Genomic DNA, 55,752 nt, shown 5'->3' on the forward strand with positions numbered 1-55,752 from the left:
GGGCCTGCAGCGCAATGACGAAGACTTCGGCCAGACCCTCGGTCATTGGGGCGTGGGCAGCGGTCCCTACGTGATGCTGCCGTTGCTGGGGCCAAGCACCCTGCGTGATGCGCCGGCCAAGTATGTCGACAGCTACACCGAACCCTACCGCTACATGAATGACATCCCCGCGCGCAACATCACCATGGGTGTGGATGTCGTCGATACCCGTGCCAGCCTGCTCTCGGCGGACAAGCTGATTCGCGGTGACAAATACACCTTCATTCGCAATGCCTACCTGCAGAATCGCGAATTCAAGATCAAGGACGGCAAGGTCGAAGACGACTTCTAGGCTCGACTGTCCTGCACAAACTGAAAAGGCGGCCTGATGGCCGCCTTTTTCATGGGTTGGAATCTTTACTTCATTTTAAGGATTGTAAGTCCAAGTTTCTGGCCACCACCTTCTTGTGGGTTGACCCATACCACTTCCGTCTCTGCTTCCAGCCCCCTGAGGGCTGCGTGCTCTGAGTCGATACGTACACTCAACTGATCGCCGACCTGGAACGAACGTGGTGCCTGCACCTGCATGCCGCTGCTGGAAAGATCGATGCAGACCGCTTCGATCACCTGCCCCTGATGGATCAGCGTGACCTCTGCATCCACCCGCATGCGGATGTAATCGCGCTTTTCGCTGTAGTCACGCTGGTTTTGGTTCATGGGTTCCATCCTGCGATTGAGTTGCGGTTTTAGCGGTTTTTATAACTCCCGGTGATTTGCGGTGTAAAGACGTCAGGCGACCATCGGCATGAGCTTGAAACGCCCCGCGGATGGGAGTACCGTCTGCGCCTTAGAAGGGCACCTCTGATGGTCGGGCGTGCAGGGCTCAAGGTCCTGGCCTGGCTTGCAGAGTGGCTAGAAAGCGAATCCAGTAGCGTGCCTCAGGCCCCAGGCCAGAGCACCTACGCCAACCTAATTCTGGCGCCGTTTGCCCACATGCAAAAAACCAGTGCCACGCTGCTGATAATCGATGACGACGAAGTAGTGCGCGCGAGCCTCGCGGCCTATTTGGAAGACAGTGGCTTCAGCGTACTGCAGGCCGCTAACGGCCAGCAGGGTCTTCAGGTATTCGAGCGCGACAACCCCGATCTGGTGATCTGCGATCTGCGCATGCCGCAGATGGGCGGTCTCGAGCTTATCCGTCAAGTGACCGAACTGTCCCCGCAAACCCCGGTGATCGTGGTTTCGGGTGCGGGCGTCATGAACGATGCGGTTGAAGCCCTGCGCCTAGGCGCGGCGGACTACCTGATCAAGCCGCTGGAAGATCTGGCTGTGCTCGAGCACTCGGTGCGCCGCGCCCTGGATCGTGCTCGCCTGTTGCTGGAAAACCAGCGTTACAGAGAGAAGCTTGAAGCCGCCAACCGCGAGCTCGAAGCCAGCCTCAATCTGCTCCAGGAAGACCAGAACGCCGGTCGACAGGTGCAGATGAATATGCTGCCGACCAGCCCCTGGTCGATTGACGAATTCAACTTTGCCCACCAGATCATCCCGTCGTTGTACCTGTCGGGTGATTTTGTCGACTATTTCCGTGTCGACGAGCGCCGGGTGGCCTTCTACCTGGCGGATGTTTCCGGTCATGGTGCGTCGTCGGCCTTTGTCACCGTGCTGTTGAAGTTCATGACCACCCGTTTGCTGTTCGAGTCCAAGCGCAATGGCACCTTGCCGGAGTTCAAGCCTTCGGAAGTGCTAGGCCATATCAACCGTGGCCTGATCAGTTGTAAGCTGGGCAAACACGTCACGATGGTCGGTGGAGTCATCGACGAGGAGACTGGCTTGTTGACCTATAGCATTGGCGGGCACTTGCCGTTGCCGGTGTTGTACACCCCCGACAGTGTGCGTTATCTGGAAGGGCGTGGTTTGCCGGTGGGCCTGTTCAACGAGGCCACCTACGAAGACCACATTCTGGAGCTGCCGCCGGTGTTCAGCCTGACGCTGATGTCCGATGGCATCCTGGACCTTTTGCCCGAGCCTACACTCAAAGAGAAAGAAGCAGCCTTGCCCGAACGGGTGAGGGCGGCGGGCGGCAGCCTGGATGGCTTGCGGCAAGTTTTTGGATTGGCCACGCTAGGGGAGATGCCGGATGATATCGCCCTGTTAGTGTTGAGCAGGAACCTTCAATGAGTACCGGTAGAATCCAGTTCGCCGAGCAGGATGGCACCTTCGTCCTGAAGTTCGTCGGTGAAGTGCGCCTGACCCTGTGTTCGGCGCTGGATGCGACTATTGAGCGGATTTTCACCGCGCTGAATTTTTCGGCGATCGTGATCGATCTGACAGAAACCCGCAGCATCGACAGCACCACCCTGGGCCTGCTGGCCAAGCTCTCGATCCTGTCGCGGCAGAAAGTCGGTCTGTTGCCCACCGTCGTCACCACCCACGAAGACATTACCAGGCTGTTGCAGTCCATGGGCTTCGATCAAGTGTTCAACATCGTCGATCGCCCGATTCCCTGCCCGGAATGCCTGACCGACCTGCCGTCCCAGGACCAGTCGGAAGAAGTGGTACGGGTCAAGGTCCTGGAGGCGCACAAGATCCTCATGGGCCTTAATGACTCCAACCGTGAAGCCTTTCACGATCTGGTGAATGCCCTGGAGCGTCACTGATCGACTGAAACGCTAGCGCACAAAAAAGGGCGAACCTGTGAGGGTTCGCCCTTTTTGCGTTGACGCGAAGCGATCAGAGCTTTGCAGCCAGCAGGGCTTCGAGCTTTTCCTGGTCGCGGGCGAACTGGCGGATGCCTTCAGCCAGCTTTTCGGTAGCCATGGCGTCTTCGTTGGAGGCCCAGCGGAACTGTGCTTCGTTCAGGCTCTGGCGAGCTTCACCGGTCTTGCCCGGGCTCAGCTTGCGTTCCAGCTTGCCGGTGTCGGCGGCAAGCTTCTCAATCAGATCCGGGCTGATGGTCAGGCGATCGCAGCCGGCCAGTTGCTCGATCTGGTTGAGGTTGCGGAAGCTTGCCCCCATGACCACGGTCTTGTAGTCATTGGCCTTGTAGTAGTTGTAGATGCGGGTAACCGACTGCACGCCCGGATCGTCAGCGCCCTGATAGTCGTTGCCGGTAGCCTTCTTGTACCAGTCGTAGATCCGCCCTACGAATGGAGAAATCAGAAACACCCCGGCTTCGGCACAGGCCACGGCCTGGGCGAAGGAAAACAGCAGGGTGAGGTTGGTCTGGATGCCTTCGCGCTCCAGCTTTTCGGCGGCGCGGATGCCTTCCCAGGTAGAGGCGATCTTGATCAGCACCCGATCACGGCCGATGCCGGCCTTGTCATACAGCTCGATCAGCCGATGGGCGCGCTTGAGCATGGCTTCGGTATCGAACGACAGGCGGGCGTCCACCTCAGTGGAAATACGGCCCGGAATGACCTTGAGAATCTCCTGGCCGACAGCCACGCCGAAACGGTCGCTGGCCAGGCCGACATCGCCTTTGCAGTCGTTGACGCAGGCATTCAGCAGATCGGCATAACCCGGGATGGCCGCAGCCTTGAGCAGCAGCGAAGGGTTGGTGGTGGCATCCACCGGCTTGACCCGGGCGATGGCGTCGAAGTCACCGGTATCGGCCACTACGGTGGTGATTTTCTTCAGTTGTTCCAGCTTGGAAGTCATGAGCGTGCTCTGTCCTATGGGTCTGACGACATTACCCGAGCGCTGTCAGGCGCTCAAGGGCGCGGAATGCTAACTACGGCCCCAAAGTCCGTGACCTGAAAACAGTCGTTTGAATGCTGGGGCACTGTCCAGTAGATACGATGCCAAAAGCCCGGCCAGGTTCAACCCGGCCGACGCTTAACGTCCTTCCAGCAACTGCCCGGCCTGATCCAGCAGGGCCAGCGGATCCTGGGTCTTGTGGATATCCACCGACAACAGCTGGCGGAACTTGCGAGCACCGGGGAAGCCCGTGCCCAGCCCTAGGACATGGCGCGTGATGTGGTGCATGGCGCCACCGGCAGCCAGGTGCTCGGCAATATAGGGGCGCAACCGGGCCAGCGCCTCGGCCCGGGAAATCACCGGCTCAGTGCTGCCAAACAGCTGCTGGTCTACCTCGGCCAGCAGATAGGGGTTGTGATAGGCCTCACGGCCCAGCATCACCCCATCGAAAGTCTGCAGATGTTCATGACAGGCCTCGAGGGTCTTGATCCCACCGTTGAGGATGATTTCCAACTGTGGGAAATCCGCCTTCAATTGCGCCGCCACGTCGTAGCGCAGCGGGGGAATGTCCCGGTTCTCCTTGGGCGAGAGGCCTTCGAGAATGGCGATTCGTGCGTGCACGGTAAAGCTGCTGCATCCGGCTTCCATGACCTGGCCGACGAAATCGCATAGCTCGGCATAACTATCGCGACCGTTGATACCGATCCGATGCTTGACCGTCACGGGAATCGACACCGCATCGCGCATGGCTTTCACGCAATCGGCCACCAGCGCCGGATGGCCCATCAGGCAGGCACCGATCATGTTGTTCTGCACCCGGTCGCTGGGGCAACCGACGTTGAGGTTGACCTCATCGTAGCCATGCTCCTGGGCCATGCGCGCGCACGCCGCGAGATCCGCCGGCGTGCTGCCCCCCAGTTGCAACGCCAGAGGGTGCTCGGACGGGTGGTAGCGCAGGAAGCGCTCGTGATCACCATTGAGCAGCGCACCCGTGGTGACCATTTCGGTGTAGAGCAAGGTGTGCTTGGACAGTAGGCGCAGGAAGAATCGGCAGTGACGATCCGTCCAATCCATCATCGGCGCCACGCTGAAGCGCCGGGAAGGTTCTGAACGGGAAGGGCTTGAAGCGGTAAAGGGCATGGGATGTTTGTCGCTTTGCGGGGTAACCGCCTGTGGTCATGGCGGTTGTCGGGGTGACGAATTGGCGCAGTTTATCAGGAAGTGCCACGCCGACGTTGTGCTCTGAGCCATTGCCGGACTAGCGAGGTTGTCCGAGTATCCGTCCCAGCTGCGCCAGCCAGTGGTAGCCCACCACGAAACTGAATCGTAGCCAGACACCCGCGCAGATGCTCCAGGAGAGGACCCGGGGATAGTCCTCACGAAAAAACTTGCCATAGAAGCGGATCATGCCTCGGTGCTTGTGCCATTCGACGAACACCGGGCGGGTGCGGCTGCAGGCGCCCCAGGCGTGAAAGATCCTGGCCTGGGGTACGAAGCAGACTTTCCAGCCTTCCTGGCGAAAGCGCATGCACAGGTCCAGGTCCTCGCAGTGCAGGAAGTAGCCTTCGTCCCAGCCGCCGACGCTGTCCAGGGCTTTGCGCTTGACCAGCATGCAGGCGCCGGAAATGGCTTCTACCTGCGTCGGACGGCTGGGCAGGGGCTCGCGGTGCAGAAGAAAGTCGGAGAACAGTCGCGGCGAGAGCCAGGCCAGGCCCGACAGGTTAAGGGCGCGTACTACTGCTCGCCGTGGGGTGGGGAAGACCCGACGTCCACCGGGCTGTTCGCTGCCGTCGAAGTTGCACAGCAGGCCACCTGCCATGCCCAGATCGTGGGTGTGGCGCAGGGCGTCGATCATTCCTTGCAAGGCGCCCGGTTGCAATACGGTGTCGGGGTTGAGGAACAGGATGTGTGGCTGCTCGCAGTGACTGGCGCCTAGGTTGCAGGCCGCGGCGAAGCCGGTGTTGCTTGGGTTGCGCAGGATGAGCAGGCGTTCATCGGCAGCGAACCGGGTGGCAACCTGCTCCAGGCTGCCGTCATGGGAGGCATTGTCTACCAGCACCAGCCGGTTGATGTCCTGGGCCAGCACCGAGATCACGCAGTCCTCCAGCAGAAGGCCGGCGTTGTAGTTGACCACCACCACATCACAGGAACGCGGCATGGGCCCCCTCGAAGCGTTTTGCCCAGGAGTTGGCTTCGCGGAACTTCAGGGTCTCGGCCAGGGGCTCGGTAAACGTCAGCGCCTGGTGGATCACTCGGGAGATGTCGTCGAGGCTGTCGCTGAGAAACACTCCCGGAAGATGGCGCCTGGTGCCCATTTCGCCGAATGCGGTGCTGACCACTGGCAAGCCCAGGGCCCGGTACTCGTAGTATTTGATCGGGTCGACGTAGCGGGTGATGTCGTTGCACTTGAACGGGATCAGGCCGACATCGAACTCGGCCATGGCTTGCAGAGCGGCCTCGTGGGACAGCGCCGGCAAGCACCGGATATTGTCCGGCAGTGCCCTGGGCGAAGGTCCGTGCTGGGGGCCGATCAGGCGTACCTCGGCCCCGGGAAAGGCCGCGGCCAGGGCAAGCACGAATTCCCAGTCGAACCACTTGGCGAGGGTGCCGATGTAGCCGAACACCGGCCGTGTTCCATGTGCTGCGCGCCGGGACAGGGGCAGGGCGGGCAGGCGTTCGCTGGCGCAACCATTGAGCAGCAGCCGGGTATCGACCTGTTGCCGTTGCCAGTAGCGCTGCAAAGTCGTGCACGAGGCCAGGGCGGTGACCACAGCCCGGGCGGTCTGATGCTGGCGCCGGTGCATGGCACGGCGCGACCAGCCGCGATAGAACGCTGGTACGTTGTCCATGACGTCATAGAAACTGCCGGCGAAGATCGGTTCCTGCAGCAGTTGCAGGGCCAGCCTCGAGGGTTTGCCGATGCCGAGCTGGGTCGGTGCCTGGGCAAAATGGCGGATCTGTTGCTTGAGCTCCTGCCAGAACAGGCGATTGACCCAGCCCGAGCCGGGCAGGGGCTCTATGGGCAGGGCCCGGGGCCTGGCCAGGGTCAGCCAGTCCGGCACGGGGACGGTCGGGCCCTGGTATGGCGGGCGGGTCAGCAAGTCGGCCAGTACCGGCAAGCGCGTGGGATAGGGTTCGACCCACAGCACGGGGGCCTGGGTGGCCGCGTGGAACTGGCGCACCAGTTCATGGGGGCGTTGCGCGAAGCTGTGCCAGCTGACCGGTGACAGATAGACCAGTCTCATGATGGCTCCCTGGCGGTGTGGGGAGTCCAGGGTCGGCCCCATTTCGCCTCGTACAGGGCCTTGTTGCGCTCAAACAGTTGTTGGCGCTGGCTGCTGGGCATCTGGCTGAACGAGGCAGAAAGATGATGATGAATGAACACGTCTTCGGCAAAGGCGCAGGACAGCCCTGCTTGCTCGACCCGGCGGCAATAGTCGTCGTCTTCGAAAAAGCCCAGGCCGAAGGCTTCATCTAGGGGCCCGACGCGCTCATAGGTCGACTTGGGCATCATGACCGCGAAGAAACCGAGGGTGGCGCAGGGCACCACCTGGCCGGCATGGCGCCAGGTGTATTGGCGGGCGCGGCCAGGCATCTCCTCGAGGCTGCGGTAGCTGATCTCGATCTTCGCTTCGTTGCCGATGTTGTTGGTTACCGGCCCGATCAGGCCGAGCCCCGGGCTGCGTTGCAGGTGGCGGCGCAGGGTCTGCGCCCAGCCAGTGGTGACCTCGGTGTCGTTGTTGAGCAAGACCAGGAACTCGCCCCGAGCCCGGGCCAGGCCCTGATTGTTGGCCGCGGAGAAACCCAGGTTGCCGGGGTTGAGGATGAGCGAGTGAGCGCTGTCGCAGGCCCACTGCCGAAGGAATTCGACGCTGCCGTCGGTGGAGGCATTGTCGACGACAATGATTTCCAGATTGCGGCCCAGAGCATCGGCGGCCAGGCTGGTCAGGCAGGCACGGGTCAATGCCAGGTTGTTGTAGGTCACTACTATCACGCTGATCAGGGGCCCGGTTTGCTCGCCTTCAACCAGGGCCTTCAACTGTTCTACCCGGTGCTCCCACGTCTGTTGTGCGGCGAATTCCTGGCGCTGGCGGGAAGTGCTGTCGGAGGCAGGTTCCTGCAACGCCTGGGCGATGGCTTCGATAAAGGAGGGGGTATCCCTGGCAATGGATACCTGCTGGCCGAACTCCTGCAGCTCGGGCAGATCCACCGCCACCACCGGCTTGCCGGCACTCAGGTATTCGTAGACCTTGACCGGGTTGGTGGCCAGGGTCAGTGCCTCGATGCGAAACGGCAGGATGCAGACATCGAAGGCCTGCAGGTAGGCGGACAGCTGTGCGTAGGGGATTTCACCGGTCAGCCTGACGTTGGCATGGCGCTGCAGGCGCGCACCAACCCGCCCGGTATCTGCGCCTATCAGCAGGATCGTGCAGTGCCTGAAGGCTTCGGCGATGGCGGCCAGCAGATCCACATCGAACCACTGGGCGAGCGCGCCGTAGTAGCCGATCACGGGACGGCCTTGCGGGTCCTGATAACACTGGGCCGGGGGCTTGGAAAAATAGGTGAAGTCGGCGGCATTGCGCAATACGGCGCGTTGCCCGGTGCTTGCAGGTGGGCAGTGCCGACTCCAGTGGCGTTCCAGCCACGCCGAGGCAAACAGCGTGATATCGGCCTCGCGCAGCAGCTCATGCTCCAGTTGCAGCAGGTCCGGGGCGTTGTTGCCGAAGCCCTGATGGTCGTCCATGCAGTCATAGACCAGGCGGCTGGCCGGCAGCGCCCCGGCCACGGGGGCCCAGAACGGGTGCTGGACCAGGGAGATCACCTGGCTCGAATGGGCCCAGCTCAATAACTCGCCGATGCTGCGACGCAACTGCTGGACCACGGCCTCTTGCGGGGCAGCGTGGTAGAGGAGCGGGGCTGTGCGTGCAAACAGCCGCACTTCGAACAGCCGCCCTCGGTCATCCAGCGGGCGCAAGGTAAAACCGTCGCGAGCGTCGTCCTCCAGGCTGGCCGAGACATAGAAAACCCGGCGTCCGCTGGTGCTCAAGCCGCGGGCCAGGTGCTGGGGACGCTGCTGGCGGAAATCCCAGTCGATGGCACCCCAGACCACGTAATCTGGCCATTGCTGGTCGGCCGCCGGTAGCACGCTACAAGCGGGTACGAAACTCTTGGCGGCCCGCTGATGCCGACGCAGGGCCCGCCAGCCAGGTCCCAGCACGCCGTGATACAGGCGCTGGATCAAGGCTTTCAGCAGGTAAGGCAGCGGCAGGCGGTGATAGATGCGGCGCCAGCGCTGGAACAGGGCGGTGCTCATTGCCGCGCCCCGGATACAGAGCGAGTCAAGGCACGGACTCCGACTGTTTCGGGGTCGCGGCAACGATCACGAAATCGCTGTTCAGGGTGCCCGACTCGATCAGCCCGTCTTCGATGTCGAACAGCATCCGCAGCACCCGCATCGCCTGGGGATCATCGGCCTTGAAATTGCCGGCGATACCATGCAGCAGAAATTGCAGCAGGGTGCCGCCGCAGGTGTTGAGGGCCTGGATCTCGAAGTGCTGTTCCACCACCTTGAGGATGTCCTGGGAGCGCACCGCCTCGGACGGATCAACCTTCACCACCTCTTGTGGATCAGGGAGCGGTACGTTGTTCTGCACCTGACCGTAGGAACCCTGGACGAAAGAGCGGCGCATGGCCGGGGGAATCAGGGCGAAGGCATGGCTGATGGCTGCGCACTGGGCCTGGTCAAAGGCAAAGTGATTGGCGCCGACATACTCGTTGAAGAACAGCCAGCCGTCCGCCTTCAAGGCCTGGCGGACATTGGCGCAGACCTTTTCCAATTGGCGAATGTGATGCATTGAACCGTTGAACCAGACGGCGTCGTAATGAGCGCTGGGCAGTTGCACCCGCTCGACGTCGGTGAGGCTGTAGTGCAGGGTCCGGGCCCCCAGCGCCGCCGCTTCTGCCCGGGCGGTGTCCAGCGCCGCCGGGGCGATATCCACGGCGTCACAGTCCTGGAAGGCCTGGAGTTTGTAGAGCTCGCGTTCCAGGGTACCGGTGCCGCAGCCGATGCTCAGCATACGCGGCACCGGTAACCGGCCCGCCAGAAAGGTGTTCAGGCAATAGGGTACCCAGTGAGCATGACCGCTGCCGGCCGTGGCCTTTTGCTGATGGCGTTGTTGCACCGCAGGCACTGCCAGCCAGTAGACATCCGCAGAAAACGCATCCGAGCCAGCCTGGTTCTGTGACCAGTGCTCGGCGGTCTGCGCCTTGCGCTGCTCCTCGCTCATGTCGTCCGGGGGAACAGGGGCGGCGACTGCCCGACCACTGAGCTGTTGAATTATTTTTTTCAGCACGTTCGGCATCTTCCTTGTGGGTGTATCGGGCTGCCGATTCAGTCGGTGAGCTTCATTTCCGTGGCGTCGGCGTTCGCTCTGCGGCGTACTTGGCGATGGGGTTGCCAGGGCCCCCACTTGCTTTCGAAGTAGGCCTGGTTCTTGTCCCATAACCGCTGGTATTCGCCGCTGGCGATAAGGGCCTTGAACGAGGCCTGGCCGTAGTGGTGGATGTAGCTGTCCTCGGCGCATACGGTGCGCAAGCCGGCGGCCTGGACTCGCCGGCTGTAGTCGTCGTCTTCGAACATGCCGATGCCAAAGGCTTCATCCAGCCAGCCCACCTGATCCAGCACTTCGCGGCGCATCGCTACGCAAAACATGGCCAGCATCGGGATGTCGAAGCAGCGCCCGCGGTACTGGGTGGCGCGCCGGTCGGCGAAACCCTCCATGTCGTCGAGGTCCTGGTAGTTGATGTTGACCCGGGCCTCGTTGCCCACCGCATTGGTGGTCGGCCCCACCAACCCCACCTCCGGGTCGTCGAGGTGGCGCAGCAGGGGCGCGAGCCAGCCCTTGGGCACCACGGTGTCGTTGTTGAGCAGGACCAGGTAGTGGCCCTGCGCAAGGCGCAGGCCCTGGTTGTTGGCGGCGGCGAAACCCAGGTTCTGTTCGTTGAGCACGATGCTCACATTGGGTTCGCTGCGGGCCAGGTAGCGCAGGTAGTTGCGGGTGGAATCCCGCGAGGCGTTGTCGACGATGATCAGTTGCAGGTTCGGGTAGGCGCAATTGCGCAGCAGGCTGTCGATGCAGCCGCGGGTCAGCTGCACATTGTTGTAGGTGACGATGATTACCGAGACCTTCGGAAACAGTTCGACCAGCGCATCGCGCGTGTCTTCGAAGCGTTGCCGCCAATCGTTTTCCCTGGCCAGTGCCAGCCGTTGGTTCCAGCGCTGCAGATCGGTTTCCCCGAGGGCTCTTTCGATCTGCGTGACAAAGGCAGACGGCCCGTCGGCGAAATACAGGTAAGGCTCGTAGATCTGCATCTCCAGCAGCGGCACTGCGACCACGGGTTTGCCGGCGCTGATGAACTCGTAGAACTTCACCGGATCCACCGCGTGGGTCATGTTGTAGAGGCGAAAAGGAATGATGCAGACATCGAAGTGGTACAGGTATTGCGGCATCTGCGAGTAAGGCTTGCGGCCCAGCAGGTGCACATTGGGCAAGCGGTCGAGGCCGGCCAGGTCACGGACGAACACGTCGCCAATGAGCACCAGATTCCACTCTGGTCGTTGCCGGGCGATGGCCGCCACCAGCTCAAAATCGACCCATTCGGCCAGGGCACCATAGAAGCCGATGATCGGGCCTTGAAGCTCCTCCAGCAGAGTATTGGGTGTACAGCATCGGGCAAAGAAGTCGAAGTCCACCCCGTTTCTAACCAACTGGCAGCGACGGCTGGTACTGGCCCATTTGTCGTACAGCACGGAGGCGGTGACGGTTACCAGGTCAGCCTGCTTCACCAGTACCTGTTCCTGGTCCAGCAAGGGCTGACCGATGTTCGGAAAGTCCTGCCATTCGTCCATGCAGTCGTATTGCACGGGCCAGCCGTATGCCTTGCGCAGGTGCAGGGCCAGGCGCGTCCAATAGGGCAGGTGAACCACCGACACCGCGGTCTTGATCCGGTAGTCGCTCACCAGGGCCTGCAACGCCTCGGCATTGGCGCGCAGGTTGCCTTCGGTGATGCAGGTGGCGTAATAGTCCTGCCGTGCATGCCCGCGCAGGGTGACTTCGAAGACCCCGGGAGCGACTGGGTGCGCCGTATAGGGCCGTTCTGCCGCGGGTAGCGGCGAAAGGATAATGTAGAACACCCGATAACCCTGGATAGCGAACTGCGTCATCAGTTGCTGTGGTCGCTGGAACCTGGCGGACCAGTCGATATTGGCAAAGCACAGCAGGTCAAAATGCTGAGCAGCAGAGCCGGGTGTTGAGTCCTCCACGATATCGGGCTCCAAGGGGATGGAAGCTGGCAGAGGCTGGACGAGAGAGGGCAGGTGAGTCGGGTACTCGCTCTCGTCGTTGATCACCCCGTGCCGCAGCAGCTGCATCAGCATGCGCAGGGGGCGGGTCAGGCGCCAGGAACGCGAGCGCCGCATATGTTCGATATGCGCCAGGGCGGCATCGCGCTGAAGGATGGCCTGTGCGTGCTCGAGCCGCAGCCGGGTCGACTCCTGGTCCTGCGAGTGGGACTTAGTCATGAGCGGGCTCATAGTTGTGCAGTGGGCTCTGGTCGCCACTTGGCCACATTGAGCTGAGGGAGCCGGGCCGGTAGAAGGTCACGGTCATGCTGCGCCGTGAAGTCCGGCAATTGGCTACCACCTGCGTCACCGCATGCCAGGAGTTCTCGGCGCGTACCAGTACTGCCGATGTGCCCACCAGGGGCGGGATCACCGCGACCACATCCGTGGGGTCGGCAGAGCCCAGGATATTCAGGCAGCCACCGTCCTCGATGTTCCAGGAATCGTTGAAGTACAGGATATGGGTCACCAGCTTGTCGCCCAGGTCCGGGTGCGGGCCGAGGCAGGCCTGCGGCCCGTAGTGGAAGACATTGACCTCCATGGGAGCGTTTCTGAGGTCCATGTCGGTGAGCGTCGACAGCGCCAGGCGATAGTCCGGTGCGGTCAACTCGCTGGCCAGCCTGCGCCAGGCCGGGCTCAGGTGCTGCTCGTGGATAATGCGCCCGGTGCCCATTTCCACCAGTTGCCGCGCCTGGTACTCGTAGTCCTTTTCTCCGCCATAGCCGGACACCGTCTTGAAGGAGTCACGGGGATAGGTCGCTACCAGGGCCGCGGCGTCCGCGGGCGAATACAGTTCGGTGATCCGCCCCCAGCGAAAGGGCTGAGTGTGCAAGGGGGCTCTGGTCAGCATTGGCAGATTCAGCATCGTATTCATCTTCCCAATAAATGTTGCAGGCGGCGCCGCAGGGAGCGTAACGGCGCGGTGAGGCGATAGGAGTTGGAGCGATGGATTCGACCCAGCTCGGCATCGACCCGACTGGTGAGTTCCGTTTGATGGCGGCGTAGTAGCGTCAACTGCTGTACCTGGATTTTCAGCGCATCCAGTTCGGCCTGTTTGCTCAGGATCGCCTCGCGACAGTCCGGGAGGGGGGCCTCCAGCAGGCCGGGCAGGGCTTGCCAGAAGCGGTTCAGCGCCTGGCTGGTGGGGCGCGGGCCCTGGGCGATCAGTTCGGCTACCCGGTCCCAATGGCGCTGCACTTGTTCTTGCGCGGCGATCACCTCGGGGCAGGGCCCCGTTTCGCTCAGGTGTTGCAGGAACCACTGGGGATCGATGGGCTGTTCGGCTGGCAGGGGGCGGATCCCGCGGTATGCGCGCAAGGCGGTGTACTTGCCCTGGTTCAGGTTGGCCGAACAGAAGGCCGGTACGCCGAAGGCCAGGGCGGTGATCGCCAGGTGATAGCTGTGGCCGATGACGCCCTGGGCGTGGGCCAGGATCTCCGCCAGTAGCAGTGGCTCTGGCCAGGCCGGCAGGCGCACGGCCCGTGGCAGGTCGGCCCCGAGAATCGACTCATGGTCCCCGAGCACCGGGCCGATGGGCAACAGCAGCAGCTGCCACTGGCTGAACAGCGCGTTGTGGGTTTTCCATAGCTGGAGAAAGCTCTCCAGGCCGGCAATCGCATGCACCACCAGATAGGGTCCGGTCAGGCCGGCCTGGGCACAGAGTTGGCGATAGGCCGCCGAGTGTTGCTGCCGGTCGATCAGGCTGGGCAGGCCAAAGGCGGTATCCGGCAGTACCTCGACCTGGGCCTGCTCGCTCAGCGCAGACAGGGTGTTTGCAGACAGGGCATCGCGCACCCTGACGTGGGGGCTTTGCTCCAGGGTCAGCCTGACCAGGGGGGCCGCCCAGGATGGAATCGGGTTGCAGTGCATGCCGGGGGCGTTCCAGATCAGCGGCACATTGTGTTGCAGGGCCATCAGCGCAGGCGACAGCCAGTACCCGGTGGGGTGGTGGATCTGCGGGTCGGGGGGGTAGTAGTCGGCAGCGATGACCTTGTCGAAGCGAATGATGAAGCCGCCGCCGATCAGCACTGCGTCCAGGCTATCGATGAGCTGGGGCAGTTCACTGACCGAGGTGACGGGGTAGGGCCATTGCGGCGTGCTGCGCGAGTGATAGGAGAACGCTTGCAGGCGCACCTTGCCCAGGCGCGCCTGCAATGCTGCTTCGGCAATGAGGGGGAACAGCAGGTCGCCGTAGTTGGCTACATCGAAGGTACCGAAGATCGCGACTTGCCATTGCTTGTCGCTCATGAACGCTCCTCGACTGCCTGGGGCTGCTGCGATGGGCGGGTGACAGCTTCGATGTGCAAGTCGACAATTCCCAGGAAGTGCTTGTTGCCCGGCAAGGTGTCGAACGCCAGGATGGCCACCTGTTTTTCAATCAGGTGGGAGGTTTCTTCCGTTTCGCCATTCATCAACTTGAGCGTGATGTGGTAGCGCCCGGCCGCCAGGTTGGCGGCGAATCGCAGGCACACCGAGGCGCTGCGCCAGCCTTGCCGGGACTCGCCACATTGCAGGGCGACGTTGACCCCGCTGACCACCAGCAGCCGGGCTTCCTGGATGGTCAGGCTGATATTGGGGCGGGCAATGGCGTCGCTGACCTGGGCATCGATGGCGATTTCGATCATGTCGCCGTGGGCAAAGCTTGAGTACAGCGCCCCGGTATTGCTGAACACGGCTGAGGTGATCCGCCCTTCAGGGGTGCCGAAGGCCATGCCGTGCTTCGGGTTGAGCGGTGTCTTGGCGCTGACCTGGACGGCGCCCGCGCTGGCCCAGCGGCGCTGTTCGTCACGCATGTCCAGCAGGTACAGCTCGGCCATCGCCTCCGGTGCACCGCTGGCGCGGATTTCGCCGTCGCGCAGGTAGAGGGCACGGTTGCAGAAACGCTTGACCATGCTCATGTCATGGGACACGAACAGCAGGGTCGTGCCTTGTCGGGTCAGGCGCTCCAGGCGTTCCAGGCACTTGAACTGGAAGGAAGCATCGCCGACGGCCAGGGCTTCGTCGACGATCAGGATATCCGGCTCCACGCACACCGAAACGGCAAAGGCCAGGCGCACCAGCATGCCGCTGGAATAGGTCCTGGTGGGCTGGTCGATGAATTCGCCGATGTTGGCGAAGGCGGTGATTTCGTCGAAACGCGCCTCGATCTCCGCGCGTTTGAGGCCCAATACCGCACCGTTGAGGTAGACGTTCTCGCGGCCGCTGAACTCTGGATTGAACCCCGAGCCCAGCTCCAGCAGGGCGGCGATCCGCCCATGGCTGGTCACGCTGCCCGTGGAGGCGGTGCTGGTGCCGCAGATCAGTTGCAGCAAGGTCGACTTGCCGCTGCCGTTGCGGCCGATGATGCCCAGGGTTTCGCCCTTGCGCACTTCCAGCGCAACGTCCTTCAAGGCCCAGAATTCGCGATAGCGCTGCTTGCCGCGGGGCAGCAGCAGTTGCAGCAGGCGGTCGCGGGGCTGGTCGTAGATCGGGTAGCACTTGCCCAGGCCCTGGGCCTTGATCGCCAGTTCAGAGCACATCGGCGAACCCCGGGCGGGTTTTTTCGAACCACGCCCATCCCAGGAAGGCCACGCCGAGCGCGACGCTCAGCTCTATCAGCCACAGGCCGAGATCGGGCACCACGCCCCAGATCAGCACGTCGCGGGAGGACTCGATCACCAGGGTCAAGGGGTTCAGGTAGAGCCAGTGCCGGTAGGCCTCGGGCAGGGCGCTCAGCGGATAGAACACCGCCGACATCAGCAGCAGGGCCGACATCAGTACACCGATGACCTGGCCAACATCCCGCAGATAGACCCCCAGGGAGGCGAGGACCCAGGACAGCCCGAGGGTGAACAGCACCAGGGGCAGCAGCACCAGGGGAAACAGCAGAGCGGTGGGCGGCGGCAGGCCGAAGGCCAGGAGGTGGAACAGCAGCCAGACGGCAAAGCTCACCAGCGTGTGGAACAGCACCGCCCCGAGCATCACGCAGGGCAGCAAGTCCAGGGGGAACACCACCTTCTTTACATAGTTGACGTGGCTCAGGATCAGCCCGGGGGCTCGGGTGAGGCATTCGGAGAACAGGTTGAAGACCATCATCCCGGTGAATACCAGCAGGGCGAACTGGGTGTTCGAGTCGTTGTCGGTTCCCCAACGCACCTTGAACACCACGCTGAACACGAAGGTGTACACCAGCAACATGAGCAAGGGGTTGAGAAAGGACCAGAGCAGGCCGGCGATCGAGCCGCGGTAGCGGCCTATCACTTCGCGTTCGATCAGTGCCCGCAGCAGCTCGCGATGACGCCAGGGCCTGAAGGTGAAACGGTGCAGCGTGGTACTTCCGGTCAACTCCCGCTCCTTGGGGCCAGCTTCCAGCACCACCCCATGCTCGACAAGGGCATGGGTGAACGGGTGGTGATTCGAAGCGAAGGATTTTGTGAATTGTTTATAGACCCGAAATGCAGGAAGTGAAGGTGTCGTTACAGCTTTTTTTGATGAGCGGCGGGCGCAGCCGGATAAGTGGCAAGACACCCGCGAGGGTAATGCTCACTGCGGATGCCTGGGCTCGGCGGTAAAGAGCGGGGTGGGGCTGGCGGGCAGGGACATGCACGGCGCCGGCCCGGGTATGGTTCAGTACTGGCGGGCCGCCAGTTGCCGCGCCAGGGCCTGTGCCTGCTCGGCGGCCGCCTGTCGCGAGGCCTGGTCGATGTCCGGACCGAGAATGGTCTTTTCCACGATCAGCGAGTGCTGGTTGGCAATCCCGATGAAATTCAGCCAGGCCTCTATATAGGGCTTCTGGAAATCGAATGCCGGCGCTGGTGTGCTGGAGCGGGAAGAAAAGTCCAGGCCCCGGGCGTAGGCCGCCACCGCCGTCTTGTTGCGCAGCAGGCCTTGCAGGCCGTTCTCGGGGTCGAAGCTGAAGAGGATGCCCTGGTGGGAAACCAGGTCGATGAAGTGCTTGAGCTTGTAGGGAATGCTGAAGTTCCACAGGGGGATGGAAAGCACCAACAGGTCGGCCTGGTGCAGCGGCTCTGCCAGCGCCTGGAGCCGCGCCCAGGCCCGCTGTTCGGCATTGCCCAGGGGCTGGCCGGCCAGTTGTGCATATTTGGCGTCCATGGCCGCCTGATCGAGTTCCGGCAAATCGAGGCTCCACAGGTCCAGGGTGGTGACCTCGGTGTCCGGCCGTTGCTGTCGGTAGCTCTGGATGAAGCTGTGGGCGATTTCCAGGGAGGCGGAGCGGCGCAGGCGGGGCGAGCATTGAATGTGCAGGAGCCGGGTCATGGACGAATCTCTTGGGGTTGGGATGACCGTCATTGCAACATAGCTTGTTTTTAAATATAAATTGTCGATTCAATCCTTATTGATTTCATTCTGAAATATGTTCGATGCCCTGCTATTGCGCACCTTTGTTGCTGTTGTCGATGAACAAGGGTTCAGCCGTGCGGCCCTCAAGCTGCACCTGACCCAGTCCGCGGTCAGCGGCCACCTGCGGCGCCTGGAACAGCAGGTCGGCAAGCCGCTGCTCCAGCGCACCACCCGCTCGCAGCAGCTGACCGCCGATGGCGAGCGGTTGATGGCCTATGCCCGGGCGATCCTGGCGTTGAATCGCGACGCCTGGACCGAACTGACCCGGGTGCCGTTCCACGGGCGCGTGGGGGTGGGCCTGTCCGAGGATTTTGCCGACCCCCGGCTGCTGCGTGCGCTGCAGGATTTTGCCGGGCGCTACCCAGGTATCCGGCTCGATGTGCAGGTTGGCATTCCCGGTACGCTGCTGGATCTGCTGGCCCAGGGCAATTTGCAATTGGTGGTGGGCTCGCTGTGCGAAACTGCCGAGCCTGGCCGCCTGCTCTGGTCCGAACCGCTGGTCTGGGCCGGGCTGGTGCAACCTGCCGGGCTCTTGCCCGACCCCTTGCCTCTGGCGCTGTTTCCCGAGCCTTGCCCCTACCGGGCCGCGGCCCTGGGCCGGCTGGCCCAGGCCGGCATTGCCCAGCGCACGGTTATGCTTTGTAGCAGCAATTGGGCCCTGCGCGCCGCCGTGCTGTCCGGGTTCGCCATAGCACCCATGGCGGCCAGCCAGTTGGGGGCAGGGCTGTGTGCCCTGGGGGAGGAATACGGTTTGCCACCGTTGCCGGATGCGCAGTACCGTCTGTTCACCGCGCCCGAAGCGGACCAGACTGTGCTGGCGGCGCTGTCCGAGGTGTTTGTCGAATATTGCTCGAGCCGTCGATCGGCGCTTTAAGCATTGCTCGTGGTGGCCGATAACCCCAGGGTGGAGCCGGGTCGTTCAAGGTTGCTGCCTGAGCTCCCGGCCCGGGTCAGCGGCCAGAAAACCTATACTGTGCAGGGCGCTGGCCGTTCAGCCAGTCTCGAAAACAACCAGGGACCCGCCCTGTAGCCCAGGCCACTCCCGTCAGGACGACCCTTTTGCCTGTTCCCATCTACGATCCTCATCATCCCCCTGGTGGAACCCTGAAGCGCTTGCCGCTGCTCAAGGCCGCGGTGGCCTTCATCGCAACCGTGTTTCTGTGCCTGTGCGGGCTGTTGTACCTGCAACTGGAACAATCCTGGCGTCACGACCTGATGCAGGCGGAAGTCAATTCCACCAACCTGACCCGGGCCATCGCCCAGCAGGCCGAAGACACGTTCATGGAAGCCGACCTGGTGCTGATGAGCCTGTCCGAGTGGATCCAGGCCCTGGGCGATGGCCCTGAACAGCAGCCCCGCTTGCAGGGCATATTCGCCCGGCGGGTGCAGGCCCTGACCCAGCTCAGCGGGGTATTTCTCTATGACCGGGACGGTCAGTGGGTGGTCAGTTCCTTTGGTGATTCGCCCCATGGCAACGATGTGGCAGACCGCGACTACTTTCGTTTCCATCAGCAGAATGCTTCGTTGCTGGCTCACATCAGCCCGGCCATCCGCAGCCGGGCCAATGGCGAATGGATCATTCCCATCTCGCGGCGGCTCAACGATAGCCAGGGGAATTTCCAGGGGGTGCTGATGGCGGGCATCAAACTGGCGTATTTCGATCAGTTCTTCACCAGTTTCAATATCGACGAGCAGGGCGCCATGTTCCTTGCCCTGTCCGACGGTACGCTGATTGCGCGGCGGCCGTTCGAAGAGCGGCAGATCGGTGCTTCCCTGGCCCGCGGCGAGATCTTCAGCAAGTACTTGCCCGAGGCCACCACCGGCAACGCCATGATCACCTCGATTGTTGATGGGGTGACGCGCCTGTACGGCTATCGGCAGTTGCAGGCCTATCCCTTGGTGGTGGCCGCGGCCAACTCCAAGGACTCGGTGCTCAAGGGCTGGTATGCCTCGGCCTACCAGTCCACGGCCATCGTCGCCCTGGTGCTGCTGGGGGTCGGCCTGTTCGGCTGGGTCTTCGTGCAGCAGGTGCGCAACAACGAGCGGATCGAGGCATATCTGCGCGAGGCCCAGGAGGCCCTGGAGGTGATCGCCACCCATGACAGCCTCACCGGCCTGGCCAACCGCCGCTTGTTCGAGCGCGCCCTGACCGTGGAGTTTGGCCGTGGTGCGCGGCAACGCAGCCCGTTGAGCCTGGTCATGGTCGATATCGACTATTTCAAGCGCTACAACGATACCTACGGGCATGTGGCGGGCGATCACTGCCTGACCGAGGTGGCCCAGGCGCTCAAGGGCTGCTGCCAGCGCAAGGCTGACCTGGCCGTGCGCTATGGTGGCGAAGAGTTTGCGGTGTTGCTGCCCGACACCGACATTCATGGCGCGCTGGCCATGGCCGAGCAGATTCGCCGCAGTGTCATGCAGCGCAACATCGCCCATTCCGGCTCACCGGTGGGCTGCGTGACGGTCAGCCTGGGCTGCTACGCCTTCGTGCCGACGGGCCGCGACAGCATCGAGATGTTTATCGAAAGGGCCGATGCGGCCCTGTATCAAGCCAAGGCCACGGGCCGCAATCGGGCCATGGCGCTGGCGGCGGACCATGTGGGGGAGCCGTTGCAGCGCTCCGATCGCTGACGGCTACCAGCGCTTGCAGAACACCTGGTTGGCGTAGGCGTTGCCGCCAAACTCGTAGGCGGTGCTACCGGCGCAGACGTAGCCCTGGGCCTGATAGAAGGCCTGCGCCCTGTGGTTCTGTGCCCAGACGGCGAGCCACAGGCAGGGCCTGTCGCTGGCTTGCAGCCGTTCTTCCACCTGTTGCAGCAGCGCCTGGCCAACGCCTTGCCGATGGGCATGGCGCTGCACGTACAGGCGCACCAGCTCCATCCCATCGGCCAGGCCGGCAAGCGGCGGCCGGGTGTTGCGGGCGATTTCCGCGAAGCCCAGCAGGTGCCCGTTACGCTCGGCCAGCAACAGGTTTCTGTGGGGATCCTCAAGGCGCTGGCGGAACTGTTCCGGGGCGTAGACGCTCAGGGCTTCCTCGGCCAGGTCGCTGCGCATGCCGTCGGTGGCATAGGTGTCGAGAAAGACCTGGGTGGCCAGGCCACTGATGCACAGCGCGTCCTCGCGCTGGGCTGGGCGTAGGGTGAAATCGACGGGCATGGCTACATCCTTGTGGGGCTTTTAAGGGTGAGGCCTCAGGCTTGGCTGAGGCGTTGTTGCAGACGCTGGCGCACGGCGGGCCACTCGTCGTCGATGATGCTGAAGCGCACGGAATTGCGCTTGCGTCCGTCGGGCATGATGCGCTCGTGTCGCACTATGCCTTCCTGTTGGGCACCGAGGCGCAGGATCGCCGCGCGGGATGTGTGATTGATCTCGTCGGTCGTGAACTGCACCCGCACGCAGTTCATGTCGTCAAAGGCATGGCACAGCATCAGGTACTTGGCCTCGCTGTTGACGAAGCTGCGCTGCCAGCGGCTGGCGATCCAGGTGCTGCCGATCTCCAGCTTGCGGTTGTGCCGGTCGATCTTCCAGAAACGCGTGCAGCCGATGACTTCGCCCGTGCTCCTGAGCACGGTAGCGAACGGCAGTACGCTACCGGCATCACGGCCCTCGAGCGCCACGTCGAGGTAGCGTTCGACGGTGTCGGGGGAGGGCACTACGGTGAAAGGCAGGTTCCACAGCTCACCGTCCCGGGCGGCGTTGACCAGGGCGTCGGCATCACTGCGTTGCAACGGGCGCAGGATGATTCGCGGGCCTTCCAGTGAGTGCATGGCGCAGAGTTCTCCAGCGGGAGCGACGGGGCGCTTATTACAGAGTCGCCCTCGACGCTTGGCAAGAGCCAATCCGGGGCCAATGCGATAAAAAATATCAGCCGAATTGATTGTCCGGGCCTGCCGCTTCTGGCTTATACATAACGCCGACCTGCCGGGGCCTGTCGCGACCCTGGGCGACCCTCATTTCAAGGATTTGTGCATGAGCCAGCCGCACCTGATGAACTTCGACCTGTACCTGCAGCAACTGGGCTACCCACAGGCGCCAGCGCCGACCCTGGAAACCCTGCGGGAGCTGCAATGGCGCCATGTCTGTCGTTTTGCCTTCGAAAGCCTTTCGACCCTGTTGCGGGTTCCGGTACCCATCGACCTGGCCTCGGTGGAGCGCAAGATTCTCCACGAGGGGCGCGGCGGCTACTGCTATGAACTCAACCAGGCCTTCCTGGTGCTGTTGCAGCACCTGGGTTTCGATGCCCGGGGCATCACCGGGCGGGTGGTGATGGGGGCGCCGGAAGATGCGCTGACCGCTCGCAGCCACCGTCTGGCGCTGGTGCACCTGGAGGGCCAGCGCTACATCGTCGATGTCGGCTTTGGCGGCATGGTGCCCACCGCTCCCTTGCTGCTGGATACCGAGCAAGAACAGGCAACGCCCCACGAGCCGTATCGCATCACCCTGCGCGAAGGCAGCTACACCTTGCGCGCCAAGGTCATGGATGAATGGCGGGCGATGTACGTTTTTGACCTGCAACTGCAGGGCGATGTGGATTACGAGATGGGTAACTGGTACGTCTCGACCCACCCGGACTCTCCTTTCCTCGGCCAATTGAAGGTGGCGCTGATGGGGCTGGGAATACGCCGCACCTTGAACAATGGCAGCTACGCCCTGCATCGGATGGGGCAGCCCAGCGAGCGGCGGCAGATCACCGATGCAGGGGAACTGATGAGCCTGTTGCAGGACGAGTTTGCCCTGCGCCTGCCGGCCCACCCCGAACTGCCGCGGGTTCTCGAGCAGTTGCTAGAGGCCTGATTTAACGGCTTCCCCAACAGCGAGGCGGTGTCCGCGGTTCCGGTCGGTTGTCGACACGGCCGTCCAGGTGCAGTTGCCGCGTTTGCCGTCGCCGGCCCGGCCAACGGTAGGGCCGTGTTGCACCCAATGTGTACAAGATCCGGGTTCCGGCCAACGGATCGCACCCTACGAGCAGCAGATAAGCCGATCCGGCAACGGGATCGGCTTTTTTATCCTGTTTTTTCAACCAGTAGAGCAGCCCTCAAACCTTCGGTTGAAGAGCGGCGGATCGGCCCTGGGTTGGTTTCAACGAGGGCTCTGGGCCGCCTTTACAGGCCGGCACGGAGTCAATATCCGAGTGCCTTGCGCGCAATAGCCCGGGTTGATGGGTGGGGAAATTCAGAATGGAAAACTGTATACAATCCTATGGACAGTTGTCTTGGATGTTGCATACAGTGTGCCCATAACAAAAACAGGGAACCCCACACCATGAATACCCCCCAGGTTTCACAACAGCGGCCCGAAGACGAAAATTTGGGTGTTGGCGCAAACATGGCTTATGGCCTGCAACACGTGCTGACCATGTATGGCGGCATCGTTGCCGTGCCACTGATCGTCGGCCAGGCGGCTGGCCTGTCGCCTTCGGAGATCGGCTTGCTGATCGCCGCTTCGCTGTTCGCAGGAGGGCTGGCAACCTTGTTGCAGACCCTTGGCGTGCCGTTTTTCGGCTGCAAGCTGCCGTTGGTGCAAGGGGTGTCCTTCGCGGGCGTGTCGACCATGGTGGCGATTGTTACCAGCGGCGGCGAGGGCGGTTTCCAGTCGATTCTCGGTGCGGTGATCGTCGCCTCGCTGATCGGCCTGCTGATCACACCGGTGTTCTCGCGGATCACCAAATTCTTTCCACCGCTGGTCACTGGCATCGTCATCACCACCATCGGCCTGACGCTGATGCCGGTGGCGGCGCGCTGGGCCATGGGTGGCAACAGCCGGGCCCCGGACTTCGGCAGCATGTCGAACATCGGCCTGGCAGCGGTGACCCTGGTGCTGGTGCTGCTGTTGAGCAAGATCGGCAGCGCGGCGATTTCCCGTCTGTCGATTCTCCTGGCCATGATCATCGGTACGGTGATCGCGCTGTTCCTGGGCATGGCGGACTTCTCCGGGGTCACCCAAGGGCCGATGTTCGGCCTGCCCACGCCATTCCACTTCGGCATGCCGACCTTTCATGTCGCGGCGATCCTGTCGATGTGCATCGTGGTCATGGTGACGCTGGTGGAAACCTCGGCGGACATCCTCGCCGTGGGTGAAATCATCCACACCAAGGTCGACTCCAAGCGCCTGGGCAACGGCCTGCGCGCCGACATGCTGTCGAGCATGATTGCGCCGATCTTCGGTTCCTTCACTCAGAGCGCCTTCGCCCAGAACGTCGGGCTGGTGGCGGTCACCGGCATCAAGAGCCGCTTCGTGGTGGCCACCGGCGGGCTGTTCCTGGTGATCCTCGGCCTGCTGCCGTTCATGGGGCGGGTGATTGCCGCGGTGCCGACTTCGGTGCTGGGCGGCGCCGGTATCGTGCTGTTCGGCACCGTGGCGGCCAGTGGCATCCGGACCCTGTCCCGGGTCGACTACCGCAACAACATGAACCTGATCATCGTTGCCACCTCCATCGGCTTCGGCATGATCCCGATTGCCGCGCCGAGCTTCTATGATCATTTCCCCAGCTGGTTCGCCACCATCTTCCACTCGGGCATCAGCTCCTCGGCGATCATGGCGATCCTCTTGAACCTGGCGTTCAACCACTTCACCGCGGGCAACTCCGACCAGCAGTCGGTGTTCGTCGCCGGCACTGAGCGCAGCCTGCGCTTCCAGGACGTTGCCGTACTGCGTGAGGGTGACTACTTCAGCGGCGGCAAGCTGCACGATGCCGAGGGCAATGAAGTGCCTCTGGTAGGAGAGGAGCCGGGCCACTCACCGAACCAGGCCGGCGATGGTTCGCAGCCGAGCCATGCGCGCGGCAGTGTCGAGGCCACTCACTGAAGTCGAGTACCGCGGCCATGAAAAAACCGGCGCCCTCAGGGCGCCGGTTTTTTTGCAGTCGGTTATTCCAGGTTGTCCAGCGGCTTCAGGGCCTGCAGGGCGTCGGGGTTGTCCTGGTACTGCTGGCGCAAGCTGGCGAGCTGCTGATCATGGCCTGTGCAGACCTCATTCACGGCTTTCTCCAGGAAGACCCGGCGTTCCTCGTCGTAGGCTTCCTCGCCGGCAAAGTGCTCGCAGGCTTCGTGGCGCTGGATGAATGCAGCCACCTCATCGGGAAGCTCGGCGCCGCTTGCGCCATAGTGCTTGCCCAGCAACAGGCGTTTTTCCTCGACCCAGCCGGTGTAGTCCTCGCCGTCCTTGGCGATGTACATGACCTGGGCCCAGCCGTCTTCGCTGGAGGCGTACACCGTCAGGCCATCACCGGGAATCACGTAGAGCTTCTTGTTCAGGCAGGTGGCATTCGGCCCGCTGTGAAAGTGCAGTCGCCCCTGGCCTATCACCTTGGCTTCGAGGGGCGGGCGATATTCGCCGGCTTCCAGGGAGACGTTGTCGCTGAGGGTGGCGCAGTCCACCGGGGCTTCGGCCAGGGCTGGCAGGGGCAACAGGGAAAGCAGGCCGTACAGGGGTAGGAGGCGCAGGAGTCGGTCCATCGCGAGGGGATCCATGAGGTGGGAGTGCGGATCGCGCGATGGTAATGACAAAGATGCGGCCTGTGAATGATCACGGGCCGCATCCGCGGTATTTCAGTCGGCAGCCTTGCTGAGTTGCCCCTGGCGTACCAGGGACAGGGCGAAGACCACCACCACTGCGGCGGCCGCCGCCAGGGTCAGGGGCAGCCCATAGCTGCCGCCGCTCATGGCCGCGCCGCTGAGCAAGGGGCCCAGCAGGCTGCCGATGCCCCAGAGCAGCCCGGCGCTGGCGTTGGCAGTCACCAGGTCGGCGCCGCTGAAGGACTGGCCGATCAGCACGATAGCCAGGGTATAGATGCCTCCGGCCACGGCGCCGAGGATGACCAGGCTCGGCCAGAGCAGGGTGGACGTTTGCATCAGCAGTGGCAGGGCAAGGCCGATCAGCAGGGCAATGATGCCGCAGCCCAGGTAGATCCCGGGGCGCCCGAGCTTGTCCGAAAGCCAGCCGAGGGGGAACTGGAACGCGGTGTCGCCCAACAGAATGATGGTCACCATCAAGGCCGCGAGCTTGATGCTGTAGCCATGGGTGGCGGCGTACACCGGAAACAGCGACAGCACCACGCTGTCGAAAAACGCGAAGAACAGGATGCCCACGCACAGCGCCGGCGCGATGCGGATAAAGCCCAGTACCGAAAAGGTGCGACTTTCGGCATGTAGCGGCTGCTGGTCTTCCAGGGGCAGGATCAGCCAGACCACTGCGATCGCCACCGCATAACCGACGCTGACGATGCCCAGCACGGCGGGCCCCTCGGTGCCCAATAGCGATACCAGGCCCGGGCCCAGGAGCTGGAAGAAGGTGAAGCAGGTGGTGTAGACCGCTACCAGGCGTCCGCGGGTGGCGTCTTCGGCCATTTCATTGACCCAGGTTTCCCCGAGAATGATGATCAGCCCCGCCCCCAGGCCCATGGCGACCCGCGCCAGGCCCAGGCTGTAGAGGCTGGCCCCGGGCAGTTCCAGGGCGGCCACGCTCAAGGCGCACAGGCTGAAACACAGCAGGTAGATCTGGCGCCGGGTCAGGCGTTGGCTCAGGGCATTGACCAGGAAGGCCGAGAGCATCATGCCTGCGGCGGGCAGCGCCGACATGATGCCGATCTGGTTGTTCGAGGCCCCGGCCTGATACAGGCGCAGGGCAAGGATCGGCACCGTGGAGCCGATGCTCAGGCCGACAATGGAGATGCCCAGGATCAGGGCGGCTAACAAGGCTTTGTTCATGATCAAGACCTGCGCCTGAAGCGTCAGGCGCCAAAAAAGACAGTTATTGCGGGCGCTGCAGGACATCGCAGGCCGACGTGCGGGCGATTGCCGGGCAGATGCCCTGGTGGAAGCAGAGGGGCTAGCGGGGTGGCGCCGGGTTCAATCGCGATCAGCGTGGGCCCGGGTGCGGGGAGAAGGTGAAGGCAAACAATACGCTACGGCGTCGACGGTTGATCGCACAGTCAAGTTGGGCAACAGCCAGAGTTGCCGAAGGGCTCATCGAGGGGGAAGGGCACGGTGACTGTGCGGGCAGGAACATCGCGGGGTCTGACTGCTTGGATAAAGAGGCGCACAGCCTACGTCAGGCCTTTGCGGCAATGCAACCGGGTTGGCGAAGGAGGATTCCAGGCGTGCATGAAGCGTCTATCCGCATGTCGGGATGACAGGCGGATCAATCATTTGCAAGGGGGATACTGCTTGAGCTGATTTGCCGCAGGAGCAGGGCGCTCTCATGAGGATCAAGGCAAATCAGTGTAGGAAGATGGCTCCACGACCTGGACTCGAACCAGGGACCCAGTGATTAACAGTCACTTGCTCTACCAACTGAGCTATCGCGGAATGCGCCGTATCTTACTGATTCAGAAAGGGAAGTCAACAAGTCGAGAAATATTTTTTCAGGGCGACGAGGATCTGAATGAAAGGCTGGCAGGACTTTGCGGGATTTATCGGTCTTCAGGTCTCTGGCGGATCCGATAGGGGCTACCATGGCGCCCCGGAAGTGGTTTCACGCGCTGCCGGCCTTCAGCCGCATAGGTACGCCTTTATGATCCGCTTCGATTTATCCCAGCATCCTTCTGTCTGTTTCGCGCTGTGCTGCGAGGTGCTGTCATGAGCATCGAGCAGATCAGCCTGCCCAAAGGGGTCGGCCCCCAGGCCGGCAAGTTGCTGGACGCCATCACCCAGGCCGGATCGGCGATGGATTTGAACCGTGCCGGCGGCAAGGCCGAAGGTTTTGTCCTGGGGCTGGAGAGTGCCAAGGCCATCAAGAGCCAGGTGGCCGAGGCGCTGTACGTGGCGTTCGACGATGCCGCCAGCCAGCGCCTGGCTCAATTGCAGGGGTAGGGCGGTTCAGCCGCCGAAGGTCAGGGTGCCAAGCATCAGCTTGGCCATCAGCGAGGTTGCGGCCAGTTGCACCAGCCACAGGGCCAGTCCGCCAAGGAATACCCCCAGGGCAATTTGCAGCACCAGGCTCTTTTCGCGTTTCTGCGAGCGGGGCAGGTAATGCTCCAGTTCGTCGCGGTCGGCCCGCAGGTCATCGTTTTTCATCGGGATCTCGCTCAGCAAGGGGGGCATAGGCTCACAGTCTAGAGGCTGTGGGGGCGGGCAGGGCAGCGACGTATCGCCAACGAAAAAGGGGAAGCCTGCCGGCTTCCCCTTTTCGTTGGCGCTGTCGTGTATCAGATCACTTGCAGGATGGCCTGGGTCACGACATGGATGTTGTTCTGGTTCAGCGCGGCGACGCAGATGCGGCCGGTGTCCAGGGCGTAGATGCCGAATTCGTTGCGCAAGCGGGTCACTTGCTCAACGGTCAGGCCGGAGTAGGAGAACATGCCGCGCTGGCGACCGACGAAGCTGAAGTCGTGCTCAGGGGCGCCTTTGGCCAGCAAGTCGACCATCTGGGTGCGCATGCCGCGAATCCGCAGGCGCATTTGCGCCAGTTCCTGCTCCCACTGGGCGCGCAGTTCCGGGCTGTTCAGCACGGCGGCGACGATGGTTGCACCGTGGGTCGGCGGGTTGGAGTAGTTGGTGCGGATCACGCGCTTGACCTGGGACAGCACGCGGGCGCTTTCTTCCTTGGAGCTGCTGACGATGGACAGGGCGCCAACGCGCTCGCCGTACAGCGAGAACGACTTGGAGAACGAGCTGGAAACGAAGAAGGTCAGGCCCGACTCGGCGAACAGGCGCACCGCCGCGGCGTCTTCGTCGATGCCGTCGCCAAAGCCCTGGTAGGCCATGTCGAGGAAGGGCACGAGGTTTTTCGCCTTGACCACCTCCAGGACGTCTTTCCAGTCCTGTGGGCTCAGGTCGACACCGGTCGGGTTGTGGCAGCAGGCGTGCAGCACCACGATCGACTGGGCCGGCAGGGCGTTCAGGTCTTCCAGCAGGCCAGCACGGTTAACGTCGTGGGTGGTCGCGTCGTAGTAGCGGTAGTTCTGCACCGGGAAGCCGGCGGTCTCAAACAGGGCGCGGTGGTTTTCCCAGCTCGGGTCGCTGATGGCGACCACGGCGTTGGGCAGCAACTGCTTGAGGAAGTCGGCACCGATCTTCAGGGCGCCAGTGCCGCCAACGGCCTGGGTGGTGACCACGCGGCCAGCGGCCAGCAGTGGCGAGTCGTTGCCGAACAGCAGCTTCTGTACCGCCTGGTCGTAGGCGGCAATGCCGTCGATCGGCAGGTAGCCACGGGAAGCATGTTGGGCGGCGCGAATCGTCTCGGCTTCGACAACGGCGCGCAGGAGCGGAATGCGTCCCTCCTCGTTGCAGTACACGCCCACCCCAAGGTTGACCTTATCGGTGCGGGTATCGGTGTTGAATGCTTCGTTGAGGCCCAGGATAGGATCGCGTGGTGCCATTTCGACAGCGGAGAACAGGCTCATTTTTACGGCGGCTCTGAATGGAGTGTGGAGGGACGTGTCGCGCTCCAGCCGAATGCACTAGAGCGGTGCACAAACGGGGAGCTAGTATAGAGGCCATCATCGCGTGGGGCGACAGGCTATTGACCTTTTGCGCCAAGTTTTTCGCTTTATTTTTCGACCGTTAGTCTTATTGCAATAACCAGGGTGTCAGCGGGTGTAGGACCTTTGCCTTGAAAGCTGTGGTAATCGGCTCCACATCAAGGATATTCCGGTTTTTTTCCTCGGCGACATGGGTCGTACGCGGTCTTTCCTGTTCCTGTACGGTATTGCCGCGCACGAATGATCCCAGAGGTACGTTATGTCTGAATTCCAGCTAGTCACCCGCTTCCAGCCCGCCGGCGACCAGCCGGAAGCCATCCGCCTGATGGTCGAAGGCATCGAGGCCGGGCTGGCCCACCAGACCCTGCTCGGTGTGACCGGTTCGGGCAAGACCTTCAGCATCGCCAACGTGATCGCCCAGGTGCAGCGCCCGACCCTGGTGCTGGCGCCGAACAAGACCCTGGCGGCGCAGCTGTATGGTGAGTTCAAGGCCTTCTTCCCGAACAACGCGGTGGAGTACTTCGTTTCCTACTACGACTACTACCAGCCCGAAGCCTATGTGCCGTCCTCCGACACCTTTATCGAGAAGGACGCCTCGATCAACGACCATATCGAGCAGATGCGCCTGTCCGCGACCAAGGCGCTGCTGGAGCGCAAGGACGCCATCATCGTCACCACGGTGTCGTGCATCTATGGCCTGGGCAGCCCGGAAACCTACCTGAAGATGGTCCTGCACGTGGACCGCGGGGACAAACTCGATCAGCGCGCCCTGCTGCGCCGCCTGGCGGACTTGCAGTACACCCGCAACGACATGGATTTCGCCCGCGCTACCTTCCGCGTGCGTGGCGATGTGATCGACATCTATCCGGCGGAGTCAGACCTGGAAGCGATCCGCATCGAGCTGTTCGATGACGAAGTGGAAAGCATCAGCGCCTTCGACCCCTTGACCGGTGAAGTGATCCGCAAACTGCCGCGCTTCACCTTCTACCCCAAGAGCCACTACGTGACCCCGCGGGAAACCCTGCTGGACGCCATCGAAGGGATCAAGGTGGAGTTGCAGGAGCGCCTGGAATACCTGCGTTCCAACAACAAGCTGGTGGAAGCCCAGCGCCTGGAGCAGCGCACCCGTTTCGATCTGGAGATGATCCTCGAACTGGGCTACTGCAACGGCATCGAGAACTACTCGCGCTACCTCTCGGGGCGTCCGGCTGGCGCGGCGCCACCTACCTTGTACGACTACCTGCCGGCGGATGCCTTGCTGGTGATCGACGAATCCCACGTCAGCGTGCCCCAGGTCGGCGCCATGTATAAGGGCGACCGCTCGCGCAAGGAGACCCTGGTTGAGTACGGCTTCCGCCTGCCATCGGCTCTGGATAACCGGCCAATGCGTTTTGACGAGTGGGAAGGGGTGAGCCCGCAGACCATCTTCGTTTCCGCCACTCCGGGCAACTATGAGGCCGAGCACGCCGGCCGCGTGGTGGAGCAGGTGGTGCGCCCCACCGGGCTGGTGGACCCGCAAGTGGAAGTGCGCCCGGCCCTGACCCAGGTGGACGACCTGCTGTCGGAAATCACCAAGCGTGTGGCCGTTGAAGAGCGGGTACTGGTGACCACCCTGACCAAGCGCATGGCCGAAGACCTTACCGATTACCTGGCCGACCATGGCGTGCGTGTGCGCTACCTGCACTCGGACATCGACACCGTGGAGCGGGTGGAGATCATCCGCGACCTGCGCCTGGGCACTTTCGATGTGCTGGTGGGGATCAACCTGCTGCGTGAGGGCCTGGACATGCCGGAAGTGTCCCTGGTGGCGATTCTCGATGCCGACAAGGAAGGCTTCCTGCGTTCCGAGCGTTCGCTGATCCAGACCATCGGCCGGGCCGCGCGTAACCTCAATGGCCGGGCGATTCTCTATGCCGACCGCATCACAGGCTCCATGGAGCGGGCGATTGGCGAGACCGAGCGCCGTCGCGACAAGCAGATCGCCTTCAACCTGGCCAATGGCATCACCCCCAAGGGTGTGGTCAAGGACGTTGCCGACATCATGGAAGGCGCCACCGTGCCCGGTTCGCGCAGCAAGAAGCGCAAGGGCATGGCCAAGGCCGCGGAGGAAAACGCCCGCTACGAAAACGAACTGCGCTCGCCCAGCGAGATCACCAAGCGCATTCGCCAGCTCGAAGAGAAGATGTACCAACTGGCCCGCGACCTGGAGTTCGAAGCCGCGGCGCAGATGCGCGACGAAATCACCAAGCTGCGCGAGCGCTTGCTCACCGTCTAACGACGCTCGATCCCTCGTAGGAACCGGCTTGCCGGCGAAGAGGCCCTCAAATCCTGTGCAAGGGTTGGGAGTCTATTCGCTGGCAAGCCAGCTCCTACAGGCAATTCGTGGGTCAGTGGGCTTCGCCGGCCTTGAGGCCCTTGGGCAGGGCCTTGGTCAGCAGGATCGCCAGCATGCTGATGCCCAGGGCAATGCCGACGAAATGGAAGGCGTCGTTGTAGGCCATGATCTGTGCCTGCTGGTGGGTGATTTCGCTGAGCTTGCCCAGGGCTGCGGTCTCGCTGCCGAACTTCTCGGTGAGGGTTGCCAGGCGTTCCGCCACCTGGGGATTGCTGGGCACAACGGCTTCGCGCAGGTAGTCGAAATAGGTCTTGGTCCGGGCATCCAGCAAGGTCGCCAGCAGGGCAATGCCGATGGCGCCACCGAGGTTGCGCAGGATGTTGAACAGGCTGGAGGCCGATCCCGCGTCCTGGGGCTGTATATAAGCCGTGGCGATCAGCGAGATGGTGACCATGATCAGCGGCTGGCCCAGGGCGCGAATGATCTGGATCTGGTTGAACTGCGGCCCGGCAAAGTCCGGGTTGAGCACCCCCGACGAAAAACTCGCCAGGCCGAACAGGCCAAAGCCCAGGGTGCACAGCCATTTCGGTGAAATGAACTGCATCAGCTTGGGTACCAGGGGAATCAGGAACAACTGCGGCACCCCCATCCACATGATCACTTCGCCGATCTGCAGCGCGTTGTAGTTCTGGATCTGCGCCAGGTACAGCGGCAGCAGGTAGATCGAGCCGTACAGGCCAACGCCCATGCCCAGGCTGGAGATACTCGACAGGCCGAAGTTGCGATTGCGCAGGATGCCCAGGTTGATCAGCGGGTTGGGCCTGGAGACCTGGACGATGACGAAGGTGACCAGGCTGATCAGGGCGATGCTGCCCAGGGTGACGATCAGGCTCGATTCCAGCCAGTCCTTGCGGTGGCCTTCCTCAAGAAATACCTGCAGGCAACCCAGGCCCAGGCCGAGGGTGAGAATGCCGGCGTAGTCGGTGCTTTTCAGCAGTTCCCAGTGAGCTTCCTTCTTTTCCAGGCCATACAGCAGGCCCGCGATCATCAGCAGGCCCGGCGGCACGTTGATATAGAAGATGTACTCCCAACCCCAGTTTTCCGTGAGCCAGCCGCCCAGGGTCGGGCCGATGGAGGGGGCGAAAGTGGCGGTCATGGCGAACATGGCCATGCCCTTGGCCCGGTGATGCTCGGGGAGCTTGATCAGGGTCAGGGTGAACGCCAGGGGGATCAGGGCGCCACCGGTAAAGCCCTGCAAGGCGCGGAACACGATCATGCTTTCCAGGCTCCAGGCCATGGAGCAGAGCAGGGAGGCAATAAGAAAGCCCACCGAGACCCAGACCGCCAGGCGCCGGGCCGAGAGCAGCTGCACCAGCCAGGCGGTGAGGGGGATCATGATGATCTCCGCCACCAGGTAGGAAGTGGAGATCCACGAGCCTTCCTCCAGGGTAGCGGACAGCGCGCCCTGGATGTCCTTGAGCGAGGAGTTGGTGATCTGGATGTCGAGCACCGCCATGAAGGCGCCGAGCATGGCGCTCATCACCGCGATCCAGTCGCGCCGGGTGGGTTCGCCCACCGGACGCAGCAGTTGATCACCGGCCATCGACGGGGTCTTTGACGTTGACCTTCACGGTTACCGACATGCCGGGGCGGATCTTGCCCCGCAGGGGATTGTCGGCTGCGAAGGTCAGTTTGACCGGAATGCGCTGTACCACCTTGGTGAAGTTGCCGGTGGCATTGTCTGGCGGCAGCAGGCTGAATTGCGCGCCGGAGGCGGCGAACAGGCTGTCGACCCGGGCCTGGATCGGTGTATCGCCGTAGGCGTCGAAGGTCAGCTCGGCCTTTTGCCCGGGCTGCATGTGGCCAATCTGGGTTTCCTTGAAGTTGGCCTGGATCCAGATGTCCTGGTCCGGAACGATCGACAGCAGATAGGCGCCGGCCTGCACCACCTGGCCATTGCGTGCGGCGCGCTGGCCGATGAGGCCGCTGATGGGGGCGTGGATCTCGCTACGGGTCAGGTTCAGTCGTGCTTGCGCCAGGTCGGCCCGGGCGTTGGCGATCTGTGCATCGAGGCGCTTGATCTCGGCGTTCAGGGCATTGACTTGCTGGCGCTGGCCCTGCAAGTCGGCTTCGGCCTTGGCCACCTGGGAGCGGGCGATATGGTTGTCGGCGGAAAGGGTAGTGACCCGCTCCTCGGAGACGTAACCGGGCTTGCGCAGGGTCTGGGCCCGAGACAGGTCGATCTGCGAGCGGCCCAGGCTGGCCTGGCTCGACGCCACCTGGGCCTGGCCCGCGGCAATCAGGCTGGCTTGCTGGGTCAGCTTGCTCTGGGCCTGCAGGCGTTCGGCCTCGCGGGTATCCAGGGCGGCCTGGGCGCGGTCCACCGCCAGTTGGAAGTCCTGCCCTTCCAGGCGTACCAGCAACTGGCCCTGTTCCACATGCTGGTTGTCCTGCACCAGCACTTCTTCGATTCGCGCGCTCAGTTGGCTGGAGACCCGGGTGATCTCGCCCTGCACGTAGGCGTTGTCCGTGGTCTCGTAAAAGCGCCCGTGGAACCACCAGTGGGCAAGGAAACCCAGGGCAATCAACAGGACCAGGGACAGAAAGACAAACAGGCGACGCTTGAGTTGGGCTGGCATGGGCTGGCTGTATTCAATAAAAGTGTAAGGAGATCTATCAGCGGGCGAATCTGGCATATAGCCACTGGGCGGTAAATGCCATGGGCTGATTATTGGCCCTTCAACAGGCTGGCAGCGGCCTGGAGTCGCAACCTTGGCTTAAATGCCCTCCTCACTGGAGCGGGGCTGCCGTCGCCTGTTACCATTCGCCCCCTGTTTTATTCCTCGTTTTTCTTTCCTTTCGAGACATGCCATGACCACCGTCCGCACGCGCATCGCGCCATCGCCTACCGGGGATCCCCACGTAGGTACCGCCTACATCGCTTTGTTCAACTATTGCTTTGCCAAGCAGCATGGCGGTGAGTTCATCCTGCGTATCGAAGACACCGATCAGTTGCGTTCGACCCGGGAGTCCGAGCAGCAGATTTTCGACGCCTTGCGCTGGTTGGGCATCAACTGGAGCGAAGGCCCGGACGTTGGCGGCCCTCACGGCCCGTATCGCCAGAGCGAGCGTGGCGACATCTACCAGAAGTACGCTCAGCAACTGGTGGACCTGGGCCACGCCTTCCCGTGCTTCTGCACCGCCGAAGAGCTGGACCAGATGCGTGCCGAACAGATGGCCCGTGGCGAAACCCCGCGCTATGACGGCCGGGCCCTGCTGCTGTCCAAGGAAGAAGTGGCCCGGCGCCTGGCGGCCGGCGAGCCTCACGTGATCCGCATGAAAGTGCCTACCGAAGGCGTCTGCGTGGTGCCGGACATGCTGCGCGGCGATGTCGAGATCCCGTGGGATCGCATGGACATGCAAGTGCTGATGAAGACCGATGGCCTGCCGACCTACTTCCTGGCCAACGTGGTCGACGACCACCTGATGGGCATCACCCACGTGCTGCGCGGCGAAGAATGGCTGCCGTCGGCGCCCAAGCTGATCCTGCTCTACGAGTACTTCGGCTGGGAGCAGCCGCAGCTGTGCTACATGCCGCTGCTGCGCAACCCGGACAAGAGCAAGCTGTCCAAGCGCAAGAACCCGACCTCGGTAACCTTCTACGAGCGCATGGGCTTCATGCCGGAAGCCATGCTCAACTACCTGGGCCGCATGGGCTGGTCGATGCCGGACGAGCGCGAGAAGTTCTCGCTGCAGGAAATGGTCGACAATTTCGACCTGTCGCGGGTGTCCCTAGGGGGGCCGATCTTCGATATCGAGAAGCTGTCCTGGCTCAACGGCCAGTGGCTGCGTGACCTGCCGGTGCAGGAGTTCGCCAGCCGGGTGCAGACCTGGGCGCTGAACCCCGATTACATGATGAAGATCGCACCGCACGTACAGGGCCGGGTCGAGACCTTCAGCCAGATCGCACCGCTGGCCGGCTTCTTCTTCGCCGGTGGCGTGAACCCGGATGCCAAGCTGTTCGAGTCCAAGAAGCTGTCTGGCGATCAGGTGCGTCAGCTGATGCAATTGATCCTGTGGAAGCTCGAAAGCCTGCGTCAGTGGGAGAAAGACAGCATCACCGCGACCATCCAGGCGGTGGTTGAGTCTCTGGAGCTGAAACTGCGCGATGCCATGCCGCTGATGTTTGCCGCCATTACTGGCCAGGCCAGTTCGGTGTCGGTGCTCGATGCCATGGAAATCCTCGGTCCGGACCTGACCCGTTTCCGTCTGCGCCAGGCCATCGATCTGCTGGGTGGTGTGTCGAAGAAAGAAAACAAGGAATGGGAAAAACTCCTCGGCGCCATCGCCTGAGGCGTTTTTGCCGAAGGGCAGCCGACAGGGGCGGGGAGCTTTTCGACTACGCTTGAAACTCAAGCGCCAGGCGGGTTGATGGCGGCTTCTGGTGGCTCTTTGAGGCTTGCGGCGAGTGTTTTGTGCGACTCGCCGCAGGCGCAGAGGGCCGCAAAACCCCGGGTTTTCCGGGCGGGGCGGTAAGTGATTGTTATCCCGGCAAATTTTTTTTCAAAAAACGGAAAAAAAATTGACAGCCTTCCGATCGCCCCTTAAGATTCGCCCCGTCCTCAGCGATGAGGGGCTATAGCTCAGCTGGGAGAGCGCTTGCATGGCATGCAAGAGGTCGACGGTTCGATCCCGTCTAGCTCCACCAAATTTGCAGTTCAAGGCCTGGCCACACCGGCCTTGAATCGATCGGTACTCAGCACCGGTCAGTTGTAAGAAGGGTTTGCGTCCCCTTCGTCTAGTGGCCTAGGACACCGCCCTTTCACGGCGGTAACAGGGGTTCGAGTCCCCTAGGGGACGCCAGTTTCACACAAGCGATGTTGCAAGATGTCGCTGCGCCGCGAGGCGAAAATCCGGGGCTATAGCTCAGCTGGGAGAGCGCTTGCATGGCATGCAAGAGGTCGACGGTTCGATCCCGTCTAGCTCCACCAATTTACAGTTCAAGGCCTGGCCACACCGGCCTTGGATCGATCGGTACTCAGCACCGGTCAGTTGTTAGAAGGGTTTATGTCCCCTTCGTCTAGTGGCCTAGGACACCGCCCTTTCACGGCGGTAACAGGGGTTCGAGTCCCCTAGGGGACGCCAGTTTCACACAAGCGATGTTTCAAGATGTCGCTTCGCCGCGAGGCGAAAATCCGGGGCTATAGCTCAGCTGGGAGAGCGCTTGCATGGCATGCAAGAGGTCGACGGTTCGATCCCGTCTAGCTCCACCAATTTACAGTTCAAGGCTTGGCCACACCGGCCTTGAATCGATCAGTACTCAGCACTGATCAGCTGTTAGAAGGGTTTGTGTCCCCTTCGTCTAGTGGCCTAGGACACCGCCCTTTCACGGCGGTAACAGGGGTTCGAGTCCCCTAGGGGACGCCACGTTTACCCGCTCTGCGGGATTTTTAAGGGTCATTCAATCATTGAATGACCCTTTTGTTTTTCTGGCCTTCAGCCAATCTCTCTTTCTTCCTCAGCCTGCGCTTCTGACCGACGGTCACACTGGCGACTTGCGGAAAATTATTATGAGAATAATATTTTTTCCGTAATATTCGGAGGTAACGATGAACGACAAAAAAGCTCAAACCCGCGAACGTATTCTCCAGGCCGCCAGTTCTGCACTGATCCAGCGCGGCCCGGCCGAACCGAGTGTGGGTGAGGTGATGGGGGCTGCCGGCCTGACTGTAGGCGGCTTCTATGCGCACTTTGAGAGCAAGGATGCGCTGATGCTGGAAGCTTTCACTCAGTTGCTTTCCCATCGACGCGGCCTGCTCGATGAAATGGATGCAAGCCTCAGCGGCGAAGAGCGCCGGGCGTTGGCAGCGGCGTTCTATCTGTCGCGCAAACACCGCGACTCCACCGAGCAGGCGTGCCCGATTCCAGCCTCGGTCGGCGAACTGGGGCGCTTGCCCGAGAGCTTTCGCAAGGCCTTGAACGAACACATGGAGCTGATGGTCGCGCAACTGGCTGCCAGCCCCGAAGATACCGACAAGGCCTTGGCCGACATGGCGCTGATGGTTGGCGGCCTGTCCCTGGCGCGGGCGTTGGGGCCCGGCGAGTTGTCCGATCGTTTGCTGCGTGCCGCCAAGTCGGCGGTGCTATGACCTGAAGTGCAACGGCGAGGTAGGTGATGAGCAGATTGAGCTGGATTCGTGGCGTCAATGGCACTCTGGGGTGGGTGGCGCCGCAATGGGCGGCGAATCGGATGCGTCATTTGTTCATGACCCCTCGCGAGCTGCCGCCACGAAAGTGGGAGTTGCCCCTGCTGGCGCGTGCCGAGCGCCTGACCTTGCGTTTCGGGCTTTCAGCCCTGCGTTGGGGCCAGGGGCCGACGGTATTGCTGATGCACGGCTGGGAAGGGCGGCCCACGCAGTTTGCCAGCCTGATCGAGGCCCTGGTGGCCGCCGGTTATACCGCCGTGGCGCTGGATGGCCCGGCTCATGGTCGTTCCCCGGGCGATGAGGCAAACGTGGCACTGTTTGCCCGGGCGATGCTGGAGGCAGCAGCCGAATTGCCGCCCCTGCGCGCGGTGATCGGCCACTCCATGGGCGGTGCCAGCGCCATGCTCGCGGTGCAATTGGGCCTGCGCACCGAAACCCTGGTCAGTATTGCCGCGCCGGCACGTATCCTGGCCGTGTTGCGCGGTTTTGCCAGCTACATGCGGTTGCCGCCCAGGGCGCGTTCCGCCTTTATCCGCCAGGTGGAGAAGAAGGTCGGAATGCGCGCCGCCTCCATGGACGTGGCCCAGTATCAGTTGGATATGCCCGGCCTGATCATTCACGCCGAAGATGACCTCTTCGTTCCGGTCAAGGAATCGGAACTGATCCACCAGGCCTGGTTCGACAGCCGTCTCCTGCGCTTGAGTGAAGGTGGCCACCAGCGGATATTGGCCGACTCCCGCGTGGTGGATGCGGTGGTGGCGCTGGTCAGTGGACGGCATCTGCAAGCGCGCCAATCGGCCTGAGCATCCGTTACACTGCCCCGGTCAAAAAAACTGACCGGGAGTCGGGCATGAGTTGGGATCTGGCAACGCCATTCGTCATCGATCTGCAGGTGGCCGCCGAGGATATCGATGGCCTCGGGCACGCCAACAATGCGGTCTACGTGACCTGGCTGGAGCGTTGCGCCTGGCGACATTCGCAACGCCTGGGGCTGGACCTGGCCGAATACCGGCGCCTGGACCGGGCGATGGCCGTGGTGCGGCACGAGATCGATTACCTGGCGGCGGCCTATGAAGGCGATGAGCTGCAACTGGCCACCTGGATCGTCGATTGGGACCAGCGCCTGAAGATGACCCGGCGTTTCCAGCTGATGCGCCCGAGCGACGGTACGACCCTGTTGCGGGCCCAGACCACCTTTGTCTGCATCGAGCTGTCCACCGGCAAGCCCAAGCGCATGCCCGCCGAGTTCCTGGACGGTTACGGCCCGGCCCTGCAGGGCGCCTGACACCTCCCTGTGCCCGTGCAGGCGCCGGTTTGCCAGCGAAGGCGCCTGCAACGGCTGGCTCGCCCCTGTAAAACTCCTGCTGAAGGTCGAAACCCAGTAAACTGGCGGACGTTTTTTGCCCGTTTTCTTGTCGAGTGTGTTTCATGCAAATTGCCCTGGCGCCCATGGAGGGGTTGGTCGACAACATCCTGCGGGATGTACTGACTCGTGTTGGCGGGATCGACTGGTGTGTCACCGAGTTCATCCGCGTCAATGACCGCCTGTTGACGCCTGCCTACTTCCACAAGCTCGCCCCCGAACTGCTGCACGGTGCACACACCGCGGCCGGCGTGCCGCTGCGAGTGCAGTTGCTGGGTTCGGACCCGGTGTGCCTGGCAGAGAACGCGGCCCTGGCCTGCGAGCTGGGCAGTGAGGTCATCGACCTGAACTTCGGTTGCCCGGCCAAGACCGTCAACAAGTCCCGGGGCGGGGCGGTGCTGCTCAAGGAGCCCGAGCTGCTGAACCAGATCGTCGAGCATGTGCGGCGTGCGGTGCCGGCGCACATTCCGGTCACGGCGAAAATGCGCCTGGGCTTCGACAGCCCGGATGGCTCGTTGGTCTGTGCCACAGCGCTGGCCGAGGGTGGCGCCGAACATATCGTGGTGCACGCGCGGACCAAGGTCGACGGCTACAAGCCGCCGGCCCATTGGGAGTGGATCCCGCGGGTGCAGGAAGTGGTCAAGGTGCCGGTGTTCGCCAACGGGGATATCTGGAGCGTCGAGGACTGGCGCCGTTGCCGGGAAATCAGCGGCGTCGAGGACATCATGCTGGGTCGCGGGCTGGTTTCGCGTCCCGATCTGGCCCGGCAGATCGCCGCAGCCCGGGCCGGTGAAGACGTGGTGGAAATGTCCTGGGCCGACCTGCAGCCGATGCTCCAGGATTTCTGGGCTCAGGTGGTGGTGCAACTGACCCCGCGTTCGGCGCCGGGGCGCCTGAAGCAATGGCTGGCGATGCTGACCCGCAACTACCCGGAAGCGGTCGAACTGTTCACCGCCCTGCGCCGGGAAACCGAGCTGGATCAGGTCGGGCGCCTGTTGGGCATGCCCCGGAGCGAGGCGGCGTAAAAAATTTTTAAGGCATGTCTTGAAACGCTGGAGCCCATCCCTATCTCTTGGGTACGCGATGCCGAATTCGGGTCGCGGAGATAACCACTCGCTGAATAATCAGGAGAAACACCCATGAGTACTGCATTTTCCTTGGCTCCACTGTTCCGTTCCTCTGTCGGCTTCGACCGTTTCAATGATCTGTTCGAGTCGGCACTGCGCAACGAACCAGGCAGCAGCTACCCACCCTACAACGTTGAGAAACACGCTGACGATCAATACCGCATCGTCATTGCCGCCGCCGGTTTCCAGGAAGAAGACCTGGAACTGCAAGTGGAAAAAGGCGTGTTGACCGTGAGCGGTGGCAAGCGCGATGCCAATGAAAGCGTCACTTACCTGCACCAGGGCATTGCCCAGCGTGCATTCAAGCTGTCCTTCCGCCTGGCCGACCATATCGAGGTCAAGGCCGCGGCCCTGAGCAACGGTCTGTTGAATATCGACCTGCTGCGGGTTGTGCCGGAAGAGGCCAAAGCCAAGCGCATCCCGATCAACGGTGCGCAGCAGGCGGCTCTGCAACACTAAGACCGCTGCAAAAAAAGGGCGCCCTGGTGGCGCCCTTTTTCGTGCCTGTCATTCCAGCAGCTTCTTGAATTCGCTCAGCGGCAACGGCCTGCTATGGAGGAAACCCTGGTACAGGTGGCACTCCAGGCCCTGGAGGAATTCGAGCTGCTGCGGGGTTTCCACGCCTTCGGCGATGACCTTGAGGTTCAGGCTGCGGGCCATGGCGACAATGGCCCGGATGATTTCCGCATCGTTGGGGTCGTGGGTCGCATCGCGGACGAAGGACTGGTCGATCTTCAAGGTGTCCACCGGCAAGCGCTTGAGGTAGGTCAGGGACGAGTAGCCGGTGCCGAAGTCGTCCATGGCAAAGCTCACTCCGAGTTTCTTCAGCCGGCGCATCTTGTTGATGGTGTCTTCCAGGTTCTGGATCACGATGCCTTCGGTGATCTCCAGCTTCAGCAGGCTCGAGGGCAGTGCGTAGGCGTGCAGGCTGTGTTCGACCCGCTCGACAAAGTCGGTCTGGCGGAACTGCCGCGGGCTGATGTTGACGCACAGGCTGAAGTGCTGGGGATCCACCAGTTTCTGATCGATCAACTGGCTGAAGGCCAGGCAGGCCTCGTCGAGAATCCAGGTGCCCACTTCGAGGATCAGGCCGCTGTCCTCCAGCACCTTGATGAACTCGGTCGGCGACTGTGCGCCCAACTCCGGGTGTTGCCAGCGCACCAAGGCTTCGGCGCCGACGATGCGGTTGTCGCGGGCGTCCACCTGGGGCTGGAAGTGCACGCTGAATTCGCCCCGGGACAGGGCCAGGCGCAGGTCGGTTTCCATGCGCAGGCGTTCGCTTGCGGCTTTTTGCATGGTGTTGTGGAACATCTGGGTGGTGTTGCGCCCTGAATCCTTGGCCCGATAAAGGGCGATGTCGGCGCGCTTGAGCAGGTCGGTGGGGGTCGAGCCGTGGTCGGGAATCAGTGCCACACCGATGCTCGGGGTGACCTGCAGGCGCTGGCCATCGAGGAACATCGGTTCGGACAGCAATTCGCGCAGGGTGTCGGCCAGCTGGCGGACCTGTTCGCTGACTTCGTTGCGCGTGCCCTCAAGGCCACTCAGCAGGACCACGAACTCATCGCCGCCCAGGCGTGCCACGGTGTCTTCCATGCGCACGCTGGCTTCGAGCCGGGCGGTGATGATTTTCAACACGGTGTCGCCCACCGGGTGGCCCAGGGAATCGTTGATGTGCTTGAAGTGATCGAGGTCGAGAAACAGTAGGGCGCCGCGCAGGTTATGACGCTTGAGCAGGGCAATCTGCTGGCTCAGGCGGTCCATCAGCAGGGCGCGGTTGGGCAGGTTGGTCAGGGGGTCGTGGTAAGCCAGGTGGCGGATCTGTGCCTGGGCGTTCTTCAGCAGGCTGACGTCCCGGGCGGTCATTAGCAGGCAGGGCGTTTCGTTGAGGGTGATGGGTTCCACCGAGACTTCCAGGGTGAGGATTTCCCCGCGCTTGTTGCGCCCGAGCATTTCCAGGTGGTGCACCCGGCCCTTGATCTGGAGCTCCGCCAGCAAGGTGGAGAGTTGCGCTTCTTCGGCCCAGATGCCGATCTGGTACATGGTGCGGCCGATCACCTCGTCGTTGCGGTGGCCGGTCAGGCGGCAGAAACCATCGTTGACTTCCAGGTAGCGGCCCGTATCGCGCTCGGTGATGCTGATGGCGTCAGGGCTGGAGTGAAAGGCCTTGGCGAACTTCTCTTCGCTGGCCTTGAGGGCCGCCTCCGAGCGCTGCTGCTGGGTGATGTCCCGCAGGTTGGTGACGATGCAGGGCTGCTTGTCCACGGTGATCAGGCGGCTGGAAATGATGCAGGTCAGCGGCTGGCCGTTCTTGTGGTGGACCACCACTGCCACATTATTCAGCGCCTGTTCACGAATCACCTGCTCGATGCGCCGCAGGCGCGGCGCGGCATCTTCCCAAAGGCCGATCTGTTCGGCGCTGCGGTTGAGCACTTCGTCCAGGGTCCAGCCGAAGGTCTGGGTGAAGCTGGAGTTGATCTCGATGAACTGACCGGTTTCCAGCAAGGTCACGCAGATTGGGTCGGGGCTGACCTGGAACAGGCTGGCGAATTTCTCTTCGGAGGTGATCAGGCGCTGTTCCCGTTCCACCTGCTCGGTGATGTCCAGCAGAGTGCCGGCCATGCGCAGCGGGCTGCCCTGTTCGTCGCGGTAGAGGCGAGCGCGGCTTTCCAGGTAGCGCGAGCTGCCGTCCTCCAGTTGCACCCGGTAGGTCAGTTGATAGTTGCCCGCCGGGCCTTCGCGCAGGCTGCGGTAGGCATCGCGCATGGAGTTGCGCTCTTCGGTGGGTACGCCTTCGAAGAAGGCGTCGAAGGATTCATGGAAAGGGATGGGTTCCAGGCCGTGCAATTGCGCGGCGCGGGCCGAGCCGTAGAGCATGCCGCTGGGAATGTGCCAGTCCCAGGTGCCCAGTTGCGCCGAATCCAGGGCCAGGTCCAGGCGTTCCTGGCTATCCTTGAGCGCCTGTTCGGATCGTTTGCGCTCGCTGGTGTCGAGAAAGGTGCTGAGCAGGTAGGCCTTGCCCTCCAGTTCAACCTTCTGGGCACTGAGGATGCCGTCATGGATCTGCCCGTTGCTGGCGCGAAATTGCACTTCGAGGCTGGCGGCCTGGCCCTTCTTCTGGACCGCCTTGATCAGTTGGGCGCGCTGTTCGGGGTTGACCCACAGGCCGATCTCCAGGGTGGTACGGCCGATCACGTGCTCGGCGGGCCAGCCGAACTGGCTTTCGAAGTACTGGTTGGCCTCGCTGATCAGGCCATCTTCCAGGCGGGTCAGCAGCACGGTGTTGGGGCACAGGTGAAACAGCGTGGCAAAGCGCTTTTCCGAACTGCTGAGGGCTTCTTCGCGTTGGCGCTGGTGGGTGATCTCGCGGATCACCCCGATCATTCGCGGCTTGCCGTGCTTGTCCGGTAACACGCTGCCGTTGATCTCCAGCCAGTGCAGGCTGCCGTCGGGCCAGCGGATGCGGTGGTGCATGGCGTGTTCCAGCGGCGCGCCGGCCAGCACTGAATGAAAGGCGCGAATCGTCCTGGCCCGGTCCTCGATGGGCAGCAGGTCGAGGTATTCGAGGTTTTCCGGCAAAGGCTGGCGCGGATCGAAGCCGAACAGCGCCTGGGTGCCACGGGACCAACTGATCTGCCCGCTTTCAATATCCCAATACCAGGCCCCCAGGCGCGCACCATTGAGGGCGGCGAGCAGCTGCGGTGCGTTTTCCCAGCTTTGCTCCGACTCCCGGGGGTCGACAGCATGGATACGCGGCAAGGGCGGAATACGGTCAGCGGGTTTGGGCATGGAGGTCAGGCCTTGAGCTGAGTCATTCGTCGGGTGCGGGATACTCATGGCGCTGCGGCGTGGCACGGGCGATACCCGGAGTGTTATGCCGGGTTCCCTGGCCAATCGACTTGTGCATCCAGTAAGGCCATGAAAGCCCGCGCAGCGTTCGAAAGTGTCCGTTCGGTATGCAGGATATAGCCTAGCTGGCGGTGCAGCTGTATGCCCGGTAAAGGAATGCGCGCCACCTGGTCGTCGAGCATGGTGCGTGGCAGCACGCTCCAGGCCAGGCCGATGGACACCATCATCTTTATAGTTTCCAGATAGTTAGTACTCATGGCGATGTTCGGCGTCAGGCCCTGGGCTTCAAACAGGCGTTGGACAATATGGTGGGTAAAGGTATTGCCGCCGGGGAAAACTGCGGGATGCAGGGCAATATCCGCCAGGCTCACCTGGCCGCTGCTGACCAGCGGGTGTTCCGGCGCGGCGACGAAGTCCAGCGGGTCGTCCCAGACCGCAGTGGCCTTGACCAGGGAGTGGGGCTCGGGGGCCAGGGTGATCACTGCCAGTTCGGCGCGGCCATGGAGGATTTCCTCGTAGGCCACTTCGGAGTCGAGGAACTGGATGTCCAGGGCCACTTGCGGGTAGCGCCGGGTGAAGGCCCGCAGCAATGGCGGCAGGCGGTGCAGGCCAATGTGATGGCTGGTGGCCAGGGTCAGGCGGCCACTGACTTCGCCGGTGAGGTTGGTCAGGGCGCGGCGGGTGTCATCCAGCACATTGATGATCTGGTAGGCCCGGGGTAGCAGGGCACGCCCGGCCTCGGTCAGGCCGATCTCCCGCCCCAGGCGGTCGAACAGCCGCACGTTGAGTTGCTGCTCCAGGCCGGCGATGCGTTTGCTGATGGCTGGCTGGGTCAGGTGCAGGCGTTCGCCGGCGCCGGAAAAGCTGCCGGTCTCGGCGATGGCTATAAAGGCGTTGAGGTTGGCCAGGTCCATAGTTGCATTCCAGTTGGTTATCCAAAGCATGAAAAATATGAATTTGAGTTATTTAATCTAACGCCATAGGATCGGCCTCACAAGCCAAAGGGTTATTGATCGGCGCACGATCGGGGCCCGGGGCATAGAAACAAGCTGATGAGGAATGGTCCGATGGCCGGCAAGACGCTCTACGACAAGCTCTGGGATTCGCATTTGGTCAAGCAGCGCGACGATGGTTCGGCGCTGATCTATATCGATCGTCACATCATCCACGAAGTGACCTCGCCGCAAGCCTTCGAAGGCCTGCGTCTGGCCGGGCGCAAGCCATGGCGCATCGATGCCAACATCGCCACCCCGGACCACAACGTACCGACCACGCCGGAGCGCAAGGGCGGGATCGAAGCGATCGCCGACCAGGTTTCCCGCCTCCAGGTGCAGACCCTCGACGACAACTGCGATGAATACGGCATTGTCGAATTCAAGATGAACGACGTGCGCCAGGGCATCGTCCACGTGATCGGCCCGGAGCAGGGCGCCACCTTGCCGGGCATGACCGTGGTCTGTGGTGACTCCCACACCTCGACCCACGGTGCTTTCGGCGCCCTGGCCCATGGCATCGGCACCTCCGAGGTGGAGCACGTCCTTGCCACCCAGTGCCTGGTGGCCAAGAAAATGAAGAACATGCTGGTGCGCGTGGAAGGCACCTTGCCTTTCGGCGTGACCGCCAAGGACATCGTCCTGGCCGTGATCGGCAAGATCGGCACCGCCGGCGGTAACGGCCATGCCATCGAGTTCGCCGGTAGCGCGATTCGCGAGCTGTCCGTCGAAGGCCGCATGACCATCTGCAACATGTCCATCGAAGCCGGTGCCCGTGTCGGCCTGGTGGCGGCGGACGAAAAGACCGTGGCATACGTCAAGGGACGTCCGTTCGCCCCCAAGGGCGCCGAATGGGACTTGGCCGTCGAGGCCTGGAAGGACCTGGTGTCCGATGCCGACGCCAAGTTCGATACCGTGGTCGAGCTCGATGCCGCACAGATCAAGCCGCAGGTCAGCTGGGGCACGTCCCCGGAAATGGTCCTGGCGGTGGATCAGAACGTACCGGACCCGGCCAAGGAAATGGATCTGGTCAAGCGCGACTCCATCGTCCGCGCCTTGAAGTACATGGGCTTGAGCGCCAATCAGGCGATCACCGACATTCAGTTGGACCGCGTCTTCATCGGCTCCTGCACCAACTCGCGGATCGAAGACTTGCGCGCCGCCGCGGTCATCGCCAAGGGCCGCAAAGTGGCTTCCACCATCAAGCAGGCGATCGTGGTGCCGGGCTCGGGCCTGGTCAAGGCGCAGGCCGAATCTGAAGGCCTGGACAAGATCTTCCTCGAAGCCGGTTTCGAATGGCGTGAGCCGGGCTGCTCGATGTGCCTGGCGATGAACCCGGACCGCTTGGAGTCCGGCGAGCATTGCGCCTCGACCTCGAACCGCAACTTCGAAGGGCGCCAGGGTGCCGGTGGGCGTACCCACCTGGTCAGCCCGGCCATGGCCGCCGCCGCCGCTGTCAGCGGTCGTTTCGTCGACGTCCGTGAATTGATCTAAGGAGCGCAGCATGAAAGCTTTCACTCAGCACAATGGTTTGGTCGCGCCTCTGGATCGTGCCAACGTCGACACCGACCAGATCATCCCCAAGCAGTTTCTCAAGTCGATCAAGCGCACCGGCTTTGGCCCCAACCTGTTCGACGAATGGCGCTACCTGGACGTGGGCCAGCCCTACCAGGACAACTCCAAGCGCCCGTTGAACAAGGATTTCGTGCTCAACGCCGAGCGTTACCAGGGTGCCAGCGTGTTGCTGGCCCGGGAAAACTTCGGTTGCGGCTCCAGCCGCGAGCACGCGCCGTGGGCCCTGGAGGAGTACGGTTTTCGCAGCATCATCGCGCCCAGCTACGCCGACATCTTCTTCAACAACAGCTTCAAGAACGGCTTGCTGCCGATCATCCTGAGCGACGCTGAAGTCGACGAGCTGTTCCAGCAGGTCGAGGCTACTCCGGGCTACCAATTGCGCATCGACCTCCAAGCGCAGACCGTGACCCGCCCCGACGGCAAGGTGCTGAAGTTCGAGATCGATGCCTTCCGCAAGCATTGCCTGCTCAACGGTCTGGACGACATCGGCCTGACCCTGCAGGACGGCGACGCCATCGCCGCCTTCGAGGCCAAGCATCGCGCCAGCCAGCCCTGGCTGTTCCGCGACGCCTGATTGCCTGATCGACGGCAAGCCGGCCCCTACGGATGGCGTTGTAGGAGCTGGCTTGCCAGCGAACGCCGTTTCCCTTGCCCAAAAGGATCGCCCCATGACCAGCAACGCCCACAGCCAGGTAGTACAGAAGCAATTTGGCGAGCAGGCTTCGGCTTACCTGAGCAGCGCCGTGCACGCTCAGGGTGCCGAATTCGCCTTGCTGCAGGCCGAGGTGGCAGGCAAGGGCACAGCCCGGCTCCTGGACCTGGGCTGCGGTGCCGGCCACGTCAGTTTTCATGTCGCGCCGCAGGTCAGGGAAGTGGTGGCCTACGACCTCTCCCAGCAGATGCTGGATGTGGTGGCAGGGGCGGCGCAGGAGCGCGGGCTGGGTAACATCCGCACCGTACTGGGCGCCGCCGAGCGCCTGCCGTTCGCCGATGGCGAGTTCGACTTCGTCTTCAGCCGTTACTCGGCCCACCATTGGAGCGACCTGGGCCTGGCCCTGCGGGAAGTGCGCCGGGTCCTGAAGCCGGGCGGCGTGGCGGCGTTCATCGATGTCTTGTCGCCGGGCAGTCCGCTGCTGGACACTTACCTGCAAAGCGTCGAAGTGCTGCGCGATACCAGCCATGTGCGCGATTATTCGGCGGGTGAATGGCTGCGCCAGGTCAGCGAGGCCGGCCTGCACGCCCGCAGTACCAGCCGCCAGCGCCTGCGCCTGGAGTACAGCTCCTGGGTCGAGCGCATGCGCACTCCCGAGCCGTTGCGGGTGGCGATCCGCCAGTTGCAGCAGGCAATGGGTAACGAAGTGCGTGAATATTTTGAGATTGCCGCCGATGGTTCGTTCAGTACAGATGTACTGGTGCTGTGGGCCGAGCGATAGACTTTTTCCGGGCACGCCTGCGGGCGTGCCGACAGAGCAAACGAGGAACGCATGAGCAAGCAGATTCTGATTCTCCCCGGTGACGGTATTGGCCCGGAAATCATGGCCGAGGCGGTCAAGGTCCTGGAATTGGCCAACGACAAGTACAGCCTGGGCTTCGAGCTGAGCCACGACGTGATCGGCGGTGCGGCCATCGACAAGCACGGTGTGCCCCTGGCCGATGAGACCCTGGATCGTGCCCGGGCCGCCGATGCGGTGCTGCTGGGCGCCGTGGGCGGCCCGAAGTGGGACAAGATCGAGCGTGACATCCGCCCTGAGCGCGGCCTGCTGAAGATTCGTGCGCAACTGGGCCTGTTCGGCAACCTGCGCCCGGCGATCCTCTACCCGCAACTGGCCGATGCTTCGAGCCTGAAACCGGAAATCGTCTCCGGCCTGGACATCCTCATCGTTCGGGAGCTGACCGGTGGCATCTACTTCGGCGCGCCACGGGGCACCCGCGAACTGGAAAACGGCGAACGCCAGTCCTACGACACCCTGCCGTACAGCGAGAGTGAAATCCGCCGTATTGCCCGGGTCGGCTTCGACATGGCCCGCGTGCGCGGCAAGAAGCTGTGCTCGGTGGACAAGGCCAACGTCCTGGCGTCCAGCCAACTGTGGCGTGAAGTGGTCGAGCAAGTGGCCAAGGACTACCCGGATGTCGAGTTGAGCCACATGTACGTGGACAACGCCGCCATGCAACTGGTGCGTGCGCCGAAGCAGTTCGATGTGATCGTCACCGACAACATGTTCGGCGATATTCTTTCCGACGAAGCCTCGATGCTTACCGGTTCCATCGGCATGCTGCCGTCGGCGTCCCTGGACGCCAACAACAAGGGCATGTACGAGCCATGCCACGGTTCGGCGCCGGACATCGCCGGGCAGGGCATTGCCAACCCGCTGGCGACCATCCTCTCGGTGTCGATGATGTTGCGCTACAGCTTTAATCTGACCGAGGCCGCGGACGCCATCGAGCAGGCCGTGAGCCGGGTCCTGGACCAGGGTTTGCGCACCGGCGACATCTGGTCGGCCGGTTGCACCAAAGTCGGTACGCAGGAAATGGGCGATGCAGTAGTCGCCGCGCTGCGGAATCTGTAATCTTTCGGGCCCACTGCACAGACAGTGGCCCACTTTTGTATAGGTGTAGTTGCGATGAAACGTGTAGGTCTGATCGGTTGGCGCGGTATGGTCGGTTCCGTGCTCATGCAGCGGATGCTGGAAGAGCAGGACTTCGATCTTATTGAACCGGTGTTTTTCACCACTTCCAATGTCGGTGGCCAGGGGCCGTCGGTGGGCAAGGATATTGCTCCGCTGAAGGACGCCTACAGCATTGAAGAGTTGAAAACCCTCGACGTGATTCTGACCTGCCAGGGTGGCGACTACACCAGCGAAGTCTTCCCCAAGCTGCGCGAAGCGGGCTGGCAGGGCTACTGGATCGATGCCGCATCCAGCCTGCGCATGGAAGATGACGCGGTGATCATCCTCGATCCGGTGAACCGCAAGGTCATCGACCAGCAGCTGGATGCGGGCACCAAGAACTACATCGGCGGCAACTGCACCGTCAGCCTGATGCTGATGGGCCTGGGCGGCCTGTTCGAAGCCGGCCTGGTGGAGTGGATGAGCGCCATGACCTATCAGGCCGCCTCCGGCGCCGGCGCGCAGAACATGCGCGAGCTGATCAAGCAGATGGGCGCCACCCACGCTGCCGTCGCTGATGAACTGGCCAACCCGGCCAGTGCCATCCTCGACATCGATCGCAAGGTGGCCGAGGCCATGCGCAGCGATGCCTACCCGACCGAGAACTTCGGCGTGCCGCTGGCCGGCAGCCTGATTCCATGGATCGACAAGGAACTGCCCAACGGCCAGAGCCGTGAAGAGTGGAAGGCCCAGGCCGAGACCAACAAGATCCTCGGTCGCTTCAAGAGCCCGATCCCGGTGGACGGCATCTGCGTGCGCATCGGCGCCATGCGCTGCCACAGCCAGGCGCTGACCATCAAGCTCAACAAGGATGTGCCGATCGCCGATATCGAAGGGCTGATCAGCCAGCACAACCCTTGGGTCAAGCTGGTGCCGAACCAGCGTGATATCAGCATGCAGGAGCTGAGCCCGACCAAGGTCACCGGCACCCTGAACATTCCGGTGGGCCGCCTGCGCAAGCTGAACATGGGCTCGCAGTTCCTGGGCGCCTTCACTGTCGGCGACCAGTTGCTGTGGGGGGCGGCCGAGCCGCTGCGCCGCATGCTGCGGATCCTGCTGGAGCGTTGATTCTCTGAGCGCTTGAAATAGCCCGCCCCTTGCACAAGGCGCGGGCTTTTTCATGCCCACCGCAGGAGTGGGCTTGCCCGCCAAGAGTGCTTCGTTCCAGCCACAGCTCCCCCCGCGAATTGCCTCGCCACCCCGTGCCGGGTAAAGTGCCGCTCCCCCCGTTTCGCCTGAGGTAGCACCATGACTCCTTCCCTTGATATTGCCGTGATCGGTGCCACCGGTACTGTCGGCGAAACCCTGGTGCAGATTCTGGAAGAACGTGACTTCCCCGTTGCCAACCTGCACCTGCTGGCCAGTAGCGAGTCGGCCGGTCATTCGGTGCCGTTCCGCGGCAAGAACGTGCGGGTGCGTGAAGTCGACGAGTTCGATTTCAGCAAGGTCCAGCTGGCGTTCTTCGCAGCCGGCCCGGCGGTAACCCTGAGTTTTGCCCCGCGTGCCACGGCGGCCAACTGCGCGGTGATCGATCTTTCCGGTGCCTTGCCTTCGACCCAGGCGCCCAATGTCGTTCCCGAAGCCAATGCCCAGTTGCTGGCCGGCTTGAAAAAACCATTGCAACTGAGCAGCCCGAGCGCTTCGGCTACCGCCCTGGCCGTGGCGCTGGCGCCGTTGCAAGGCTTGCTGGACATCCAGCGGGTCAACCTGACCGCCAGCCTGGCGATCTCCAGCCAGGGCCGTGAGGCCGTCAGCGAGCTGGCCCGGCAGACGGCCGAACTGTTGAATGTGCGCCCCATGGAGCCACGCTTTTTCGATCGGCAAGTGGCCTTCAACCTGCTGGCCCAGGTCGGCACTCCAGACGCCCAGGGCCATACCCTGTTGGAAAAGCGCCTGGTCCGGGAGTTGCGCGAGGTGCTGGGGCAGCCTTTATTAAAGATTTCTGTCACTTGCATTCAAGCGCCGGTATTTTTTGGCGATAGCTATAGCGTGACTCTGCAGTCAGGCAGCGCCGTTGACCTGGCGGCAGTCAATGCGGCGCTGGAAGCGGCCCCCGGCCTGGAGCTGGTGGAGGCGGGCGACTATCCGACTGCCGTGGGTGACGCCGTGGGCCAGGATGTTGTCTATGTGGGGCGGGTTCGTTCCGGGGTCGACGACCCGACGGAACTGAATCTGTGGCTGACCTCGGATAACGTACGCAAAGGTGCGGCCTTGAACGCTGTGCAGCTGGCTGAATTGTTGATAAAAGACCTGCTGTAAAAGATACTTGGCAACAATTTGCAGAATGAATCTAGCCGGGCGCTATGCTTGGCAAGTTGCTGGAGGTGAGTGGCCGTCAGGTGCTCCCGGGGCATGCAAGAAATAATCGCGCGTCGTGGTCGTTGATGGTCCCGCGCAATGCCTGTTGGCAGCCGCTACAAAACCTTCTCGCTGGCCGAGGAATGTTCAAACAAAGGATGAGGCTATGGTTCAAGTTCGCAAACTGGTGTTAGCAATAGCGGCCGCCTCGGCGCTGTCCTCCGGTATGGCGCAGGCGCTTGGGCTTGGGGAGCTGACCCTGAAGTCGAGTCTGAACCAGCCTCTGGTAGCAGAAATCGAATTGCTCGATGTCAAGGACCTCACTGCCGCCGAGGTAGTGCCCAGCCTTGCGCCGGCAGAAGAGTTCGCCAAGGCCGGCGTTGATCGCCAGGCCTTTCTCAACGACCTGCGTTTCACTCCGATTCTCAATCCCGGCGGCAAGAGTGTGCTGCGGGTGACCTCGAGCCAGCCGCTGTCGGAGCCGATGGTCAAGTTCCTGGTGCAGGTGATGTGGCCCAACGGCCGCCTGCTGCGCGACTACAGTGTGCTGCTGGACCCTTCAAAATTCTCCCCGCAGGCCGCCGCCGCTGCGCAGAGCGCGCCAGTAGGCGCCCCGGCGGTGAGTGCCCCGGTCACCCGCGCCAACAAGTCCGGCAAGCCGGAGCAGTACACCACCTCGGCCCGTGACACCTTGTGGGAAATCGCCGCCAAGAACCGCAACGGTGCCTCTATTCAGCAGACCATGCTGGCGATCCAGGCGCTGAACCCGGATGCCTTTATCGATGGCAACATCAATCGGCTGAAGACCGGCAAGGTGCTGCGCCTGCCCGATGTGGTGCAGAGCACCGCGCTGCCGCAGCCCAAGGCAATTGCTGAAGTGGCGGCGCAGAATGCTGCCTGGCGCCAGGGCCGCCGCGCCGGTGCCCGTGGCCAGCAGCAGGTGGACGCGACTCGTCGCGCCGGTGCCGACAAGGCGCCCAAGCAGGTCAACACCAAGGACAACCTGAGCCTGGTGTCCGCTGAAAACGGCAAGACCCGGGGCAAGGGCGCAGCCGGCGATGCCAAGGCGCTGAACAACAAGCTGGCGGTGACTCAGGAAAGCCTCGACGCAACCCGTCGTGACAACGCCGAGCTCAAGGAGCGCATGGCGGACCTGCAAAGCCAGCTGGACAAGCTGCAGCGCCTGATCGAATTGAAGAACAACCAGTTGGCCAAGATGCAGGCCGAGGGCGCAGGTACTGCGGTACCTAGTGCCCAGCCATCTCCGGCAATGCCAGCTGAGTTGGTGGCCAAGCCCGAAACGCCAGCCCCAGTGGTGGCGCCAGCGGCCCCGGCCAGCGAGCCGGCTGCCAAGCCTGCTGAGGATGCCGTTCCCGCCAAGAGCGACGAGGATAAATACTCCGATCTGCTGACCAACCCGATCCTGCTAGGGCTGGTGGGTGGTGGTGCGGTATTGGCCTTGTTGCTGCTGTTGCTGTTGCTGGCTCGTCGCCGCAAGGCTCAGCAGGAAGCGGAGAAGCACTTGCGCATGGCGCGGGCACTGTCGGAGGAAAGCGATTTCACCGAGGAAATGGACCTGCCGGAAAGCAGCTTCGAAGGCCTTGAGGTTCCAGCCCCAAGCGTTAATCTCGCTCCAGCTCCAGCTCCAGCTCCAGCGCCGGTGGTGGCGCCCGCTCCGGTAGCCCCGGTCGAGCGCGCCACCGATGTGCTGGGCCAGGCTCAGAATCACATCGATGCCGGCCGCCTGAACCAGGCCGCGGCGATTCTCGAAGAAGCGGTCAAGTTGGAGCCGCAACGCAGTGATCTGCGTCTGAAGCTGATGGAGGTCTACGCGCATCAGGGTGACCGCAGCGCCTTTGTCGCCCAGGAACGGCAGTTGGTGGCCAATGGCGATAACCACGCTCAGGTCGAGCAACTGAAAAGTCGCTTCCCGGCAATGGTCGCGGTAGCGGCGGCAGCTGGCCTGGCCACTGCGGCCGTGGCAGCCGAACTGGATGCCGAGTACGTCAAGGAGCTGCTGCAGGACGAACCGCCAGCGCCTGAGCCGGCTGCTCCGGTAGAAGGCCTGGATGCGGATTTTGACCTGAGCCTGGATGACCTGGAGGCGGCTTCACCGGCAGTGCTCACCCCTGAACCTGAAACCGAGCTGGAAGACTTCCCGCTGGATGACGACCTGAGCTTTGGCTCGGTGCTCGAGCAGCAGCTTGCTCCCGAGGAAAACCTGGACGACCTGGGTGATTTCGATCTGGACCTGGGGGCTGATCTACCGGCGGCGAAGCCGAGCGATGAAGATTTCCTGCTGAGCCTGGATGACGACCTCAAGGACCTGCCGGCAGGCGACGTGCCTACCGTCACCGACCCGGCCCTGGATGACCTGGACCTGTCGGCGGACTTCGATCTGTCCCTGGCCGATGAGCTGGATGCTGGCGCGGACTCCAAGGACGCCTTCACTTCCGAGCTGGATGATGTAAACGCCGAACTGGATCGTCTGAGCCAGAGCCTTGATCAGCCGGAGCCGGCGATCCCCAGCTTCACTGCCGAGGATGCCGCTGCAGCGCCTGATGAGGCGGACTTCGACTTCCTCTCCGGCAGCGACGAGGTGGCCACCAAGCTCGATCTGGCCCAGGCCTATATCGATATGGGGGATAACGACGGTGCGCGGGACATCCTCGGTGAGGTGCTGAGCGAAGGTAACGAAGGGCAGAAGAGCGAAGCCCAGGAGATGTTGGGGCGACTGGCCTGAAGCAACCTGATGCTTGAACAGAACGGCAGCCGATGAGGCTGCCGTTTTTGTTGGTGGCGCTGCGGTGGCGGTGAGGCTCAGGCCAGCAGGTCTTCGTAAAAGGCACCGAAGGGCCGGGTAGGGTGGGCGATCTGGATTTCCAGGATCCACAGACCCACTTGCGGGCAGGCGGCGAAATCTCCCAGGTCCCCGGCGCGGTAGATGGCGTGGGGAAAGTCGCTGACCCGATGGCCCTTGATATCCAGATTGAGTACCCAGCCCCTGGCTCGGGCCTGTTCCTGTGCATAGCGATAGAGTTCAGGGCCAGCCACCTGGTGGCTCTGCCAGTGGTCGTGGACCTGGTCGAACAGGCTTTTCGCCGCGGCGGCACAGGCATGCATTTCAGCGTCGTCGCCGACCACGAACGTCGCCCCGCAATCACCTTCATGGCGGTCCCAGACTACGCCCAGGTCGATGAAGAACAGATCGTTTTCCTGGAGTAGCGGATCGCCATCGGAGCGTTGCTTGAAGGTTTTCAGGGTATTGGCGCCAAAGCGGATCAGCAGCGGATGCCAGATTCGCTCCATACCCATCTCCCGCAGGACTTGCAGGCCCATTTCCCTGGCGGCGGATTCCTGCATGCCCGGCTTGACCTGCCGGGCGATCTGCCCGATGGCCTCCCAGGTCATGCGCTTGGCATGGAGCATGCCCTCCAGGCTGTAGGCCAGGCCTACGGCTTCTTTGCTGGTTGCGATCATTCATCGGTTCTCGATCAGGGGGGCTTTGTTGTTTTCGATATATAAAAAACTATATAGCGTTTGCCCGGGGGCGGATGCAATCGCCCTGTGGGCGGCTGTATGGCTGATCAATCTGCAAACAAAGCCCGACAGCCCGTGGCGTCTATTGTCTGCGGCCCTATAATGAGCGCCTTTGCGCATATCAGCAGGCTGTAAGTTCTTGGCAAATATAGATAACCCGGCCGCCGAAATGGCAGCCGAAGGCTTTTCCCGAATCGCCCTGGGTGTGGAATACAAGGGCTCGCGCTACCGCGGCTGGCAGCGTCAGGCCTCCGGTGTGCCCAGTGTCCAGGAAACCCTGGAGAAGGCCCTGTCCCGGGTCGCGGATTCTCCGGTGGTGGTGTCCTGTGCCGGACGCACCGATGCCGGGGTGCATGCCTGCGGACAGGTGGTGCATTTCGATACTCAGGCCGTGCGTTCGATGAAGGCCTGGGTGATGGGGGCCAATATCAATTTGCCCCACGACATCAGCGTCAGCTGGGCCAAGGAGATGCCCGCGCATTTTCACGCACGGTTCAAGGCGATCGCCCGGCGTTACCGTTATGTGATCTACAACGATCAGATCCGTCCAGCCCATCTCAACGAAGAAATCACCTGGAACCACCGGCCGCTGGATATCGAGCGCATGGCCCAGGCTGCCGCGTTCCTGGTGGGCACCCATGATTTCAGCGCGTTCCGGGCCGGGCAGTGCCAGGCCAAGTCGCCGATCAAGGAGATCCATCACCTTCGGGTCACCCGGCACGGCAAGATGATCGTCCTGGATATTCGTGCCAGCGCCTTCCTGCATCACATGGTGCGCAACATCGCCGGGGTGCTGATGACCATCGGTGCCGGCGAGCGGCCGGTGGAGTGGGCGCGAGAAGTGCTGGAAAGCCGGATCCGGCGTACCGGCGGCGTCACCGCCCATCCTTTTGGCCTGTACCTGGTGCAGGTCGAATACAAGGACGAGTTCCAGTTGCCCGAGCGATACATCGGGCCACATTTCCTCAG

General features: G+C 62.7%; 47 protein-coding genes and 7 tRNA genes (2 of these 54 cut by a window edge). 29 read left to right on the top strand and 25 right to left on the bottom strand.

Annotated features, from left to right (window positions below):
- Positions 1-331 carry the 3' portion of a VacJ family lipoprotein gene (locus A9971_RS02635; protein ID WP_011060290.1) on the top strand. Its footprint begins 356 nt before the window's first position, so 331 of the gene's 687 nt are visible here — the last part of the coding sequence; its start codon lies off the left edge, out of view; the stop codon is at positions 329-331.
- A 65-nt stretch (positions 332-396) separates the two neighbouring features.
- On the opposite strand, the gene A9971_RS02640 is transcribed toward A9971_RS02635, so the two are convergent.
- Entirely contained in the window at positions 397-696 is a 300-nt protein-coding gene (locus tag A9971_RS02640; protein WP_011060291.1) for a PilZ domain-containing protein, read from the bottom strand.
- A gap of 276 nt (positions 697-972) precedes the next feature.
- On the opposite strand from A9971_RS02640, the gene rssB reads away from it, so the two are divergent.
- Positions 973-2,157 carry a two-component system response regulator RssB gene (gene rssB / locus A9971_RS02645; RefSeq protein ID WP_026020041.1) on the top strand — a complete coding sequence of 395 codons (1,185 nt, stop codon included), beginning with the start codon at positions 973-975 and terminating at the stop codon, positions 2,155-2,157.
- A complete protein-coding gene (rssC, locus tag A9971_RS02650; protein WP_003218919.1) occupies positions 2,154-2,636 on the top strand; it encodes an anti-sigma factor antagonist RssC in 483 nt (160 codons plus the stop codon). Before rssB ends, rssC begins: the two co-directional genes overlap by 4 nt.
- A 73-nt stretch (positions 2,637-2,709) precedes the next feature.
- On the opposite strand, the gene tal is transcribed toward rssC, so the two are convergent.
- From tal to A9971_RS02710, 12 genes are all read right to left on the bottom strand, one after another.
- A complete protein-coding gene (tal, locus tag A9971_RS02655) occupies positions 2,710-3,636 on the bottom strand; it encodes a transaldolase (protein ID WP_011060293.1) in 927 nt (308 codons plus the stop codon).
- Between the two features lie 177 nt (positions 3,637-3,813).
- Positions 3,814-4,815 carry a tRNA dihydrouridine(20/20a) synthase DusA gene (gene dusA, locus A9971_RS02660; RefSeq protein WP_047285009.1) on the bottom strand — a complete coding sequence of 334 codons (1,002 nt, stop codon included), beginning with the start codon at positions 4,813-4,815 and terminating at the stop codon, positions 3,814-3,816.
- A 118-nt stretch (positions 4,816-4,933) separates the two neighbouring features.
- The gene (locus A9971_RS02665) at positions 4,934-5,833 is read right to left on the bottom strand and encodes a glycosyltransferase family 2 protein (RefSeq protein WP_011060343.1); all 900 of its coding nucleotides are present in this window, start codon (positions 5,831-5,833) and stop codon (positions 4,934-4,936) included.
- Entirely contained in the window at positions 5,817-6,920 is a 1,104-nt protein-coding gene (locus tag A9971_RS02670; RefSeq protein ID WP_041116977.1) for a hypothetical protein, read from the bottom strand. The genes A9971_RS02665 and A9971_RS02670 overlap by 17 nt, the downstream gene beginning before the upstream one ends.
- The gene (locus A9971_RS02675; protein WP_183000817.1) at positions 6,917-8,989 is read right to left on the bottom strand and encodes a glycosyltransferase; all 2,073 of its coding nucleotides are present in this window, start codon (positions 8,987-8,989) and stop codon (positions 6,917-6,919) included. Before A9971_RS02675 ends, A9971_RS02670 begins: the two co-directional genes overlap by 4 nt.
- 25 nt (positions 8,990-9,014) lie before the next feature.
- The gene (locus A9971_RS02680; protein WP_259652331.1) at positions 9,015-10,037 is read right to left on the bottom strand and encodes a bifunctional 2-polyprenyl-6-hydroxyphenol methylase/3-demethylubiquinol 3-O-methyltransferase UbiG; all 1,023 of its coding nucleotides are present in this window, start codon (positions 10,035-10,037) and stop codon (positions 9,015-9,017) included.
- Positions 10,038-10,066: 29 nt separating this feature from the next.
- Positions 10,067-12,256, bottom strand: a complete 2,190-nt coding sequence (locus A9971_RS02685; protein ID WP_183000818.1) for a glycosyltransferase — start codon at positions 12,254-12,256, stop codon at positions 10,067-10,069.
- Positions 12,249-12,941: a 2OG-Fe(II) oxygenase family protein gene (locus A9971_RS02690; RefSeq protein WP_053150206.1), complete on the bottom strand. Its 693-nt coding sequence runs from the start codon at positions 12,939-12,941 to the stop codon at positions 12,249-12,251. The genes A9971_RS02685 and A9971_RS02690 overlap by 8 nt, the downstream gene beginning before the upstream one ends.
- 5 nt (positions 12,942-12,946) lie before the next feature.
- Entirely contained in the window at positions 12,947-14,323 is a 1,377-nt protein-coding gene (locus tag A9971_RS02695) for a polysaccharide pyruvyl transferase family protein (RefSeq protein ID WP_183000819.1), read from the bottom strand.
- The gene (locus A9971_RS02700) at positions 14,320-15,594 is read right to left on the bottom strand and encodes an ABC transporter ATP-binding protein (RefSeq protein WP_183000820.1); all 1,275 of its coding nucleotides are present in this window, start codon (positions 15,592-15,594) and stop codon (positions 14,320-14,322) included. Before A9971_RS02700 ends, A9971_RS02695 begins: the two co-directional genes overlap by 4 nt.
- Positions 15,584-16,399: an ABC transporter permease gene (locus A9971_RS02705; RefSeq protein WP_041116992.1), complete on the bottom strand. Its 816-nt coding sequence runs from the start codon at positions 16,397-16,399 to the stop codon at positions 15,584-15,586. Before A9971_RS02705 ends, A9971_RS02700 begins: the two co-directional genes overlap by 11 nt.
- Positions 16,400-16,681: 282 nt before the next feature.
- A complete protein-coding gene (locus tag A9971_RS02710) occupies positions 16,682-17,332 on the bottom strand; it encodes an FMN-dependent NADH-azoreductase (protein ID WP_183000821.1) in 651 nt (216 codons plus the stop codon).
- Between the two features lie 97 nt (positions 17,333-17,429).
- Here A9971_RS02710 and A9971_RS02715 point away from each other — a divergent pair, with 97 nt between their 5' ends.
- Together A9971_RS02715 and A9971_RS02720 are read left to right on the top strand one after the other, a co-directional pair.
- Positions 17,430-18,290, top strand: coding sequence for a LysR family transcriptional regulator (locus A9971_RS02715; RefSeq protein ID WP_015634881.1), 861 nt, complete (start codon positions 17,430-17,432; stop codon positions 18,288-18,290).
- A 185-nt stretch (positions 18,291-18,475) separates the two neighbouring features.
- Positions 18,476-20,047, top strand: coding sequence for a GGDEF domain-containing protein (locus tag A9971_RS02720; protein ID WP_183000822.1), 1,572 nt, complete (start codon positions 18,476-18,478; stop codon positions 20,045-20,047).
- 3 nt (positions 20,048-20,050) lie between these two features.
- Here A9971_RS02720 and A9971_RS02725 read toward each other — a convergent pair whose 3' ends face one another.
- Together A9971_RS02725 and A9971_RS02730 are read right to left on the bottom strand one after the other, a co-directional pair.
- Positions 20,051-20,572, bottom strand: a complete 522-nt coding sequence (locus A9971_RS02725) for a GNAT family N-acetyltransferase (RefSeq protein ID WP_174395715.1) — start codon at positions 20,570-20,572, stop codon at positions 20,051-20,053.
- 35 nt (positions 20,573-20,607) lie between these two features.
- A complete protein-coding gene (locus tag A9971_RS02730) occupies positions 20,608-21,183 on the bottom strand; it encodes a GNAT family N-acetyltransferase (protein ID WP_183000823.1) in 576 nt (191 codons plus the stop codon).
- A gap of 202 nt (positions 21,184-21,385) precedes the next feature.
- Here A9971_RS02730 and A9971_RS02735 point away from each other — a divergent pair, with 202 nt between their 5' ends.
- Positions 21,386-22,210, top strand: a complete 825-nt coding sequence (locus tag A9971_RS02735; RefSeq protein WP_152686073.1) for an arylamine N-acetyltransferase — start codon at positions 21,386-21,388, stop codon at positions 22,208-22,210.
- 468 nt (positions 22,211-22,678) lie between these two features.
- Complete coding sequence (locus A9971_RS02740; protein ID WP_011060358.1) at positions 22,679-24,220, top strand: nucleobase:cation symporter-2 family protein; 1,542 nt, start codon at positions 22,679-22,681, stop codon at positions 24,218-24,220.
- A 62-nt stretch (positions 24,221-24,282) separates the two neighbouring features.
- Here A9971_RS02740 and A9971_RS02745 read toward each other — a convergent pair whose 3' ends face one another.
- The 3 genes from A9971_RS02745 to A9971_RS02755 all read right to left on the bottom strand — a co-directional run bounded on the left by A9971_RS02745 (position 24,283) and on the right by A9971_RS02755 (position 26,721).
- Positions 24,283-24,870 carry an SH3 domain-containing protein gene (locus A9971_RS02745; protein ID WP_047285038.1) on the bottom strand — a complete coding sequence of 196 codons (588 nt, stop codon included), beginning with the start codon at positions 24,868-24,870 and terminating at the stop codon, positions 24,283-24,285.
- A gap of 93 nt (positions 24,871-24,963) precedes the next feature.
- Positions 24,964-26,121, bottom strand: coding sequence for an MFS transporter (locus tag A9971_RS02750; protein WP_077934993.1), 1,158 nt, complete (start codon positions 26,119-26,121; stop codon positions 24,964-24,966).
- A 524-nt stretch (positions 26,122-26,645) separates the two neighbouring features.
- A tRNA-Asn gene (locus A9971_RS02755) sits at positions 26,646-26,721 on the bottom strand.
- A gap of 270 nt (positions 26,722-26,991) precedes the next feature.
- Between A9971_RS02755 and A9971_RS02760 the strand changes: the two genes are divergently transcribed.
- Positions 26,992-27,225 carry a hypothetical protein gene (locus tag A9971_RS02760; RefSeq protein ID WP_011060361.1) on the top strand — a complete coding sequence of 78 codons (234 nt, stop codon included), beginning with the start codon at positions 26,992-26,994 and terminating at the stop codon, positions 27,223-27,225.
- Positions 27,226-27,231: 6 nt separating this feature from the next.
- Here the strand turns inward: A9971_RS02760 and A9971_RS02765 are convergent, their stop codons facing one another.
- Together A9971_RS02765 and A9971_RS02770 are read right to left on the bottom strand one after the other, a co-directional pair.
- The gene (locus A9971_RS02765; protein WP_011060362.1) at positions 27,232-27,429 is read right to left on the bottom strand and encodes a hypothetical protein; all 198 of its coding nucleotides are present in this window, start codon (positions 27,427-27,429) and stop codon (positions 27,232-27,234) included.
- Between the two features lie 131 nt (positions 27,430-27,560).
- A complete protein-coding gene (locus tag A9971_RS02770) occupies positions 27,561-28,757 on the bottom strand; it encodes an amino acid aminotransferase (protein WP_053150221.1) in 1,197 nt (398 codons plus the stop codon).
- A 337-nt stretch (positions 28,758-29,094) separates the two neighbouring features.
- Here A9971_RS02770 and uvrB point away from each other — a divergent pair, with 337 nt between their 5' ends.
- A complete protein-coding gene (uvrB, locus tag A9971_RS02775) occupies positions 29,095-31,110 on the top strand; it encodes an excinuclease ABC subunit UvrB (RefSeq protein WP_011060364.1) in 2,016 nt (671 codons plus the stop codon).
- 112 nt (positions 31,111-31,222) lie between these two features.
- Here uvrB and A9971_RS02780 read toward each other — a convergent pair whose 3' ends face one another.
- Together A9971_RS02780 and A9971_RS02785 are read right to left on the bottom strand one after the other, a co-directional pair.
- Positions 31,223-32,713 carry an MDR family MFS transporter gene (locus A9971_RS02780; protein ID WP_169893377.1) on the bottom strand — a complete coding sequence of 497 codons (1,491 nt, stop codon included), beginning with the start codon at positions 32,711-32,713 and terminating at the stop codon, positions 31,223-31,225.
- 49 nt (positions 32,714-32,762) lie between these two features.
- Positions 32,763-33,809 (bottom strand): HlyD family secretion protein, encoded by a 1,047-nt coding sequence (locus A9971_RS02785; protein WP_041752090.1) that lies wholly within the window; start codon positions 33,807-33,809, stop codon positions 32,763-32,765.
- A gap of 232 nt (positions 33,810-34,041) precedes the next feature.
- On the opposite strand from A9971_RS02785, the gene gltX reads away from it, so the two are divergent.
- The 12 genes from gltX (at position 34,042) to A9971_RS02845 (ending at position 40,325) form a co-directional block, all read left to right on the top strand.
- Positions 34,042-35,523 carry a glutamate--tRNA ligase gene (gltX, locus tag A9971_RS02790; RefSeq protein ID WP_011060367.1) on the top strand — a complete coding sequence of 494 codons (1,482 nt, stop codon included), beginning with the start codon at positions 34,042-34,044 and terminating at the stop codon, positions 35,521-35,523.
- A gap of 279 nt (positions 35,524-35,802) precedes the next feature.
- Positions 35,803-35,878 (top strand) — tRNA-Ala (locus A9971_RS02795).
- Between the two features lie 79 nt (positions 35,879-35,957).
- Positions 35,958-36,033: transfer RNA gene (locus tag A9971_RS02800), tRNA-Glu, on the top strand.
- 52 nt (positions 36,034-36,085) lie between these two features.
- Positions 36,086-36,161 (top strand) — tRNA-Ala (locus A9971_RS02805).
- Between the two features lie 78 nt (positions 36,162-36,239).
- Positions 36,240-36,315: transfer RNA gene (locus A9971_RS02810), tRNA-Glu, on the top strand.
- A 52-nt stretch (positions 36,316-36,367) separates the two neighbouring features.
- Positions 36,368-36,443 (top strand) — tRNA-Ala (locus tag A9971_RS02815).
- A gap of 78 nt (positions 36,444-36,521) precedes the next feature.
- Positions 36,522-36,597: transfer RNA gene (locus A9971_RS02820), tRNA-Glu, on the top strand.
- Positions 36,598-36,779: 182 nt separating this feature from the next.
- Entirely contained in the window at positions 36,780-37,319 is a 540-nt protein-coding gene (locus A9971_RS02825) for a TetR/AcrR family transcriptional regulator (protein WP_011060368.1), read from the top strand.
- A 26-nt stretch (positions 37,320-37,345) separates the two neighbouring features.
- Positions 37,346-38,179 (top strand): alpha/beta fold hydrolase, encoded by an 834-nt coding sequence (locus A9971_RS02830; protein WP_053157343.1) that lies wholly within the window; start codon positions 37,346-37,348, stop codon positions 38,177-38,179.
- 47 nt (positions 38,180-38,226) lie between these two features.
- On the top strand, positions 38,227-38,661 hold the full coding sequence (locus tag A9971_RS02835) for a thioesterase family protein (RefSeq protein WP_011060370.1): 435 nt from the start codon (positions 38,227-38,229) through the stop codon (positions 38,659-38,661).
- A gap of 143 nt (positions 38,662-38,804) precedes the next feature.
- Positions 38,805-39,764: a tRNA-dihydrouridine synthase gene (locus A9971_RS02840; protein ID WP_015634892.1), complete on the top strand. Its 960-nt coding sequence runs from the start codon at positions 38,805-38,807 to the stop codon at positions 39,762-39,764.
- A gap of 114 nt (positions 39,765-39,878) precedes the next feature.
- Positions 39,879-40,325 (top strand): Hsp20 family protein, encoded by a 447-nt coding sequence (locus A9971_RS02845; RefSeq protein WP_011060372.1) that lies wholly within the window; start codon positions 39,879-39,881, stop codon positions 40,323-40,325.
- A gap of 48 nt (positions 40,326-40,373) precedes the next feature.
- Here the strand turns inward: A9971_RS02845 and A9971_RS02850 are convergent, their stop codons facing one another.
- Positions 40,374-43,652 carry an EAL domain-containing protein gene (locus A9971_RS02850; RefSeq protein ID WP_011060373.1) on the bottom strand — a complete coding sequence of 1,093 codons (3,279 nt, stop codon included), beginning with the start codon at positions 43,650-43,652 and terminating at the stop codon, positions 40,374-40,376.
- An 83-nt stretch (positions 43,653-43,735) separates the two neighbouring features.
- Entirely contained in the window at positions 43,736-44,626 is an 891-nt protein-coding gene (locus A9971_RS02855) for a LysR family transcriptional regulator (RefSeq protein ID WP_011060374.1), read from the bottom strand.
- A gap of 153 nt (positions 44,627-44,779) precedes the next feature.
- Between A9971_RS02855 and leuC the strand changes: the two genes are divergently transcribed.
- The 7 genes from leuC to A9971_RS02890 all read left to right on the top strand — a co-directional run bounded on the left by leuC (position 44,780) and on the right by A9971_RS02890 (position 53,986).
- Positions 44,780-46,198 carry a 3-isopropylmalate dehydratase large subunit gene (gene leuC / locus A9971_RS02860; protein ID WP_015634895.1) on the top strand — a complete coding sequence of 473 codons (1,419 nt, stop codon included), beginning with the start codon at positions 44,780-44,782 and terminating at the stop codon, positions 46,196-46,198.
- Between the two features lie 10 nt (positions 46,199-46,208).
- Positions 46,209-46,853, top strand: coding sequence for a 3-isopropylmalate dehydratase small subunit (gene leuD / locus A9971_RS02865; RefSeq protein ID WP_011060376.1), 645 nt, complete (start codon positions 46,209-46,211; stop codon positions 46,851-46,853).
- Positions 46,854-46,947: 94 nt separating this feature from the next.
- A complete protein-coding gene (locus tag A9971_RS02870; RefSeq protein WP_169893353.1) occupies positions 46,948-47,712 on the top strand; it encodes a class I SAM-dependent methyltransferase in 765 nt (254 codons plus the stop codon).
- Between the two features lie 51 nt (positions 47,713-47,763).
- On the top strand, positions 47,764-48,846 hold the full coding sequence (gene leuB, locus A9971_RS02875) for a 3-isopropylmalate dehydrogenase (RefSeq protein WP_011060378.1): 1,083 nt from the start codon (positions 47,764-47,766) through the stop codon (positions 48,844-48,846).
- A gap of 54 nt (positions 48,847-48,900) precedes the next feature.
- Positions 48,901-50,013 carry an aspartate-semialdehyde dehydrogenase gene (asd, locus tag A9971_RS02880; RefSeq protein ID WP_015634899.1) on the top strand — a complete coding sequence of 371 codons (1,113 nt, stop codon included), beginning with the start codon at positions 48,901-48,903 and terminating at the stop codon, positions 50,011-50,013.
- Between the two features lie 180 nt (positions 50,014-50,193).
- Positions 50,194-51,204 (top strand): aspartate-semialdehyde dehydrogenase, encoded by a 1,011-nt coding sequence (locus A9971_RS02885; RefSeq protein ID WP_183000824.1) that lies wholly within the window; start codon positions 50,194-50,196, stop codon positions 51,202-51,204.
- Between the two features lie 205 nt (positions 51,205-51,409).
- Complete coding sequence (locus tag A9971_RS02890; protein ID WP_183000825.1) at positions 51,410-53,986, top strand: FimV family protein; 2,577 nt, start codon at positions 51,410-51,412, stop codon at positions 53,984-53,986.
- A 77-nt stretch (positions 53,987-54,063) separates the two neighbouring features.
- On the opposite strand, the gene A9971_RS02895 is transcribed toward A9971_RS02890, so the two are convergent.
- The gene (locus A9971_RS02895; protein WP_183000826.1) at positions 54,064-54,723 is read right to left on the bottom strand and encodes a M24 family metallopeptidase; all 660 of its coding nucleotides are present in this window, start codon (positions 54,721-54,723) and stop codon (positions 54,064-54,066) included.
- A 229-nt stretch (positions 54,724-54,952) separates the two neighbouring features.
- Here A9971_RS02895 and truA point away from each other — a divergent pair, with 229 nt between their 5' ends.
- Positions 54,953-55,752, top strand: the 5' portion of a protein-coding gene (truA, locus tag A9971_RS02900) for a tRNA pseudouridine(38-40) synthase TruA (protein WP_011060382.1). Its footprint extends 25 nt past the window's final position; 800 of the gene's 825 nt are visible here — the first part of the coding sequence; its start codon is at positions 54,953-54,955; its stop codon lies off the right edge, out of view.

Origin of the sequence: Pseudomonas sp. UME65 (genome assembly GCF_014170225.1) — a bacterium.
Lineage (GTDB): Bacteria > Pseudomonadota > Gammaproteobacteria > Pseudomonadales > Pseudomonadaceae > Aquipseudomonas > Aquipseudomonas protegens.

What these genes read in the sequence shown, in the direction of transcription:
- A9971_RS02640 (WP_011060291.1), bottom strand. Translation starts at nt 696, where the DNA reads ATGAACCAAAACCAGCGTGACTACAGCGAAAAGCGCGATTACATCCGC.
- rssB (WP_026020041.1), top strand. Translation starts at nt 973, where the DNA reads ATGCAAAAAACCAGTGCCACGCTGCTGATAATCGATGACGACGAAGTA.
- rssC (WP_003218919.1), top strand. Translation starts at nt 2,154, where the DNA reads ATGAGTACCGGTAGAATCCAGTTCGCCGAGCAGGATGGCACCTTCGTC.
- tal (WP_011060293.1), bottom strand. Translation starts at nt 3,636, where the DNA reads ATGACTTCCAAGCTGGAACAACTGAAGAAAATCACCACCGTAGTGGCC.
- dusA (WP_047285009.1), bottom strand. Translation starts at nt 4,815, where the DNA reads ATGCCCTTTACCGCTTCAAGCCCTTCCCGTTCAGAACCTTCCCGGCGC.
- A9971_RS02665 (WP_011060343.1), bottom strand. Translation starts at nt 5,833, where the DNA reads ATGCCGCGTTCCTGTGATGTGGTGGTGGTCAACTACAACGCCGGCCTT.
- A9971_RS02670 (WP_041116977.1), bottom strand. Translation starts at nt 6,920, where the DNA reads ATGAGACTGGTCTATCTGTCACCGGTCAGCTGGCACAGCTTCGCGCAA.
- A9971_RS02675 (WP_183000817.1), bottom strand. Translation starts at nt 8,989, where the DNA reads ATGAGCACCGCCCTGTTCCAGCGCTGGCGCCGCATCTATCACCGCCTG.
- A9971_RS02680 (WP_259652331.1), bottom strand. Translation starts at nt 10,037, where the DNA reads ATGCCGAACGTGCTGAAAAAAATAATTCAACAGCTCAGTGGTCGGGCA.
- A9971_RS02685 (WP_183000818.1), bottom strand. Translation starts at nt 12,256, where the DNA reads ATGACTAAGTCCCACTCGCAGGACCAGGAGTCGACCCGGCTGCGGCTC.
- A9971_RS02690 (WP_053150206.1), bottom strand. Translation starts at nt 12,941, where the DNA reads ATGCTGAATCTGCCAATGCTGACCAGAGCCCCCTTGCACACTCAGCCC.
- A9971_RS02695 (WP_183000819.1), bottom strand. Translation starts at nt 14,323, where the DNA reads ATGAGCGACAAGCAATGGCAAGTCGCGATCTTCGGTACCTTCGATGTA.
- A9971_RS02700 (WP_183000820.1), bottom strand. Translation starts at nt 15,594, where the DNA reads ATGTGCTCTGAACTGGCGATCAAGGCCCAGGGCCTGGGCAAGTGCTAC.
- A9971_RS02710 (WP_183000821.1), bottom strand. Translation starts at nt 17,332, where the DNA reads ATGACCCGGCTCCTGCACATTCAATGCTCGCCCCGCCTGCGCCGCTCC.
- A9971_RS02715 (WP_015634881.1), top strand. Translation starts at nt 17,430, where the DNA reads ATGTTCGATGCCCTGCTATTGCGCACCTTTGTTGCTGTTGTCGATGAA.
- A9971_RS02725 (WP_174395715.1), bottom strand. Translation starts at nt 20,572, where the DNA reads ATGCCCGTCGATTTCACCCTACGCCCAGCCCAGCGCGAGGACGCGCTG.
- A9971_RS02730 (WP_183000823.1), bottom strand. Translation starts at nt 21,183, where the DNA reads ATGCACTCACTGGAAGGCCCGCGAATCATCCTGCGCCCGTTGCAACGC.
- A9971_RS02735 (WP_152686073.1), top strand. Translation starts at nt 21,386, where the DNA reads ATGAGCCAGCCGCACCTGATGAACTTCGACCTGTACCTGCAGCAACTG.
- A9971_RS02740 (WP_011060358.1), top strand. Translation starts at nt 22,679, where the DNA reads ATGAATACCCCCCAGGTTTCACAACAGCGGCCCGAAGACGAAAATTTG.
- A9971_RS02745 (WP_047285038.1), bottom strand. Translation starts at nt 24,870, where the DNA reads ATGGACCGACTCCTGCGCCTCCTACCCCTGTACGGCCTGCTTTCCCTG.
- A9971_RS02750 (WP_077934993.1), bottom strand. Translation starts at nt 26,121, where the DNA reads ATGAACAAAGCCTTGTTAGCCGCCCTGATCCTGGGCATCTCCATTGTC.
- A9971_RS02760 (WP_011060361.1), top strand. Translation starts at nt 26,992, where the DNA reads ATGAGCATCGAGCAGATCAGCCTGCCCAAAGGGGTCGGCCCCCAGGCC.
- A9971_RS02765 (WP_011060362.1), bottom strand. Translation starts at nt 27,429, where the DNA reads ATGAAAAACGATGACCTGCGGGCCGACCGCGACGAACTGGAGCATTAC.
- A9971_RS02770 (WP_053150221.1), bottom strand. Translation starts at nt 28,757, where the DNA reads ATGAGCCTGTTCTCCGCTGTCGAAATGGCACCACGCGATCCTATCCTG.
- uvrB (WP_011060364.1), top strand. Translation starts at nt 29,095, where the DNA reads ATGTCTGAATTCCAGCTAGTCACCCGCTTCCAGCCCGCCGGCGACCAG.
- A9971_RS02785 (WP_041752090.1), bottom strand. Translation starts at nt 33,809, where the DNA reads ATGCCAGCCCAACTCAAGCGTCGCCTGTTTGTCTTTCTGTCCCTGGTC.
- gltX (WP_011060367.1), top strand. Translation starts at nt 34,042, where the DNA reads ATGACCACCGTCCGCACGCGCATCGCGCCATCGCCTACCGGGGATCCC.
- A9971_RS02825 (WP_011060368.1), top strand. Translation starts at nt 36,780, where the DNA reads ATGAACGACAAAAAAGCTCAAACCCGCGAACGTATTCTCCAGGCCGCC.
- A9971_RS02830 (WP_053157343.1), top strand. Translation starts at nt 37,346, where the DNA reads ATGAGCAGATTGAGCTGGATTCGTGGCGTCAATGGCACTCTGGGGTGG.
- A9971_RS02835 (WP_011060370.1), top strand. Translation starts at nt 38,227, where the DNA reads ATGAGTTGGGATCTGGCAACGCCATTCGTCATCGATCTGCAGGTGGCC.
- A9971_RS02840 (WP_015634892.1), top strand. Translation starts at nt 38,805, where the DNA reads ATGCAAATTGCCCTGGCGCCCATGGAGGGGTTGGTCGACAACATCCTG.
- A9971_RS02845 (WP_011060372.1), top strand. Translation starts at nt 39,879, where the DNA reads ATGAGTACTGCATTTTCCTTGGCTCCACTGTTCCGTTCCTCTGTCGGC.
- A9971_RS02850 (WP_011060373.1), bottom strand. Translation starts at nt 43,652, where the DNA reads ATGCCCAAACCCGCTGACCGTATTCCGCCCTTGCCGCGTATCCATGCT.
- A9971_RS02855 (WP_011060374.1), bottom strand. Translation starts at nt 44,626, where the DNA reads ATGGACCTGGCCAACCTCAACGCCTTTATAGCCATCGCCGAGACCGGC.
- leuC (WP_015634895.1), top strand. Translation starts at nt 44,780, where the DNA reads ATGGCCGGCAAGACGCTCTACGACAAGCTCTGGGATTCGCATTTGGTC.
- leuD (WP_011060376.1), top strand. Translation starts at nt 46,209, where the DNA reads ATGAAAGCTTTCACTCAGCACAATGGTTTGGTCGCGCCTCTGGATCGT.
- A9971_RS02870 (WP_169893353.1), top strand. Translation starts at nt 46,948, where the DNA reads ATGACCAGCAACGCCCACAGCCAGGTAGTACAGAAGCAATTTGGCGAG.
- leuB (WP_011060378.1), top strand. Translation starts at nt 47,764, where the DNA reads ATGAGCAAGCAGATTCTGATTCTCCCCGGTGACGGTATTGGCCCGGAA.
- asd (WP_015634899.1), top strand. Translation starts at nt 48,901, where the DNA reads ATGAAACGTGTAGGTCTGATCGGTTGGCGCGGTATGGTCGGTTCCGTG.
- A9971_RS02885 (WP_183000824.1), top strand. Translation starts at nt 50,194, where the DNA reads ATGACTCCTTCCCTTGATATTGCCGTGATCGGTGCCACCGGTACTGTC.
- A9971_RS02890 (WP_183000825.1), top strand. Translation starts at nt 51,410, where the DNA reads ATGGTTCAAGTTCGCAAACTGGTGTTAGCAATAGCGGCCGCCTCGGCG.
- A9971_RS02895 (WP_183000826.1), bottom strand. Translation starts at nt 54,723, where the DNA reads ATGATCGCAACCAGCAAAGAAGCCGTAGGCCTGGCCTACAGCCTGGAG.